Raw genomic sequence first — 43,887 nt, forward strand, 5'->3', positions numbered from 1 at the left:
ACATCGAAGTTGCCAACATGCCGACTACTAACGACGCATTGAAATATTTGATGGAACAGCCGAACATGGTCGTTGCTCCGTCCAAAGCCGTAAACGCCGGTGGCGTTGCTACGTCCGCTCTGGAAATGAGCCAGAACAGCGAACGACTCGTATGGACTGCAGAAGAAGTCGATGCCCGTCTCCATGAAATCATGAACACGATTTATCAGAATTCTGTAGACGCAGCAGAACGCAACGGTTTCGGATATAATCTCGTAGCAGGTGCTAATATCGCCGGTTTCGAACGTGTAGCCGATGCTATGCTCCAGCAGGGTGTATTCTAAATCTACAACTTCATAACTCATGTACTATCAGGAGGCTGTCTTTTAGACAGCCTCTTTTTCATGCCGCTGCGATGCCGATGTGAGCGAGGTCATATCATACGTTATCCGGCAAAAGAACGCGCAACGCAAAAAAAGGAGACTGCATACGGGCTTCAGCCCCATGCAATCTCCTTCATTTCCTATACAGCAGTTCACGTGCGCTTCATCATTCACCACGCCGTTCGATGATAATCCCCTGCCGATATGCCTGGAGCAGGGCCTTCAAGTCATCAATCATCTGCAACAATTTTTTGCCATTGTCCGTATCACCAATCATGACCCGTTTAGGTTCCAGTTCTACCTGAGTCGATTCGGACCCCATATCGGCATTGGTCCGCAATACTTCCTCTACATCCGTAAAGGGATAATGAGCCTTGATCCGGATTCCGTGGGAATTAAAAATCAATGTATACCCAGCAATCCCTGTCGAATTCTGATAGGCTTTACAGAAGCCCCCATCAATGCAAAGTTCCTTGCCTTCGGCCCGGATCGGACTTTCCCCTTTTTTCACTTTTACCGGCGTATGTCCGTTGATAATATGTCCCTGCGGCGAATCAATCCCGAACTCATGAAGAATCTTGATGCATTCGTCTTTATCCCGGTTCAAGCGGAAATAGGCATTTTCTGGTTCTTTCCACGTATCTTTATCGGCAATGTAACTGCGTTCAAAGGTCTTTACAATACGCCCGGACACAGGAGAATCGGGGCCGCCCCACATATACCACATATAATCCAGGCTGTCCGTATCCCTCTTGGTATAGGCGCGCCGTGCCATATAATCGGCATGATCCATAAAAGCCCGGCCCTTATACCCATGTCCATCGAAATAAATTTCTTTAAAGCTGCCATCATCGTTGAGCGGCAGGCTGCCATGGAATAATAAATTATTATTATAGCACCGGTACATAGAACCATGGCTGTACAGGAACTGGATATGCCGCTGGAGCCGTTCGCTCTGCAAAAATTCCGTCTGTAATTCAGCCATAATAAGATGTTCTTCCGGAGACAGGGTATAGGGATCCTGAGGATTGAATGTCGGGAAATCCTTCGTAGTCAGTTCATATGTCCCGGAATCCAGCGTAATGGTCCCTGTTTCCAGATTGATTTTATGGAACAGCAGGCGGTCATCCATATTATATTCCGGATGACGAAAAATAACCTGCCCTTCCAGTTTGGATAAGATGACATTGATTGCCTTAACCATCGGTTCGATGCCATCGTCTTTGGTATACATCTTCAAGGCAAACAGGGCCAGCGGGCGCAGGCTGATGCCATACCCGCTTTCCAGGATTTCCAAATTATGATATCGGATATTATTGCGCAAAACATTGGCAATACAGGCAGCACTGCCGGCGGCAGCTCCCATCCAAAGAATGTCATGATTTCCCCACTGGATATCCATGGAATGATGATGCATGAGATTATCCATGATTTTATCTGCATGGGGCCCCCTGTCATAAATATCGCCGATAATATGCAGATGATCCACAGCCAGCCGTTTAATCAAAGCCGTCAGCGCATAAATAAAGGAACGGGTGCTCCCCGTTTCCAGAATCGTGTCGAGGATTTTGGAATGATAGACGTGACGGTTTTTATCTTCATCGGGCTGGGCATGAAGCAATTCATCGATGACGAACCGGAAGACCGGCGGCATCGCTTTACGTACCTTGGAACGGGTATACTTGGACGAAAGCAATTTCGCCAGGCGGATCAGGTGATGAAGTGTCTTGCGGGCCCATTTGTCCGTTACCAGCTTTTTGCGGTTCATAAGATCCAGTTTTTCTTTTGGATAATAAATCAGGGTCAGCAGGTCATCCCGTTCTTCCTGACTCATGGAATTGGAAAAGAGCATTTCCACTTTTTCCCGGATAACACCGGAACAATTATTCAATATATGATAAAACGCTTCATATTCACCATGGAGGTCGCTCATGAAATGTTCCGTTCCCTTTGGCAGATTCACGATAGCCTGCAAATTGATGATTTCTGTAAACGTCGCTTCCTGGGTCGGGTATTCTTTAGCCAGGAGTTCCAGATATTTGATATATTCATCGGAATATCCAGCATAATTTTCCATTTATCGTATCTCCCCATTCTTCGGCCGTGCCGATCATGATATACAAAGTCTTTATTTATATTGTACACGAAAACCGACATAAAAATCTAGGGATGTACAGAGGATGCACAAAACCCTCACAAGACAGACTGGAAAAATCTGACTTGTGAGGGTGGTATACTATTTCATACTCCCTGTTTCCAGGTAGCGCTGCTGCCATGACAGGGCCTCTTTCAGGAGCTGTGGTTCATGCTGGCTGCCTGTTGCGGCAATAGCCCGGTCCAGATAATCTGTGAGCTGGTCTCTGTAATCCGGGTGGGCACAGTTAGCTATGATAGTCCGTGCCCGTTCGACAGGAGAAAGACCGCGCAGGTCTGCAATGCCCTGTTCCGTACAGAGGATATCCACATCATGCTCCGTGTGATCCACATGGGAGCACATGGGAACTACGGAACTGATGGCACCGTTTTTTGCCGTCGAACTGGTAAAGAAAATCGTCAGATATCCCGCCCGGGCAAAGTCCCCGGAACCGCCAATTCCATTCATGAGACGACTGCCACAGATATGTGTCGAATTGACCTGACCATAGATATCAAACTCGATGGCCGTATTCATGGCAATAGCTCCGATACGGCGGATTACTTCGGGATTATTGGAAATTTCCTGGGGCCGGATGACGATTTTTTTCCGGTACTCATCGATGTGTTCATAGAAATGCTTCAGCCCTTCCGGGGATGCCGAAATGGAAGCTGTCGATACGGCATCGACTTTCCCGGCATCGATGAGGGTAAACATCCCGTCCTGGAGTACTTCCGTAAAGATGGAAAGATGCTCGAAATCACTTTTTGCCAGCCCCTGAATGACTGCATTAGCTACGGATCCGACACCGGACTGGAGTGGCAGAAGATGCTCCGGCAGCCGGCCTTTGGCTACTTCATCCTTGAAAAACTGCACGATGAGATTTCCCATCTTCCGGCCATTTTCATCGACAGGCTTAAACGACCGGGGAGCATCGGGAATATCACAGGGGACGATAGCAACGATTTTGTCCCAGCCGCAGGTGATATACGGTTTTCCGATACGGTCCCCTGTATGGACGATGGGAACGGGTACACGGAATGGCGGATTGGGAACATCGTATACGTCATGCATTCCTTCCAGACTGAGCGGCTGGGTCACATTGATTTCAACGACGACTTTCTGACACACGTCAATCATAGCCGGTGTCGTCCCTACGGACGTAGTAGGGATGAGATTCCCTTCTTCTGTAATAGCTGCCGCTTCCACCACAACGATATCGGGACGCTTCATGAACCCTTCCTTGAGCAGCTGAGCGAATACACTGACGTGGTAATCGGCATAAGCCACACTGCCATCATTGATTCCGCGGCGCAGATCTTTATTCGTATGATAGGAAAACCGGCGGGAAATGCCATGTACCCGTGCCAGAGCTCCATCAATTTCATCACCGATGGATGCCCCGGCATAGAGCGTAATCTGAAAATGCTCCCGTCCTATCCGCTTTGCCAACGCCAGCGGTACGGCTTTGGGATACCCGGCCGGTGTAAACCCCGACACGGCCACAATATCATCAGGATGAATCAGCTTCGCCGCTTCTTCGGCCGTTGTAACTCTCGAGATGTATGCTTTATTTCGTATACGATCTGAAATGTCAATCATTGCAATCCCTCATTTCCTGCATTCGATTCTATTCCTCATCATGCATAAATTAATAACATATTCCGTATGTATTTCATATATTAGTATAACACTATTCATAGCATTCTGGTACATACAGATTTCACTGCCAGAAGGATCCGGATGAACTGTTTATAAAGATTTCACGCAGAACTATTATACAAGCTGACGATAAAAAAAGCGGGGCTATCTCACAAAGCACGGTGTCTTCGTGAGATAGCCCCGTTCGTAAAGGCAAAACCTCTTATCCGTCTTTCTTTCAACGGCTTGCTGTATTATTTTTCCGCCGCATCAAATTCTTCTTTCATCGCACTGCGCAAAGCTTCATTTCCGGCCAGACGCAGTACAGTCGCACCGATAATTTCTGCGCCGCGGACGATGACCGGTTCAATGGCCTTGTCTTTGACCATATCGGCAATTTCCTTGGAATGGTCCGGATAGAACGTGTCCCCCATAGCCAGATGGACGTGGAGCACCGGGCATTGATGGCTGACATTGGCAATATCCGAGCTGCCGCCGCAGTCCGGTTCTACAAAGGGAATCTTCATATCCCGGAGCACGCCACGAACGACGTCAGTTGCCGTTTCATTCCACACAAGGTCATCATATTTATACCCCAGCTGGGATACATCAAAGGTCGTTTCCGTAGCAATAGCCGCCCCTTCAAAGCAATGCATCAGGCGCTGGACCACTTCGTTGAGATAGGTCCGGGTGGAATGGCGGACACAGCATTCTACCTCGGCGTAATCGGGAATGACATTAGAAGCCGTGCCACCATGGACGATATACGTGCCAATCCGCGTATCGGGCTTTACATGCTGACGCATCATATCGATAGCATGGAGGGCCAGCATGGCCCCGTTCAGTGCATTCCGGCCTTTCCACGGATGGGCTGCCGCATGGGCCGTCTGTCCATGAAACCGGATGCGATAATCATCGAGGGCCAGAAAGCGGGAATTGGGCGTCGTCTGACACGACGACATATGGACCATTATGGCAAGATCGTAGTCCTTGAAAATCCCCTGCTGGCACATGGGAATTTTGCCACCCCGCAGTTCTTCATCCGGCGTGCCGATGACATCGACAGAGACGGGCAGATTCGTCATGGCATGAAACGCAGCTCCGGCCAGAAAACTGATAGCACCGCCAGCCGAATGACCGCAGCCATGACCGATATCGGGAAGAGCATCGTATTCAGCCAGGACGGCTACCCGCAAAACCGGCGATTCCGCATGGCAGGCAACCGCCTTATAGGCTGTGGCCTGTCCGCTGAACCGTTCCGTCACATCCATGCCGGCATCCCGGCAGGCCGCTATGTGACGGGCACAGGCATGATATTCTTCCCCGGATAACTCGGGATCATTGGCAATCGCATAATTCAATTCAAAGGCAGCAGGAGCATACTGCTGCACCTTCTTAGAAAATTCATCATAGAGAGACATGGCTTACTCCTTTTATTTCATCGTTTCAACTAAAAAGGACGGCATCTGCACTGGGACAGCCGTCCTTTTACTATTATATAATTCTTTATCTCAACCGACAATAGCCATATACAGGGGAATGACCACCAATCCAAGAGCAATAGACAGGAAACTGATTTCGGTGGCATATTGCACATCAGCACCGACGGATTTCGCCACGACGGTCATTTGCGTCATAGCCGGCATACTGGCCTGCATGGTAAATACCTTGGCCGACATATCCGTGATAGGGATAAATGGCAGCAGCACCAGCACACAGCAGGGACAGACGAGGAACCGGCCACATAAAGCGCCGATGATATCCCGGTCCCAATGAATGTCTTTCCAGGAAATGAGGCTCATTTCAATGCCAATGACAATCAGGGACAACGGAGTTGCCATGTTTCCGACATATTGGAAACTCATGACCAGAAAATCAGGCAGCTTCACGTCGAGCATAACCAGAACGAGGCCGATGAGAAAGCCCTCCAGCGGCGGTGAAAAAACCTTTTTAATTGTCTGCACAGAAAAGAGCGGCATATGCTTTCCACCTGTACTATCATTGACAATATGATACACCGCCAATGTCCAGAACATAGTCGTATTGGCCATATAATAAAGCATGACCGACGGCACACTCTTGGGACCGAACAAGGCCAGATTGACAGGCAGACCGATAAAAATTGTATTGGCAATAAAAAAACAGGTAATGAATATCCCCTGCCGGTCCTTGCGGATATGTAGGACTGCCGCCGCGATTCTTCCCACAAAATAGGCCAGGAAAATAGACGCAAAAGGCAGTACCAAATCCGGCGCAATCTGTACTAGTGAATCGTGCGTAAAATCGCGGACCATATTGACTACCATATAAAAAGGCAGAGCCACTTTCATGACAATCTTCGTCAGAAGAGCACTCGTATTGCTGTCAAACCATCCTTTGCGGGACAAAATAAACCCGATGGAAATAATAAAAATAACTTCAAAAATCCCCTGCAGGCCATGTATAGCCCCTTCCATACCAACACTTCTCTTTCAAATAACACTATAACACACACATCAGAGATGATACAATTCCGGCCGGCGGTCACGGAATACGTTAATGCTGCTGCGGATACCTTTGATGACAGACAAATCGACATCACTGGTAATAATCTGCTCCCGTCCGTCTGCCTGGGAAAGAACCTTGCCCCAGGGATCAATAATCATGGAACCGCCGCAGAATTGATACTCTCCAGCCTGGCCACAGCTGTTGACAGCTACGACGAACATCTGATTTTCAATAGCCCGTGCCTGATTCAAAATTTGCCAGTGTCCCAGCCGTGGATTGGGCCAGGCCGCCGGTACAAAGAGAATCTGTGCGCCAGCCAGCGCTGCCATGCGCACCCATTCACCGAACCGTACATCATAGCAGATAATCGATGCCATTTTCACACCATCTAATTCAAAAATATTCAGATGGTTTCCTGCCGTAAAGACCATATCTTCTTTTCCCGGCGTAAACAGGTGCACTTTATCATACTCTCCAACAACCTCACCTGTCTTATCTACGACAAAAGTCGAATTATACAGCTTTCCCTGTTTTTTATTGGCAACAGAACCGCCAACAATATGGACATGATACCGTTTTGCCGCATCAGAAAGGAAAGCCTTTGTTCTCTTTCCCTCTTCATCAGCCAGATCATATACGTTTAGCGGATAAAACGATGTATTCCAAAGCTCGGACAATACGACGATATCGGCCTCTGCAGCTGTTGCCGCTTCTATAGCCTGATCGGCTATATGATAATTAGCATCTACATCGCCATAACGAATCGCCGCCTGTACCGCTGCTATCTTCATAGACTCACCCCCATTAATACAAAAAATGCAAACCCGCATATTTATTATATAAGAGGCTGTCAGGCAATGCAACGGCTTATACGCGCCCCGGAATATAAAATTCTGGAAATCCCTGTCTTCCTATGCTATAGTAGTATCGAAACAATAGATGGAGGAATGGGACATGGCAAAGGTGAAGAAGACGAATGTCATGCGCATTTTGGATAAGCATAAGATTGTGTACGATATTAAAACATATGCCTATACAGAAGACGATTTATCAGGCATCCATGCGGCGGCTGAGCTTGGAATGGATGCGGCCCGGTTATTCAAAACACTCGTCGGTAAGGGTAATAAAACGGGAATCGTCGTATTCTGTATCCCCAGTGACAGGGAACTGGATTTGAAGACAGCAGCTGCTGTCAGCGGTAACAAACATGTAGAACTGCTCCATGTCAAAGACCTGCCCGGTGTCACTGGCTACATCCGTGGCGGGTGTTCCCCCATTGACATGAAAAAACAATTTCCGACGTATATTGATACATCTGCTGAGAATTTTAATACCATCAGTATCAGTGCCGGCCAACGGGGACTGCAGGTACTATTGCCAGTCTCCTGTATCTGTACGGTCACCGGTGCCGCCATGGCCGGCCTGACAGCAGATCATGGGGAGGCAGAATGCGATGAGTGATGACAAAATGAAAGAATGGATCCAGGAGCTCATGAATTGTGATGCCTGCAAACTGCGCCACGAAGGAAACAGGGGACCGACACGGTATTCCGGGGACCCGGCTTCACCGCTCATGTTCGTCGGCGAAGGACCTGGCGGCGTCGAAGATGAATACGGCGTTCCCCTCGTGGGCCCATCGGGCCAGCTCCTCGATAAGGCTCTGTGGAGTGTCGGTCTGACCCGGGACCATGTATATGTGACCAACATTGTCAAATGCCGTCCCAAAAATAACCGGACCCCGACCCTGGAAGAAGGGAAGGCCTGCGCCAATATTCATCTGGTGCAAGAAATCAAACTGGTACAACCAAAAGTCATCGTCTGCCTCGGTAAAGTAGCCTTCCAGTATTTCTATGGTCATACGGCCAGCATCATGCACAACCGGGGAAAATGGTTTACCTGGCATAACATCCCGGTCATGCCTACCTATCATCCGGCGTTTCTCCTGCGTCAGACCGGAAAAGACCTGGTTGAATCCAAATGGCAGGTATACTACGATTTCAAGGCTGCCGTAGAAAAAGCCGTAGCAGCCGAACCGGATTTCACCTATAAAAGTGAGGAAAAGCCAAATCTCCTTGCCCAATACGAAAGTCTCCGGGAAAGTCGTCATTTCTAATTTCCCCCGGCATCTCATACTCATTTCTAAATCAAAATAGGTTGTCTCACAAAGCAACGTGGCTTTATGAGACAACCTATTTTTATCTTACCTTCTGCCGGAAGTGGTCAAAATCGGGACACCTTGACAGCTGGTTTTATTGTATATTTATTCCTGAACGAAATCGCCGGTCATATCGACGAGTTTTCCCGGATTCATGATGTTATTGGGATCCAGTGCTTTCTTGATTGCTTTGATGACATGGAGTTCCGGAGCCGGCGTGCATTTAGCAAATTCACCCAGTTTCTTGAAGCCAATGCCGTGTTCACCAGACATCTTGCCGCCGAGAGCATACACACGGGGGAACAAATCGCGATGGAAGGCTTTGATTTTATTGAACCATTCTTCCGGAGAAAGGCCTTCTTTGTTCAGTGGCAGAACATGGATATTGCCATCGCCGATGTGAGCAACAGTTACGCAATACAGGCCGTATTTTTCACGGAGTTCCGGAATCTGTTTGGTGATATCGGGAATCTTATCGAGCGGTACGACGAAATCTTCCGTCTGGAACATTTTATCGACATCACGGGCTGCTTCGGCAAACTGTTTGCGCAGCGTCCAGATACGTTTATCAGCTTCAAATTCATCGATGGAGCCATTGTTTTCCGCCAAGTCACAAAGCAATTCCATCTTGCGGTCCGATTCTTCTTCGTTGAACGATTCTACCGTAACGATGACATAGTCGCATCCTTCATCAACATGAGGCATCTTCATATCGAGGAATTTACAGGTCATGACCAATGCTTCGTTGTCCATAAATTCGATACTGGTCGGATCAATACCAGCTTTCAGAATCTTATTCGGCAGGGCAAAGGCTTCATCATCGGTCTTAAATACGCAGACCATGTTGAATACGTAGGGAGCCTGGGGATAGAGTTTTACTGTAACTTCCGTGATAATGCCCAGTGTACCTTCGGAACCGGCATAGAGCTGTTCCAGGCAGAGGCCGGTAGAGCTCTTTTTCAGGCGGGAACCGGCTTCTACGACTTCCCCGGTCGGAGTTACGACTTTCAGGCTGTATACCTGATGACGGGTCGTGCCATATTTTACGGCTTTGTTGCCGCCGGCATTATTAGCTACGTTGCCGCCGATCTGGCTGCTATCGGCACTGGAAGGGTCGCCAGCATACAGAAGGCCATGACGGGCAGCTTCACGCTGTAAATCCCCGGTGATGACGCCAGTCTGGCAGACAGCATACATGTTGTCCGGATCGAGTTTGAGGATTTTATTCATCCGTTCCAGTTCGACGACGATGCCGTGGTATACGGGGATAGCGCCGCAGGCAACACCGGAACCAGCCGAACGCGGAGTGATAGGAACGAGGTATTTATTTGCCAGTTTGACGATTTCTACGACCTGTTCCGTAGATTCCGGGAAAACGACAACTTCCGGTTTGCTGAAATAATGAGAATTGCCTTCTTCGTCTGTCTGATAGGCTACGAGGTAATCTTCATCAGTCTTTACCTGTTTAGGGCTCATTACGCGTTTCAGTTCTTCTACCAGTTCAGGTGTTACGGGATTAAAATGTGCCATGAGGAACACGACCTTTCTGTAATTTTGTAGTGGAATGTGCGACCAGAATGTCTATTAATTATTTAAGCTCACTCTTACAGCTCTTAGGCCATAGCCGTCGTGAACTTGATGTTTGACAGTATATCACGATGGCAACGTTTGTAAAGCCCTGATTTTTCTGCAAAAAGGTCTGCCTGAGGCAGGATAAATCCCATAATTTCAACACCTTTTACGTTTAACGGGCTGCTTAAAATTTGCTATATACTATTTACGAATTGTTATTATTCTTTTAGGTTATCGTACCGCTTGCTTTATTATTCTATAATAGGCCAAAATCAGAGAAAATAAGAAAAATCTGACTATCTGGTTCCATAGCATGCTTAATATGTTATGAAGATAAATTTTATAAAATCACTTTTTTCTCTCTTGACTTCTTCTCCCATGGTAGCGTATAATACGCATCAAGCAAACAACCAAACAGTGTTGATTGGGAAAAGTACTTACAGACCCTGACAGTACAGAGAACCTGCTGCACGGTGAGAGGTAGGATGTAAAGACTATAAGGAATATCACCCAGGAGCTGCCAGCTGAACGCATCGCAAGTAAGCGTGGCCGATTGACAATCGTTACCTTGTCCGGCATTGAACGTCAGAGAAATCTTTCGGTGATGTCAGTAGAGTGGTCGTTCACGACAATAAGAGTGGTACCGCAGAGCTATAACGCTTTGTCTCTTTCTAAGAGACAAAGCGTTTTTTTTACTCCAGGTAAAAGCAATCAGCCGTTTGTTATTTGCAGCAATCTTACATTTTTTTATTCGGAGGTATGTAATCATGATGAATTTTGTTACAAAAGTAAGCGGTTTCGTAGGCAAGAATCTTACCTGGCTCGTATTGCTCACTATCGTGGGCGGCTATTTCGTTCCCTCTGGTTTTACCTGGGCCGTCAAAAATACGGTCTGGCTCCTGGGTGTCGTCATGTTCGGCATGGGCATGACACTCCATGCATCGGATTTTAAACTCGTCCTTCAGCGTCCTCGCGAAGTCCTCGCCGGAACGGTCTGCCATTACACCATCATGCCGCTCGTCGCCTATGCGTTGGTCATGGTCTTTGGCCTGACTCCGGAACTGGCCGTCGGTATGGTTCTCCTCGGCTCCTGCCCGAGCGGCACAGCTTCCAATGTCATGAGCTTCCTCGCTAAAGGCGATGTTCCTTTGGCTGTTTCCATCACGACCGTATCGACACTGCTCGCTCCTGTCATGATGCCCTTCCTCGTCTGGGCACTGGCTGGTCAGTGGGTTACCGTTTCCTTCCTTTCTATGGCCATGACGGTCATGAAAGTCATCCTCGTACCGCTTGTCCTCGGTTTGCTCGTCCATCGTCTCGTCGGTGAAACTTATTTGGTACAGATGCAGAAAGTTCTCGTCCTCGTATCCGCTTTTGCCGTTCTTTCCATCCTCGGTGGTGTCGTTGCCGTCAATGGCGCAAAAATCGTTTCCCTCGGCGTCTTCATGGTCGTTCTCGTTCTCCTGCACAATCTCTTCGGTTTTGCTCTTGGGTATTTCATCACGGGAAAACTGGGCTTTGGCAAACGCCAGCAGCACTCGGTTACCCTGGAAGTCGGTATGCAGAATGATGCCCTCGCTCTTTCCATCTGCTCCATCTACTTTGCCCCGGCTGTCGCTATCCCGGCTGCTGTCGGCGCTGCTGTCCATCAGATCACAGGTTCCATGCTGGCCGGTCTCTTTGCCCGCAACATGGATAAATACGAAGCCCGTCAGCAGGCTGCTTCCATGAAAGAAGAAACAGCTCCTGCTCCGTCGGCTCATTAATCAGCTCCCCAGAGACGTTGTGACCTCGTGTCGCAGCGTCTTTTTTTGTCCTATATATAGGTATTATATAAGGATGAAAAAAACAGTTCTGACACCGTTTTCAAAATTCGGGTCTTTACAAAATAGGGGTTTACTGTTAAACTAATGTAGTACCTATTATATGCGGGTGTAATTCAGTGGTAGAATACGAGCTTCCCAAGCTTGGTACGAGGGTTCGATCCCCTTCATCCGCTCCATACCAAAAGGCGGTCCCATGAAGCAAAATTGCTTCATGGGACCGCCTTTTTTCTATTTTTATTTCTTTTACAAACATAAAAACACTAGCTATTGAGAAATTCGTTTAACTAAATAAATTTCAACCGCATGGCAAAAATCAAGTGCCTTATCATATTGCTCTTTTGCTTCTAATTGTGAAACTATAAAAAAATCAGCATAATCCGTGTTATTACGAATCTGAAATGCCTGGCTAAGGTATTTAGAATACATTTTATCAAAAATTCCTGTTTTAATATATTCCTTTTGGAAATAAGAAATAACTCCAGCATGTTTTGTGAACGTACTCCCGCCTATAGAGGCGGGAGCTTCCTGCTTCAACGAGAACAGCGCTACTGACTCCAAAGAGTTGCGGCGGCTTACACTCTCTCCACAGGCGTAGATTCCCGTGCGACCCACGGTATTTTATGGATTACGTCAGGCTGATATCCGCCTGGCTTCTTCTCGGATATTGATGGCCGCGTTTTTATCGCGATTATGGTGACTTCCACATTTAGGGCAATCCCATTCCCTTACAGACAAGTCCTTGGTTTCGTGGTTCTGATATCCGCAAACATGGCACAGCTGGCTGCTTGGATACCACTTGTCTATCTTGATAAGCTGTTTGCCTTGCCAAGCCAGCTTGTACTCCAGCATGTTCGTGAACATATTCCAGCCATTGTCAGCTACGGATTTGCCAAAGCTGAACTTGCCACCCTTTTTCCGCTTTGCCATCGCTTTGACGCTGATATCCTCAATACCAATAGCGTCATAGTGGTCTGCGAGGTAGCGGGCCTTCTTATGCAGGAAATCCCGGCGTTGATTGGCCACTTTCTCATGGAGAATAGCTACGCGCAGCCTTTGTTTTTCGCTGTTGTGACTTCCTTTTTGTTTCTTGGATAGCTTCTGCTGCGCCTTAGCCAGTCTTTTCTCTGCCTTTCGCAGGAAATCGGGATATTTAGCATCCTCCTCATCGGAAGCCACATACAAGCCGTGCATCGCAAAATCCAGCCCCAGGAAGGTCTTCGGTATGACCGGGAGTATTTGGTTTTCATACTCCACCAGCATACTGATATAGTATTTTCCTGATGGCGTCTGGCTGATGGTTACGGTCTTTATGATACTGTTCTCCGGCAAGGGACGATGCTGGCATAGTTTCACCCAGCCGACTTTCGGCAGTTTCACCTTATGGCCCTCGATTCGGACAGAACCCTTCTGGTTATTCGTGGAATATGAAGCACGGCTATTCTTCTTGGACTTGAAGCGCGGCTTGCCGAAATGCTGGCTGTCATTCCAAAAGTGGCTGTAGGCCTTATTCAGATTCATTTGGGCATTGGCAAGGGCTAAACTATCTACTTCCTTTAGCCAAGGGAAGTCTTCCTTGTACTGCGCAGGCGTGTTATTCAGCTTTTGGCCGGTTTCCTTATAATAGTCAAGGCGGTCACTCAACATTTTATTATAGATGAATCGGACACAGCCGAAGGTCTTGGCAAACATAATTTTCTGTTCCCTTGTCGGGTAGAGCCTGTAACGGTATGCCTTATTCACTATCATCACCTGCCCTGACTTTCCAAATTCTTTCACTCTTACTACTGATTATACTGCAAGTCAACTTGTGAAGCCATTGTTTTTCTGATGGCATCGAGCCCTCAGAAAAACCTGCAATTCATCTCACCGCCTAAAGAGGCGGGAGACTTCTTGCAGAATCAGGTTTAAAATCTACACCATCCAGAGCCAAAACAGCTCTGACTGCTGTAAACATTGCATAATAAGATCTGCTAACAGAATCTTTATAACTCCTGCATTCCAGCAAAATAGAAGCAGCATGTAATTTTTCTTTCGCCATGTTTAACCTGTATCTCATTAACTCTACCCGGTTTTCATGCAACTACATTCACTCCCTCTTTTTTATATTACGATAATAAGGAATATCATCTTGGTATTTCATATATTCGTCATAGGGGATAACTGCAGGAGAAATAATTGTTCCATATTCAAGCTCTAAATCAGCAGAAATATCCCACACTTTTTTTAACTTTTCCTGTAAATCCAGCCGTTCTCCATGTACAATGGCCACTAAATCAATGTCTGAATCTTCCGTATTATCCTTTCGTGAATAAGATCCATATAGTAGAATCTGATCAATGGCATCCCCAAAAGCTTGGTAATATGCATCTACCACGGCCTTAATAATTTTTTTTAATTCTATTTCTGAGCACATGGTATCATCACCTTATTAAAAAAGCCAAGATAAATCTTGCCTCTTTAAAATCATTGTAACAAATATACCGGGTTTGTACAATATAAATGCACTTATCACCTATCCCGCAATTATGTTCACTGATTATAAAGTTCCGGTACATCGCATGTATACTTTTTCTGCAAACTCCCATCTATAAATGATACAACGAAAGGGACTGTCCATGCAACACAGTCCCTTTCGTTTGTATCCTTATTTCTTTTTACTCGTCTTTGGCGCCGTTTTGATGACAACGTTGCGGCCATCTTTGACGACTTCCAGGGAAATATCCCCTACACCGTCTTTATAATAAGCCATCTTGATATCGAGAAGAATAGCTCCGACCTTTTTTTGCAGATCATCGGTAAAAAACTGCTTGCGGAAATCTTCCGCCGTCTGCTGAGAAGCTTTCTTCTTTACGACAGGCCGCCGGGCCACCGTTTCTTCATCGTCCCAGTCAGCGGTTTCAAAGGTTACTTCTTCTTTTACTCCCTTGAACATGTCCTCCAAAGAACGGTTCTTGGGAATTTTATGTTTTGCCATGTATATTCACTCCTTATATGCCAAAAGGCGCCAAGATGGCGCCTGGGCAGTTATTTCTTTTCATCCATCTTATCAGCTGCTTCACGCATGCTGTTCAGTGTAATCTTTGAAAATTCTTCCGGCGTCTTATAGGTAGCAATCTTGGTAAAGCCTTTCTTCAGACGGCCCCGGTATGCAGCAACCACTTCGTTGTCGGCATTCATTTCGGCAATGAAGATTTCCTGTCCGTCGATGCCTACGAGGCGGAATTTGCCACTCGGCGAGATTTCACGCCAGCTGCTGGTCGCACCATCAAACATGTATACGACACCCGTGCGCAGATTATCATAGAAGAAGATATCCTGATCATAGAACACGGCAATGCGGCCGATATTTTCTGCCTGGACGTTAATGCGTCGCGTATCGTAGTTGGCATCGGTCCGGTAAATACGATATTTATCTTTATCGACTTCCAACTTCATGTATACCACATTAGTTGCTGTCGAATACGCGACATCGACGATTTTGCTGTCCCGTGGCGCATTTTCAATGGGCGTATCGAGTTCGCGGTCCGGATAAATCGGGTTATACTGGGCAATATAAACGCCATAACGGCCAGTCTTTTCATCTTTACCATACGTCGCGAAAATAGCCAGATTCCGGTCAGGCAGCCATTCAAAGAAGGACACCTTGCGTCCATGGAGACGGATGCGTTGTGGTTCACTCTTCTGACCCGCTTCATAAATAGAAACCGTGTCATCGACAACGGTTGCCATGAACCTCTTGTCGTAGGAATAATAGGTCTGGCCATTGGGTTCGGCCCCATATCCCATTTTTTCCTGCTGATTGGTCCCACCGATCTGGAAATCCGACGTCGGCGCAAAAAGGAACTGATCCAGGTAATAATACACGCCAGCCTGGATAGCTATGCCTGCAGCAAAGGCCAAAAGCACTTTTTTCAGCTTCATTCGTTCCCTCCTACTTTACAATAAACGCCGTCGGAATCATCCGTTCTCCGAGGAGATCTGCCGGTTTGTTGACAACTTTACCATTGAGATACAATGTAGAACTGGAACCCCCATCGAGATTAGCAGCAATATAAGCACCCTGTTCGTACATGATATTCTGCAAATCCCGCAGCGTCGCGCCGATAGAATATGATGGTTGACGTCCATCGATGACCAGGAACAGGACTGTCCCGTCTTTCCGCTGGCCGATAGCCGTACGAGGGCCGACGCCCCAGCCGCCATCACCGGCGGTAATCATCTTCTGACCATTGACAATCAATGCCGGGCCAAAGGAAATCCCTTCCTGGATATCCATGGAAATGAGTTCCCCTTTACTGTAATTGCCGGCTACGAGATTGCCGTCCTTCGTAAAGCCGATAAATTCGTTGACTTCACTGTTATCAGCATCGCCACCGAGGACAAACTTGCCATCGTGGAGGATAAATCCATACGGACTGCGGCCGGTCCCGGTACCATTGGCATCATAGAACCCGCCTGCATTAATAGCCGCGACAGCGTTGTTGCGCTGGGCGATACCGCTGGTCGTATCGCCTTTTTCATCCATATTTTCAGCTGTGCCGACCTTAACTCGTTTGGGGTCGGGGATTTCCAGGAGAAATCCCTTGAACCGGCTCGATTCGATATTTTGCAACTTCAATGAAGAATCAGTGCGGACTTTGAACTTGAATAATTCCTGCTTCGGTGCCGTACTGATGCCTCCCAGTATCTTATCGATTTCGTCCTGGGAAAAGAGCCAGGTGATATACTGGGGATGACGGCTTTTCAGAATAGCCCCGACAACGGTCCGCTTGATATTATCAAAAGGTCCGAAGAGAACGACTACGGGAGACGTTACAGCAAAAAACAAGAGCAGGACTACAAAAAATTTACCTATTTCCTTCAGCTTCATAATTACCTCATTCTAAGCACACCGGCTGCCTTACCGTTGTTCGTACTTTTCAGTCGTAATGCGCTGTCTGAAATTATCTATGTCCACTTCATTGCCAATCCAGATACGTTTGACCGCATAGGGATTGTCACCATATTTTGCCCATCCCGGATTCATGGTAAAGGCCAGCTTAATGCCATATTTCTTCATGACCTTTTCCGCTTCCGGGCTGTTACCGCCATAGGGATAGCAGAAAAATTCATTGGTTATGCCCAGCTGTTCTTTAAGTTCAGCCTGGCTTTTCTGCATTTCTGTATCCAGTGTAGTACCGCCCATCTGGTTCAGCCGTTCATGATGATACCCATGAGATGCAATTTCCATGCCCGCAGCCTTCATTTCTTTAATCTGCTGCCATGTCAGGCGCGTCCCATGATCCGCATCATACGTAGGAATGAATACCGTACAGGCAAACCCATATTCCTTCATGACCGGCATGACAATCGAATAGGTATCGGGATATCCGTCATCAAAGGTCAGGACAACGGGACGGACAGGAACCGGTTTGTTATGGACCATGTATTCATAAAGCTGTTCCATAGTAATCGGATGAAAATCATTATCCTTCAGGAACTTCATCTGCTTACGGAAATTTTCTTCTGTCAGACAGGCCTGATTATGAGGGTCATCGGGATCAACGCCAATCATATGGTACATCAGAACCGGAACGCCGTTCTTAGGTACTGCCATTTCCACCTGTGCAGTCTGGGCAGCTGGCGCATCTTTCTTCTGGGATTCTTCCCCGGAAGAGCCACAACCTGCCAGCAGAGACAGACATATCAGAGCCATGCCTAGTAGTTTCCAAATACGCAAAATTTAGAAGCCCCCTTCTCGTATACTTGTGTTACGTACTATATTTTACAAGATTTTGACTTTTGGTGCAAATTCATGGATAGGGCACGAAAGACAGTTCCTCTTCATGACCAGCCAGGAAAAGCCGTATCTGCCGTTCTGCCTCGTGGAAGAGTGCCTGTTCTCCTTCTACAGAGTGAGACGCTACACTCGGTGTCAGCAAAAATTCCGGCCGAGTCATCATTTTGAGCATCATCGGGCTGGGATGTTCCATAGACAGGACATCCAGTGCCGCACTGCGGATATGCCCGTCATCGACAGCATGGTATAAGGCCGCTTCATCAGCCAGTCCACCACGGCTGCAATTAACGAATATGGCTCCTTCTTTCATTTCCTCAAACTGTTCTTCCCGAAAAATATACCGCGTCGTTTCATTGAGTGGTATGTGCAGCGATACGACATCGCTGGTCCGCAGCAGTTTGTCGAAATCAACGGGCCGGACCCGTTCTTCCATCATGATTTTTTCGTCAACAAACGGATCATAGGCCTGTATTTTACATCCAAAAGCCTGCATCCGTGCCGCAACGGCCCTGCCTGTACGGCCGTAACCAATCAGGCCGATAAGGTTGCTACCCACGCGGTGCAGCGGCCAGCCAACAGCGCCGTATTCCCAACGGCTGTTATTGCGGATATCGTTCTGATACTCGGGAATCTGCCGCAGGAGAGCCAGCATCATAGCACATGTATGATCGGCAATGTCATCCACACAGTACACCGGATTACAGAGTACCTTCACGCCCCGCCGGGCTGCCGCCTGCAGGTCTACATGATCGACCCGCGAACGGAGGACAACAATCAACTTTAATTCATCTAACTGGTCCAGCAGGGATTCCGTTATAGGTTCATCCCGACAGACAAGAACATCACAATCTTCCAGTCTTTCTGCCATTTCTTCTTCATTTGTGACCGGGCAATACGCTACATCGGCAATATCGCCCAACCGCTCGCCAAAATCATCTTCATCCTGATGCGTAGCAAGAATACTTATGTGGTACATATCACAGCCCCTTCTCTCTTAGAAATAAAGAATTTAGTCATAGATATACAATTAAATATATATCACATTACCGGTCAAATAGCAAGCCTTATGCACAAAAGGAACTGAATCCGCCCGGCGCCAATACGGCCCGGCAGGAAAATCTCCGCACGCTGGCAAATCTCTGAAAAAAAATTCCAGACAGTATTCTCAGAGGAACATGCCTGGAATCATCAGATTACTGTATTTCGCTGAGCCGTTGTTTTTTACGCAGCCATTCCGAAAAAATCTCTACGATCGTTACCAGTCCGGTCATGCCCCATAAAAGGGCTCCGGCTGCAGCCCATTCATAATGCATCATCGCCAGTATCAGCGGCGTACCGATGCCACCGGCTCCAACCAGGCCCAGGATAGCGGCATCGCGCAGATTGACATCGAACCGATACAAGACAGCCGCCCCGTAGCGCGGTACCAGCTGTGGCAGGACAGCCCAGCGGATGGATCGTGCGACGGATATTCCCATAGCCCGGTATGCCCGGTACGGTTCCAGCCGGATATCATCGATAGCGATGAGAAATCTCTTGGCCAGAAGGCCGACACTGCACAAGGATAAGGTCAGTACGCCGGCAAAAGGACCGGGGCCGGTAACGCGGATCCACATCAGGCCGTACACAAATACAGGAACGGCACGGATGAGCAGCAATATCAGCCGCGAAGCCAGTGCAGCCGGCACGGGAAGGAGGCGGAAACTGGCCGAAAAAGAAAACCAGGCAGCAATGACCGTACCTCCCAGCGTACCCAGGAAGGCTATGCAAAATGTCTCATACAGGAGCCAGGGGACGCCATCATGAGCAAGGGAAAATATCATCGACCAGTCGGGATGAAGGATTCCCTGCATAATAGCCGCTGCAGCTGCCATGCCCTTTCCATCCATATCTGGCAGCACCAGCGTCTGAAAAGAGGAAAAAAACAGTACGGCCAGCGTCAGCAACAACAATACTTTTTTCATGCGGGACAAACGACTCCTGCCTGAAAGGACCTGGCGCAGCCATTCACTGACACCTTCTGTCAGCAGGACGACGACGTACAGCAGTAATAAAATCATGCCGACTTCACTGTATTCACGCCAGGCCAGCCTTTCATTCAGTAAAATTCCGATACCTCCGGCCCCGACGTATCCCAGGATAGCCGCATGGCGGACATTGGCTTCCAGCATATATAATACATTAATCAGATACCCTGCCAGGACAGCCGGCAATACAGCCCGGATAAAAGCCCGCAGGCGGCCGCATCCAGCTGCTTCCAGTGCCTGCGCCGCCCTTAAGTCGGCGTTTTCCATATCTTCATAGCCCATACGGACCATGACCACCGTCGTATAGATACTCAGTGCCAGCGTCCCGGCCAGCGTTCCCAGTCCGACGAGGAACGTACAAAGGAGTGCCAGAATCAGTGCCGGGATAGTCCGGATGAGATGAATGATAGTCTTAAACGGAATCCGCAGCCAGGCATGAGGATTGAGATAGGCATTGGCAAAGGACGCCCCCACCAGGCCCAGCACGGCCCCGATTCCCGTACCGGCCAGAGACATCTGCACCGTCGCCCAGAGCGGAGCCAGTACGACCCTGGCATAGGAAGTTTCTGGCGGTATCATCGCTCCGGCAATGTCAAAGAATCGCACGCCCCGCCTCAATAGGAGAGACAGAGATACATCGGTGCTTTCCCCGCAAAGGATGATCAGTGCCAGAAATAGCATCCCCATGCCTGTTCGGCGCAATGAATATCTCATGATTGCGTCCTCCCATACAGGTCCTGCAACCGGTCATCTGTCCAGTCTGCCGGAGGCCCGTCAAAGAAAATGCTTCCGTCCTTCAGCCCGATAATCCGGTCCGACCAGGTCCGGGCCTGTTCGACATTATGACTGTTCATGACGACAGTAAGCCCCTGTTTCTGCTGCAGCCTGCGCATGAGCTCCAGCACCTGCCGGGCTGTCAGAGGATCCAGCGAAGCGACCGGTTCATCGGCGAGAAGAATCGTCGCATCCTGCATCAGTGTCCGGGCAATAGCTACACGCTGTTTCTGACCGCCACTCAATGCATGGGCAGGAGTCTGGCTGTATGATTCCAGCCCCACGGCTTTCAGGGCAGCCATGGCCTTTTCTTTTTCTGCCTGGGGAAAACACCCGGACAAAGCTCTCCACAGCGGAACGCGGGCCAGACTGCCATTCAGCACATTCTGCAGACACGTACACATATCGACAAGACTGAAATCCTGGAAAATCATGCCGACCCGCTGCTGGATTTTCCGCCTGCCCCGGCCGTTCAGCCTGTCAAAACGGGTACCGTCAATCCAGACCTCACCCGAATCGGGCCGCACCATATGGTTAAACAAGCGCAGCAATGTCGTCTTGCCGGCTCCGCTGGGTCCGATGACCGATACAAACTGTCCCGTCGGGATAGAAAGCGATATATCGCGCAGTACAGGATGCTGCTTTTTATAGGACTGGCAGACGTGCTTTAATTCCAGCATAGCCATGGTTCTTTCCCCTTTTCACATCATTACTTTAATTCCTGCTGAACTTTCCGTTCTCCATCATAATCCGAACTCTGAGCCCAGTCATATCCTTTATGGCCCAACGTCTGCAGCACTTTCAATCCTTCATCGGTCTTTCCGATTTCAATGAGCGATTCGCCGAGGGCTTTGCGGAAGTTTTCATCCTGCATGACCTTGCTGGTCTTGCTGACGCTGACCGTATCGTTATAAATCTTATCCGTTACACCGATGACACCGGTCTGGGACCAGATATCCGATGTACCGCCGAATTTTTCCTGCCAGTTCTTTGCCATATGGGCACGGATATGAGAATAGGCCACGATGACATCTACCTGTCCCGATGCCAGGCGGGCCGTCGAAGTCGTATACGAATCAGACTGCACGACATGAGCCAGATCGGATATTTTCTTGCCATAATTATCCTTCAGCCACAGTGACGGATACAGATATCCGGAAGCAGACGCCGGGCTCATGACGCCCCAGGTCAGATCATTCAATTCATCCCAGGTCGGCTTTTCGCCCCGTTTTACCTTAGCGAGAATAGCCTGTCCTTTGGCGCTCGGCCCTACGACAATAGCCGAACGATAATATTTCACCAGATCCTTCTTGAAGGCTTCCGGCGTACCGTTGTTCCAAACAGATAAATCCGTCGTATCCTTATCGATACCCTGGCGAAGCGCCGTCAGCAGCACATCGACATCTTTATCATACATGACATACGTAGCTCCGGAAATAAAGCCCATATCGGCACTGCCCGAACTCAGAGCTTCTCCTACGGCGTTATAAGAAGTCCCCACATTGATAGTAACTTTTTTAATATTGTATCCCTTTTCTTTCATTTTTTCCTGGAGCATCTTCCCCAGTGGTTCGGTCTTTGTCTGGATTGTGTCGGCATCCTGGTACGGTGACACGGCGATTTTTAATTCTTCCACCTCTTTCGACCCGTTCTTCTGCGTATCACTACTGCCACAACCAGATAAGAATACGCATCCTACCAGCAATGCCGATAGGAGAACCTGCCATTTTTTCATCATCATCGACTCCTCACAAAATATAATACATATTATAAAACATAAAAAGAGAGGGACTCTCTATCCCTCTCCGTACAGTCAGCACCCATGCGACAAAAAGGGAATATGACTCCCATCTGTAACGGTCGGCGTCTCTGGCGCCCTCTCAGTCCGGCAAACGGACTCCCTCGCATGTTGGCCATTAATATTCAAAAATATAACAAATCCAGGGAGCTCCCCCAAGATTCACATTCAGACCATCTTTAGTATAATATATGAAATTTGTAAATTCAAGGTAAAATTCATTTCCTCATCCATACCCTGTATATGCCACTTCCAGCCAGCAGTTTCTGGACAATCATGACACGAGCCAGTACAATAATACTGATATATATTTCATAAAACAACGAAAGGAATCCCCCATGAAAATTACAGATATACGCGTGGGAATTGTACGCATCCCACTCAAAACCCCCTTTGTCACGGCACTGCGTCGTGTCGATACGGCCGAAGACCTGATTATCAAAGTCATCACCGACGATGGACATACTGGCTGGGGCAATGCACCGGCGACGGTTGTCATCACCGGAGACAGCCATGCATCTGTGGCCTCAGCTATCAAAGATACGATAGGACCGCAGATTCTTGGCATGGATATCGATGACAGGGAAGCCATCCTTCAGCGCATCCAGCACAGTATGGTGCATAATACGTCGGCTAAAGCCGCCCTCGATATAGCGGTTCACGACTTATTCGGACAAAAATATCACTTACCCCTGTATCGCTTTTTCGGCGGCCTGCGTCAGCGCATCATTTCAGATCTGACCGTCAGCCTGGGAGAACCGGAACAAATGGTTCAGGACGCACAAAAAGCCATACAGGCAGGCTATACAAATCTGAAACTCAAAGTCGGCGTCGATGCTGCTCTCGATATCCGCCGCGTCCGGGCCATCCGTCAGGCTGCCGGCCCGCATATCGCCATTCGTCTCGACGCCAATCAGGGCTGGAAACCCAAAGAAGCCGTGCGCACGATCCGCCGTATGGAAGACGCCGGCCTCAATATAGAATTGATTGAACAACCCGTAGCAGCCTCTGACGTCGAAGGACTGAAATTTGTCACCGACCACGTAGATACGCCGATTATGGCCGATGAATCCGCATTTAGTCCTGGTGATGTATTTCATCTTCTCGCCATCCGTGCCTGTGACCTCATCAATATTAAGCTCATGAAAGCCGGCGGTCTCGGGCCCGCTTCCCAGATTGCTTCCATGGCACAAGCCTCTGGCATAGACTGCATGATGGGCTGTATGCTGGAAAGCAAAATTGGCATTACCGCTGCAGCCAGTCTCTCTGCCGGTAATCCCGCCATCGCAATCAACGACCTCGATGCGGCCGACCTCATGGCAGACGATCCCATCATAGGAGGAATTTCCTATAATAGAAATGAACTTATTCTGCCGCAGGCTCCCGGGCTGGGCATTACCGCTGTGGCAGGCTGGCAGGAGTGGGATTACCGATAAAGACTGTGTCTCATGAAAAACCGTTTTTTCGCATACTGGCAAATCCGGTACGCACCATAGCCGACACCAACCCCCAGGACAGCCCCGGCCAGAACATCACTGGGAAAGTGCATGAACAAATACATCCGGGAAAAAGCTACGACTGCCGCCATTCCATAAGCCAATATGCCAAGGCGCTGACGGTAGCAGTATATGACCGTCGCTCCGGCAAAGAAAAAGAATGAATGACCAGAAGGGAAGGAGTAACTAACGGGATATTTGAGTGCCTCTACCACGGGAGCTCCTTCGATGACGATATACGGACGGATCCGCATGACCACATGCTTCAGGACGACATCACCAATGAAAACAGCTGCAATGACGGCCACAATAATGGTCAATGTTATCCAGCGGCTGCGGCGATTCCACAGGCCGGCAGCAGCCAGCCCCAGCCAGAGCCACAGACAATTGATGCCTGTCGTAAACAACGTAATGAAACTATTCATATGCGGACCAGCCAGGCGGTGCAACCAGAATAATACATGTACATCAGTTGATAAAATCCATTCCATACATATCCTCCCTTTCGCAATGAACGCAGTATATCACGGAAGAGAGTACAGGTAAAATATATATAACATAGGTAATCCATATGATTATCATATGGATTACCTACATTACATTTCTGATTCTGCGGGACGCTGCACGGCATATAGCACGTATGGAAACCAAACAAAAAACACTCGCAAACCCCATTACATCAGGCTTTGCAAGTGCTTTTTTCATTCAAGCGTGCCAAAGATGAGATGATAACAAAAGCGAATCATTGCCGCCACCCGCATCCCATGCTAGAATGAAACAAATACGTTAAATAAAGGAGATGCTGATAAAATTGTTCGGTCACAGCCAGAAATCAAAAAAACAATTAATAGCTCTTGCCCTGACCGGGCTTGTGTGGATAGGAGGCAATGCTATGGCCATGAATGTCAATGTCGATTCTGCTACGAAGGATATGCCGGGAAAAGTGGAAAGCACGAAAATTTCCGTCCCATTGAAGACGCCCGTCATCAACCAGATTTCCGATGTCGTATACGAACAGGTCCCGATGCGGGGCTATCCTAATGTGGCTATGAAGATGGATATTCTCCAGCCAAAATCAGAGAAAAAACTTCCTGCCATCGTCTATGTCACCGGTGGCGGTTTCATCAATGCCAATAAGGATAACGGCATCCAGCTCCGTATGCATCTGGCAGAAGCCGGTTATGTCGTCGCGTCCATCCAGTACCGGGTAGCGCCTACGGCACGTTTCCCGGAACCACTGGAAGATGTGAAATCGTCTATCCGCTATTTGAAAGCCCATGCAGACCAATTCGGCATCGATCCGGAACGGGTCGGCATCATCGGTGGAAGTGCCGGCGGTTATCTTTCTGCTATGGCAGCTACGACCAGTGGCACGACGACCTTTGATAAAGGGGACAATCTCCAGATAGGAAGCGAGGTAAAAGCGGCCGTAGATCTGTATGGCCTTTCCGACCTGACCCGCATCGGCGACGACTACAGCGATGTTGTGAAAAAAGCCCACCAGTCGGCTGGCGCTACAGAAGCACTGTGGGTGAACGGATCTGCTGTATTCGGTGGAAAAGACGGTGGCCTTCTGGCCAATCCAGAAGGCGCAAAAAAAGCCAATCCCATTACCTATATATCCCAGACCAGTGCCCCTATGCTGCTCATGCATGGAACAAACGATACCATCGTTTCCCCCAGCCAGACCGACCTGCTCTTCCAGGCTCTCCAGAAACATAACATCCCATCCAAACGGTACCTGGTAGAAGGCGCGGCCCATGGTGGTATTTACTGGAACCAGGAAGAAGTGCTCCACATCATCACGGACTTCTTTGACTCTTACTTAAAAGGCTAAGATTTTTTTAAGTGCTATAACTATAGAAAAACAGGGAATAACTCTATTTTATACAAAAAATAGCCACGCGGCTCATAAACCGCGTGGCTATCGTATTCTGTATGGTGGAGATAAGGAGGATCGAACTCCTGACCTCTTGCATGCCATCTCCAAATTCCCGGAAAATAAGCTCAATCAGTCTCATATGTATCATTTAAATAGTACAAACAGCCTTATGTGTCCAATGAAAAAAATACTTCTGGTAGCAACTGCTATACAAAAGCTAACCTTCATCGGCTAATATCAATCATCAAAAAAATTATAAATACCTATTTTAACGACTAAGCAATCTCCTAACATCATAAAATTTAAACGTAATATTTCTTCCTGAAATTCCAATAAACACAATATATGCTTACTATACATGGATAATGTTGTGATTTTTTAAAAACTTTTTTATTTGCTCTTTTATGGACTTCTTTTTCCGGATAGAAAGATCTTTTTGCATATCCTCAAAACGTAACTCTTTCACCGGATTCTGAGGAAAAACTTTGACATGAAACTTGACAGCATATTCCCAGTCGTAGCCTTTTGGTATAATCTGAAAGCTTGCATCACCTACGGCTTGTGCTACATATTCATGACGGGAAATAGACTGTAAGCATTGTCCCCCGCCAAGAATACGTTCATAAGGACCACGGTGAATTCGCTGCAACTGTAATTTTTGTCCAATATGCAGCTCAATAGGTTTCATTGAAGGATATCCTTCTCCATTCATATAAAGCTCTATTTTTTCATCGTCAGAAATCGCGTATTGGAGACGGATTGTATTGGCATCCATTTCAGGAACCAATTCTTGTTCACAATCAAAGCATAAAAAGCCTTTTTCCTTCGACCACGTATAAATACTGTCTAAATGGCCTGAGCTTACGATAAACCGATTACCTTCAACTCGAATGTCTCCTTGCGGAATCGAGTCTCCTGTAAGAAGGGGACGGACCTGATTATGTACATATGCCAATACCCGGTACGATAAAAAACGACCGCTACCATTATGGATATAAACAACCAGCTCTCGATGCCGATGATGCGTAAAATTCCCCTCTATGACGTTCAGCCATGCTGAGTCCATCTGAAAACGATATAAACAGGTCCATTGGCGTTCTTTAGAAATATATTTAACAATTAAAAAGTCCGCTTTTCCTCTTTCCCTAGGAATTTGCAAGACATAGTCATAGCTCTTGGAATCCGTAAAATGGACCGGAATAGCTTGTTTGAAGCCAGGAAAAGTTCGTTCTAACGCCGAATCAGCTTCTTTGGACAGGGCTACTTTCAGATTTTTTCTAGGTTCATTGATGCCTTTGATCATACTTTCAATCCGACCGACAGCCCTTAAAATTGCATCAAGACTGATATCCGGCACCTTCCCATCTGGGTTCAGATAACCATGCAAATAAGGCACGGACTGATGGGAGAGATTAAGTCTTTCACAAACTACCCAGCAAACTGTTTCTGCTTCAAATTCCTTTGTTTCTTTGGAAAGATTAGTCCGAATGGGAATATATTCGATTTTTTCACGATTCAAATGCCCACAAAAGTAATGTCCAAGTTCATGGATAATAGTCGCAAATTTTTCTGCTGGTGACTGATTTTTATTAACGGTAATGCAATAGTGGCTGATGATATCGACATTACTTTTCGAGGTATGTGAGAGTCTGGCAACATTGGTGGCGTTCCATTGTATCTGGCCGCCGTAATATGTGCCATAGTTTTCTTCCCGATAACGAATTCCCTCCTTAAGCAGGGAGCTAATAAGCGTTTGAAGCTTTGCCTCATCAATGAGTGTATCGGAATGAAATGGATGAAGAATGTACTTAGAAATGACTTCTTGCGGCATCTTCTTTCCTTCTGTATCGTCTAATTCATAGACAAAAGAAATAGGTCCAAAACGACGCAGGATAACTAAAGGACGGGCTCCCGGTTTAGGCCGACGATGATATACTTTTTGCCACGTATCCAGAGTCGCTACAAAAGCACTACCTGGTTTTTGCACTTTAACCATCATCGCATTATAAGGTGCTAAATAGGGGAATTTTCGCAACTCTCCCATATATTCCAGAAAGTCTCGTTGTGTGTTAAAGCGCATTACACTTTCATACAGTTGATCAATTTCAGCAATACATCTCTCTTTATGTTCCCCTTTATCCATTACTTCCCCCCCCTACATTCAGCATCCCCTATAAAAAGTATTTCCTTATCAATTATATCAATACGAATAATACGTCAGCATAATATAGGACATACGATTTCCAAAGGCCAGGTATTCTCCATTCCCAATATTATAACAGCCATCGCCTTCATTTTCGCTGTTGAAATCAACCTTAGGAACGCGATTCATATGATATGCTTGTACAAATTCAGACGGAGTATTAGAGCAATTTAAACCCGAGTTATTTAGTACTGTGTTGCTGCCACGTAATAGGATAATTCTATCGACACAATCACCGTCAAAGGTTACTACGATTTTTTTATCGGCATAATACCAGCCAGGCATGCTCCAGTAAGGCTGCAAATCTCCTGTTTGTGAAGGGGTTCCTAATACGGCTTTGACTTCATCAGGCGTCATTCCTAGACGGATGCCGGCAACGGATTCGCTAAAGGGAATTTTGGCAACCCGGTGCAGCATCTGCAAATCATTAACTTTCAGACGGTCCATGTTATCATGCCGTACATACCACGAAAAATGCATTAAACGTTCCCCCGTACTTTCCAAAATACGGAAATTAGCACCGCCATTACCTGAAGCTCCGGCTAGATCATATACCGTCAATATTTTGCAGCCATTAATATACCCGTCTTGTATCTGTAATACCAGATTGCCATTATGATCGTACCAATTACCATCAATTGCCTTTAAAATTTTTGCGACAGATTGTGGCGATTCGGGACGGAAATTCGCAGCTTGGCTGATATTTATACTAGTGCATGCCAAAAGAATTATCCCCATAAAAAAACTGAAAAATCTTTTCTTAACGTTCATTTCGATTTCTCCCATCCTGAAAATATGGACAGCACGCTTCTACTATATAGTATAGTTTCGATATACGTCATGTAAATTCTGCTAAATCCACCTGAAGCATAGCATCATTCTACTCCCAAGGCTTTAAAGACAGCATCTTCAGGAGTACTATAAAATATCAGTTGAAAACTCCCGATTAATTCAGGTGGTACCGTTCCCAGGTCGGCGGCGGATGTAATGGGAAGCAGGATTTTTTTTGCGCCCGAGTCGAGACATACTTGCAGGGTGTTGGCCAGTTCTTCGACTTTCATCAGTGTACCGCTGATGCTGATTTCGCCCAGAGCGACAAGGGAGCTTTGGACGGGTTTGTTCAGGGCAATGGAACAAATAGCGATGAGTGTCGGGAGCGCTAAGCGATGGGTCATGCCGATGCCTTGCAGGTCCTGGTAGTTGATGATGTAATCTTTGGCGGTCGTCGAAATGCTGCCGCTGATACGCCTGCCATTGGCTTTCAGGTAGTTATAGGCAGTATTAACGGCTTCTTTGCATTCTCTGTCGCTGCCGATGCCGGTGCGTTCAAATTTCCCGCTGCCCGGCAGCATCTGGCTTTCCAGGCGGAATACGCCGATCATGTTGTTTTTCCCATGGGAAACGGTATAAACCTGCCCGGGATTGCAGATGCCTTCAGGAATGAGTTTGCCGCCGCCTTGTTCCGGCACGGAGACATAGTGTTCTTCAAAGGTTTCGTTGTCGATGTAGGAAAAATTCACGTCGTAGAATTCCATGCCGCCTAGCTTTTTGAGCTGTTCTTTGACGCGGCGGCGCATCTCCAGCGCCATTTGCAATACTTCTTCTACTTCGTCTTTGCTAAAACGGCCATCCGGATACAGCAGCTTGATGTATCCGCCGACCATCTTGCGAACCGCAATAGTATCACGCTGGTTCAGATTCTTTCCCAGCCGGAAATAGGTATCCAGAGCGTCACCATACTGCTCTTTTCGCAGTTCCCGCATGAATCCGGCCAGATAATCAGAAATAAATCCGTAATCGTCGGTGAAGTGTTCAGGCCGGAATTTTGGGATTTCCCAGCCAGGGTTGTAGCCATGGATACGGTCGAGAAAAGCCGTGTCGGTTCCCATTTCCGGTGGGAACGGGTCGAACAGGCTCGACGTTTTCAGCAGGACATCGACAGACTGGTTGATATTGCCGACAAAGACCATCGATGCCGAAGCCGCTTTTTCTTCCTTGCCCCGGGCAAAGGATCCCGATGCCATATAGTCTTTCATAATCTGGATGCCATCCTTGTCCTTGAATTTAATGCCGGCTACTTCATCGAAGGCAACGCAGTCCCACAGCCCGACCAGTCCGATCTGATGGCTGGCCATGTTATAAAAGAGGTTGGCTACCGTCGTCTGGCCGCCAGAAACGAGGATACTGTTCGGTGAAATTTCCTTGTATATATGTGATTTCCCTGTACTGCGCGGTCCCAGCTCACAGAGATTGAAATTATTTTCCACAAGCGGAATCATACGTGTAAGGAGCAGCCACTTTTCACGATAGGACAGAGAGTCCGGCTCCATACCGGTCGAGCGCAGCATGACGTCCATCCATTCTTCTTTAGTAAAAGCCTGGCGGCCGCGCTTCAATTCATCCATATCGACATGAGGCATCTGGATTGGTGTCAGATTGCGGATACTGATAGGATAGATGTTCTTCTGTCTCCGGCTATTTGACTGCGGGCTGTTTTCATTGGGCAGAATGATATCCAGATTTTCCGTTCCTTCTGCGTCATAATTCAGCTGCACGATGCACCATATACCACCACACAAAAGACGGTCGTATTTTTCCGGGTATTCATCAGCAATGGGGATTCCTGTCAGGCCCAGATTGGAAAAGGAGGCTTCATAATAATCCTGCTTGATATTCAGGCTGACCGTAATCATATCGATGACGGTATGGCTACCGTGCTGACGCAGGACCGACAGTACCTTTTGCGCTTCATCGGGACGCACAAAATTGGCGGATAAAATTTTTTTTACGTTTTCTACCCCCGCTTTGACGATTTCTTCATCGTCAGAGCTACAATACTGGCCTAATAGAAATTCCAATACGTACACAGGGACATTGGCCCCTTCTTTGATTTTTTTCGTCAAATCCTTGCGGACAATCTTCCCGGGGAAATGATCCTTTAATTTCTGGCGGATTTCCTCCCGGTTTGTAGTTCCACCTGCTGTATCCATCTCAATCCTTCCTCTCCGCGTTCATCACAAATCAAAGCCGAAATCCCCAGCGAAGGGAAGATCCATAATGAACGGATGGCGGAATACGTCTATGCCCGTTTCCGCGTCTTTGATGACCAGGAAATATGACTGGCTGACATCATACTTCTGATTTTTGAACGTAAAGCGGATCCGGAATGTCCGCTTGGCCGGGTCTTCTGCCCGGCTGTCAGCCACATGTGTGATTTCATTAGAAACAGGCTGGCCTTCGGCATCTACAAAACCAATCAGATACGTGGCTTCTTTGACAGCCTCCCCGACCGGTTCCGACTGGATGAAATCCAGCGTCGTAATGAGATTGGTAATCTTACTGATGGTGTTGATGAAACGGATTTGTACCGTCCGCACATCCGCTTTGCCCCGTTCCATATGGACATCAATGACCGGGACCAGCATTTCCTGCGGCGAAGAGCCACCGTGTACATAATTCTGGCCGCCGCTGCCCCGCGTCTTGAATACACTGGTCCCAATGGGGAAAGAAACTATCCGGCTGTCCTCGTTTCCCAGCAGGTAGCCGAGATTCAGGTTCTGCACACCGTCTTCCCGGATGCCTTCCTGAGAGATGATGTAACGCCGTTTCACAATATCATAGTGATGGACGTTGCCGATTTTATCCGATTCCTGCACCTTATTTCGCTTGTAAATAAACCCGTGGTCAGCTGTCACGATGAAATGATGTGTATTAGCCCCGTTATGGACTTTCTCGATGAAATCCAGGATTTCTTTCACGGCTTCTTCACAGGCCTGGAACACTTCATCTTCGGCATGTTCGCCACGGACATCTATCTGGTCGTGATATACGTAAATGACCTGCTGGCCCGTGAAAATATCCCGCATATCCAGTGTTTTCATGTGTTTCACGTCATCAAAGGATACACAGCAGGCCATCGGCTGCCATGCCTGCAATGCTTTTTCCCGGTTCTGGATGTCGATACAGTATGCCCCGTCAACGAGTTCTTTTCCTTCCGGGGACAGTTCCAGCTTCCGATGAGGCAGGAGGGCCGACATGCCCAGCCGCGTATACGACGGCAAGGTGCTGAGCATCGTCCCGATTTTCACTTCGCTGCGGGGATTATCATCCAGGCGGTCAAAGAGTTCCCGTCCTGTTTCGTAACGCATAGCATCGGAAATAATGACCATAACCCGGTCTTTGCAGGCACCGACATAATGGTCATAGAAATTACGTTGCAGGGGAATCACCGATAAAGCCTTATCTTCCATGATACCCGCATTCCATTCCGGCAATAATTTACTCAGGTATTCATTGGTATACATATTTTCAATCAATATCCGCAGTGTTTCATAAACGCTGGCATCGGCAAGCTGATCCAGATGGTAATAAAAATGGCGGTAAGCCTTATCAATCTGGTACAGATTGTTTTCATAGGCCGTAATGATATCCCGGAATCCCTCAGGATACGACTGGCCGGTCAGCCTTTCCAGTTGGCCGGCACAGATAAACATGTCGTATACAGGTTCCCGCTGCTGGCCGAAATGTGTCTTTTTGCGAAATTCGCAAAGTGCGGGAATACTGTAGCCACCTAAATGCGCATCCACATCTTCCGCTTCCAGACGGCCGGCAATCCACTGGATCAGCAGCGTATCGATATCAGCGAAGCAGCCGCAGGCAATCAAGCTTTCCAGAGGGTACGTTTTCAGTGAATCTGCTACACGGAGCTGCTTGCTGGCAAAGAGTGACAGCCTGTCAAAAACAGCCTGATAGACAACGCTGTTCATCATGCTGTCCAGAAAAGCAATAGCATTGCCGGGCTTGCACATTTTGAAAGGTTCCCAACTACCTGGTACGGGTTCCATGATTTCATGAGCGGCACAGGTCACAAACAGGGCCAGTACCAGCTTGGCTATGCCCGGATTTTCCCAGGCCAGGCCAAAATGGCGGGTGCATAAATCCCAAAAAGAATCCATCAAATCATAACGGGCCAATTCGTCAAAAATCCGATGGTTTTTCTGGCTTTCTTCATTGAGGATGATGTGCAGTGCTTCTTCAAGCGAACACGTCCGGGCGCCTGCCAGGGCACATATCATACCCAGGCGGATCGTCGTTCCATCGTACTGGCTGATACCCAGGTCATAAAATTTCTTCGTCCGCTCTTTATTGGCAAAAAAGCGGATATGTTGCTCCAGGACCGGCTTCCATTCTTCATTAATGCCGAGATCGACAGCGAGCAAAGAGGCCCGGTCTGCATAAAAACACCGCGAATAGAGCAGGATATCTTCCAAATGATTCTCGTGGACGTCGGGCTTGGAAAAAGGGGCATAAATGAGATAATTCGTAGTCCGGTCTTCCCGTTCGAGGAAGAGCTTGGTAGCAAATTGCGTATCCGGCTTAAGATGCAGGATTTTTGCCTTATCCAGATGCAGGGAATCTACATCTTCGGCAAATTCAGCCCGGTCATCATACCAAAAGACCAGTTTCCGGATTCCGTCTCCACCTGTATGAAATTCTTCATTCAGTCTGTTTTCTATTTGCTTGAGATTTAATTCTGCCATAATTCACCGACTCTTCATAGGAAATAGTTATTTGTCTGGCAAATTGACCTGCCAATATCCGCCTTTACTGGCGCCATGCCGGATTAACAATCCCTGCTTCTTCAATTTAGCAATGATTCGCTCTACTTGTCTAGGGGTAATAGCCAATGTTTCAGCTAATACCTTTATTGTTAATCTTCCGTCTTGCTGAAGCAGCAGTAGTACTTTCTGTTCGTTTTTACCGACATTTTTACCGACGTTTTTACCGACATTTTTACCGACATTTATACTGACATGTATACCGACATTTGATTTTTTTTGTTGTTCATTCTGCGATTCTGCCAATTCTTTCAAGGCATCACGAATCATTTGTAACATAAATTCCACGAAAACAGTGGATTCTCCATCATTGTTTGCCATTTGCAAGGCGTGATAATACGCTTCCTGGTTTTCATGTACCAGTGTCTCTATAGGCAGCCAGGCAAAAAAAGGCTGCCATTTTTGTAGTATTACCGACTGCCACAATCTGCCGGTCCGGCCATTGCCATCGGCAAAAGGATGAATATATTCAAATTCATAATGAAAAATGCAACTTTTTATTAATGGATGATAGTTCGAATGTTTCATCCAGGTAAACAATTGCTGAATTAATTCCGGCACGTAACGAGCGGGAGTCCCGGCATGAACCAGTTGCGTTCCCGCAAAAACACCTACATTGCCCGAACGGAAGCATCCTGCTTCCTTTACCAATCCGGTCATCATCATTTTATGGGCCGTCAATAAATCCTGAATGCTGTACGGATCAAAAGCAGCTGCCTTTTCATACACTTCATAGGCATTTTTTACTTCACAAATGTCTTGCGGTGGTCCTAAAACCCGTTTTCCCTCAATGACATCTGTCACTTGTTGAAGGGATAAGGTATTCTGCTCAATAGCCAATGAGGAATGAATCGAGCGGATGCGGTTTTCCCGGCGCAAAACAGGATTAGGATGCAGCAATTCATAGGTTGCAATCATACCCACATATTGACCAATCTCAATTGTAAGATTTGTTATTTCCTCCGTCATTGTAAAAGGAGGTATATAGTCATTACTCATAGGTTACTCCTTTTCATGGGGCCATTCCGTGAGGTATTCGTGCCAGAGGGAGTCTTTGGCCATGATGGCTTTGGAGTCGGCCAATACTTCGTAAAATTTACCGTCCCGGCCGGTCTGGGCTTTGCGGTAGTTGATTTTGACGCCATCGTCCAGGTCGAGGTGAATCTGGTCTAGGGCCAGGTGGCCCAGCTTGGCATCATAGTCCTGACATTCTTTGATTTGCTTCTTCATCTTTTCCAGCCGCTTTTCCGCTACCGATACTTCATGGGCCGAATGGCTGTGGTCGATAACATCCTGCATGCGGTTGACTTCATTGCTGTAAATCCGTTCCATGCGGTGGAGATAATCGGCACGGACGCGCCCTATGGTGTTTTCATCGTAGCGATGGAGATAGACGAGAGCCTTAAAGCCGTTTTCCTTGCCGCTGTCAAAGAGCCAGTAAATCGGCCGTTTCTGATAAGTCTTGCAATGGTCCTTGTAGAAGTTTTTGAGAAAATAGTTGCGGAGCTTTTCTCTGGAAGTAGTACCCCGGGTCCCCAGGGCATCGGTGAGGAATTCCAGGTTGGCTTCGAAGTTTTCCCGGCCGAAGGCCTTTTTCAGCCAGGCACAGATGAAGGACGACAGGTCGTCATCAAAGTATTCTTCGTCGGTAATGGGCACGACGTTGTCACTGTCAGGAATGAAGGTTTGATACGTATCAGCATCCCATTCGCCGCCAGCATAAGCCAGACCCGGTGTGTCCAGGGAGTAGCGGCCGAAAAGACAGCCTACGGCATAGGACAAGAGGGACTTCATGACGTCTTCCTTGGTCAGGACATAATTACTGCCCTGAAGGTCGTCGGGAACATCGTCTTTGCTGTCAAAAACCTGGTGGACCGTCACATCTTTAGGGGCTACGTCCGGCGTCAATTCGTCCTCTAAGCCGTAGATGTCGATGAAAATGCGGTTCAATTCTTCTTCGTTGTCCTTGAGGATGTCGAAACGATCTTCACAGACAGCCTTGAACTGTTCATACCGTTCGGCCAGCGTCGGCTGTTTCGCCGTAATCAGGCCGGCCATATCCAAAGCAGACGAAGCTAATAAAGGATGAGTCTGGAAATCCCACGACGTTTCAAAGGAATCCCAGTCGGATTTTGAAATATCAATATTTGCTTGAACTAATTTAATAATTACATCTAAATTCTGTTTTTTATAAATTATAGGAATCTTTGCTATATCCCCCCACTGAAAATGCAAAGTTTGACATAGAACTTTAATATATTCATCTGCTACATATGAATTAAAAAATGCCTGCAAATAATATCGTATGTGTTTATCATCAAAATAAAGCATTGGACCTGCAGAGCAAGCTATTGCGCCTTTAGGCAAATATCTAAAAGAAATTTTTCCTGTTGATAAATCAGTCCAAACGAGACCTTTCTTTAAATAAAACTTATCATTTCCGCCACTAAAACCTTTAAAATGCTTCAACTCATATCCATCATTCTCATAATTTAAAACATACCACCAATTTCCAAACCACTTTCGATAAGAACCTCCTTTGCTGAACGGAATCCACTTATTAGGATAAAATAATTTTTTATTGCTTACTTCATGCCATAATCTTAAAAAATAATCATTATTTCCCGTTGAAATTCGCATTCGCTGCATGCAAAAGTCACTAACATGTTTACAGCTAACAAATAGTTGTATTAAATGTTTTGGCATGGAATATGCAAAAGGTATTCCAGGAACTTTTTTAAATTCATCACTATTAACAGCATATCTTCCCTGTTTACGTAAAAACATTTTTTCCTTGCCAACCTGAGTTGTTGGTCTCAATAACTGATAATAGTTGCTTTTATAATTTATAACTTCAGTATTAGCAATAATAAAAGCCGTCGTCTGTACAACTTCCCCACCGATTTCATCAAAAGCACGTGGCCCTAAATGGGCCATATTGACAATGGTCTTCTGTAGCACTTTTTCCCGCAGCTTTTCATAGCTGGAAAGGAACATCCAGGCGTGCTGGGTAATCATGGCCTGATAACCATTTGGCTTAATCATAGCCCCACATTGTTCAATGAAGACGGCAAAGAGGTCGCTCTTGCTATCAGGATAATTATCCTTGACATACTTCGACAACTTAGCATCCATACCGCCACTGCCCATATAGGGGGGATTGGTCACGACGACATCATATTTTCTGGATAACAGCTTGGCCTGACTGATGAGTTTGGGCATTTTGTCAGCCATTTCATCAGCCCAGGCGGCAAAGAGGATGTTTTCCGAACCCTTCTGCCGGATTTCTTCCAGATAGTCCTGGAGATTATCATAATCTGTCGGTTCTACCTTGAGGATGGAGCCGTATTCTTTGGCATCGTGGAACAGGTCGATCAATTCATCAGCCTGCACAATATAAGTCTGGTCCAGTGTCAATTGGCCAAAATCACTGCCGGCAAATTCCTGCCATTTCGAGAGGCCGTTGCTTTCTTCGATGGCATAGATATGGGGCTGGAGGCCCCGGCTCAGGAAGCGCCGGTCATACTGGCGGGCTTTCATCATGACGGCAAAATAGGCCAGCTGGGCTGCCCGTTCGTCGATATCGAGGCCATACAGATTATGTTCGACAATACTGATGGCGGCATCACGGTCACGATAACCCCGGCTCTGATAGATTTGCATGAGTACATCAAACATATAGACCAGGATATGGCCGCTGCCACAGCAGGGATCGAGGCAGGTCAGATCTTCCGGATTGAGCTTACTGTGTTCAGCATATATCTGATTCAGTTGTTTCTGGACGGATTCTTCTTGTTCTGCTTCGTCGAGATAATATTTCCATTGCCCTTTGAGGTTCTCATTGGGATGGCCTTCTACCCACAACCGCCCCAGGGAATTTTCTACCATGTAGCGGACGATCCAGTCCGGCGTAAACAGCTGGGTAGCAGCCGGGATATCTTCTTTCTTTATTTTTTCACTGCTCTTACGGGCAAAGACTTTATCTTTCGGTTCTGTATTGTAATACTGATAAAACCAGCCAATGATCTGCACCTGGTCACGGAAATCATCCTCGGGTATATCATGGACGAGGTGCCAGACGACACCGTCCCGGTCAGAAATGGTGAGGGTAAGCAGAAGTTCCGTATAGTCGGCGATGGTTTCAAACAGCATGGGCAGGGGTTCATTCAGGGCATTACATTCCTTGAGGAACAGCATCCGGAACAGGTCGTCGGTCTGGTTGTTTGTTTTCCAGTCTACGATTTGCCGCGATTCGTCTTCACTAAACGTTAAGTCCGAATCGAACGGCGACGTTACCAGATCCGGTTCGATTTTTTCCGGATTATCCGAGGACAGGACACGGACATGGCCGGGCAGATAATTGTTCACTTCCATGAACCGGATGGCGATGAGACGATTGAACCAGGTATAGGCAGTTTCTTCCATGATACGGGAAAAAGCCTCCGGATAGGAGATGTCTTTGGTCTTTTCCCTGATGACGGCCACGAGATTGTTCCGCTGGGCGATAGCGTCTCCCGTAACGATAGCCGGTTCTTTTAAGCCGATATCGAAGAACTGGGCATCCTTCGTAGACTGGGGCAGCGGGTCCTGTATCTCTTTATCGGTGATGCCCAGGAGCCGCGCCCTATATACGCTGTCGGCAATAAGTTTGTTTCTCGCCCAGATGGAAAATTTCTTTATAGCCGTTTTATCCATGATGTCCCTGCCCTTTCCAATTAAAATTCAACATTAATAATCGTGTCTTTATCTAGTTCGCTCAATAATTTTTTCCGCAAGGCTCCGACATAGGCATCGACATCCTGGGGCGATTCCAGACGCCACGAAGCCGTCCCGGTCATGGCCTTGATGGTCACGTTCTTTGTCTTTTTGATAGGCGGCGTAACCTTAGGCATGTTTTCTTTCGTTCCGGACTGGCCCGGGGCATTCTTTCTGTTCTTTTCGGCCTGTTCCCGTGCCAGTTTGTTATCCTTGGCGTCCATTTCATTGAGCAGGCGGATTTTCAACGCATCGGCCTGGTCAGCAAAGCTGCGCAGTGTCGATACGTTATTGCACCGATCCACTCTTCGCAGCAGATCATCGAACTGGTGTGCATAGGAATCTTTCTTTTCTTCCTGATAGGACTTTTCCCGCAGTACGTCCATGACGCGTTGACGAGAGCTGTAGATAGAATCGCGGACCGGTTTTTCCTGTTCATCCAGAACCGCAGTATAAAGCACCCCGAATGTATTCAGCAGTTCCGGCAGGCGGGGAATATCCCGATACGGATTATCTTCATACAGAATCCGCTTGATTTCTTTTACCGTGTCTTCCAACTCATGGTTGACGATATAGTTTTTACTGTCATCATAAATTTTCATCGATTTCAGGGCGTTATCAAAAATCTGCTTTTGTTCACCCTGGAAAAATTCCTGGATTGGTTCATAGTCTTCAGCAAAATCAAGCAAATCATCCTTAGCATCGACGATTTCTTTATAAAATTCTTTCGTAGACCGTGTTGCCAGGATGTCCTGCAACAGCCGGATTCCCTGACCGATTACGTTTTTTCCCGGATAAGCATCATTATTTTCATAACATACCTGTACTATTTCTAATTGAGACAGCAATTTCTGGAATCCGTTGCGGGTATGCTGCATCAGTTCGTCTTCATCGTCTGTTACCGGAGTGATTTGCAGCAGTTCCCGCATAATGTCTTTACACGTATTTTTATCCTTGCTGGAAATGCGGATTTTCCGTTCCATCATCAGTTTTTCTACGAATTGTCTCTTCGTGATATAATTGATGATTTCATCTTTCGTTTTGTTCATCAGGCTGACCGGAGCCCCATTGACGGTAAAGGCGATATCGCCCTGACGGAACAACTGGGCTACGAGGTATTCCACATCGTCTTCGACAAAGCCATAGGGAGCTTTCATGAACCGGTCTTTGACCGATTTGAGGGAGGTTTTCAGGTGCGCCTGGGAATTCATCTGGATATAGGCCAGTACGTCATCCAGAGCCAGCTGGTTGGCCTGGCGCGTCTGATCCAGATTGAGCGCGGTCTGTCCGTTTTGGGCAAACAATTTGCGTATGCTGCTTTCATCAAAAGGCGTATCAATGTAATATAATTTGTTGTATACCTTATCGACAAGGTGATGCAATGCATCCTGAATGCGGACATTGACATCTTTAGCCTTGATATCCGCCGGGCTGCCGTTAATGTAGATGGTGGCGTTCTTCAGATTTTCCATCAGGAATAAGCGGGCGTTGTCATAGCGTTCCCGCATTTCCAACCGTTTTCCTTCTTTGATGCTTTCGTACTGCACCATCGAGGCCGTCGTATTGCGGCGCAGAAATTTTTCGATTTTCAGGTACGTCTGGATTTCATCCATAAAGGCCCGGTCATTGGGCAGGGCTATCAGGACATCTGGCTGTGCGATGGATAAAGAAGCCAGCATGGCGTCATCGGTAATATCCGAAGCCGGCGTCAGGATATGGATGCCAATATCATTGCCTTTTGTTACTTTATAGGGGTATTCATCGACGGTCTGATTAAAGCTGAATGTATAGCGGCCGTTGAATTTGGGATAACGGTATTTTTTGTCCGTAAAGATATCTTCAAAGACCATTTCCGAAATTTTGTGGATGACATCGGCATTGTCGATATCTTCGCTTTCGATTTCCCGGTTGATTTCCTGTTCTTCGTTGGTCAGGAATACATAGGATTCGCCATTTTTCTGTACCAGCATCTGGCGGATCAGGACTTTAAGAGCCTCTTCGACGTTTCCCTTCAGGGTAATCCGGTCTTCTTCAAGATTATCCATCATGAGGGTCGTAATATTATCGACATTCGGCATCATGTCCTGTACGTATTTGATGAGGAACAGTGTTTTCAGTACGTTGATGGCAAAAACATCACCGGTCTTGTGATCCGGGTTGATATAGTCATTTTCATAGGCTTTGATGATGACGCTGCGATGGCTGTGGTCGAGGAAATTTTCCATCGGCGTGTAGAAGGCATAAAACGGGATAATCGTGCCCTGCTGTTCATGCATATAGGCCACTGCCGACTCTTTGAACATGGCCAGCATGGAGCGTTCCCCTTCGGACAGATGCTTGCCGGAAGCACCGTGGGTACGGATAGCGGTCAGGACGGAACCAAGCAGATTGAACTGATACGGGATAAACGGATAAACGGCGGCAAAATCGTCTTTTCCTGTGTACAATTTGCGTTCTACCGAGTCGGTGAAGACAATCTTGTTCTTGATGGTCGTTTCTTCCTGGCCGTACAGGAGACGCAACGTCTGGGCGGCAGTATCATTTTTTTCGAGGATACGTTTTTTGATGACCGCATCGACATTGGCGGAAGACAGGGACAGACGGGTATCAAAGCGGCCCTGGATTTTGGAGAAATCGTTGCCTTTGACTTTGATAATGGAATCGATATCCTGCTGGGATGTGACAATGACCCAGGCTTTGCCATTGCAGGCGCTGCCCAGATCTTCGGTCACGGTCTGCAAGTTGAGCATGAGATTGCGGTCGTCACCGATATACTGGCCGACTTCATCGACGAGGAACACGACATGATGGTTATGACCTTTTTCGTCGATATACTTTTTGACGCGGCCAGCAAATTCTTCGATAGAGATGCGATAGGGCTGGGTAGCTTTCTCACACCAGTTCCGTACTGATTCTTCCGACATGACGCCCATATCGACCAGGACATCGACGATATCGTCCTGCACGAAGTCGAATTCATGGCGCGCATCTTCCCACGCTTCACCACTGACGGAGGCAAATTTCTGTTTGAATTCGTCGTAGCGGCCTTTTTCCGCAAGATTGCGTTCCAGGTCGGCTACATAGGGAATCGTGCCGCAGAAGCCCTGCATTTCGTTGAAGACTTTGAGGAATACGTTGACGATGGCGTCCTTATCTTTTTTGCCATTGGAGTCGCTCTTGGAGTCGATATTAAAAAGGACGACATCGGTCGGCGTTTCGGCGGACAGTTTCATATCGGCCAGCACCATCGGATCTTCGATTTTATGATCGTCAATAAAGTAGTCAATGGCTCTTTTGCCACCGACTTCGGTATTATCCAGCAGATAGGAAAAGATTTTTAACAAGTGCGATTTACCACTGCCAAAGAAGCCGGAAATCCAGACGCCCATTTTCGGCGTCGTCCCGTTGATTCCTTTCTTGTAGGCAGCAAAAAAATCGGCAAAGTGTTTTTGCAGTTCCTTCGTCACGACGTATTCTTCCAGCTCCTGCCGGATATTTTCATTTTCAATGTCGCCGACCTTGATGACGCCTTGCAGGTCACGGTCGATGGGTTTGGCAAACATATCTTTAATTTCCATGATTCATCCCTCTTTAGCGGGCTATGCGGAATGCCCGGTAATAGCTATCTTCCACAAATTCATTAAAAACCACCAGCTCTTGTTCCGTATAGGTCCCCGGATAAAACAGGATGACCGGCGTGGCGGCAAATTTTTGTGGCAAATTGTAAAGCACTTTATTGAACACTTCCGGCGCTTCTAAGATAGGATAGCATTTGCCAATCCCCGCAATCAGGACAACGGCGTTTTCCGGCGTATGTTCTTCCATATAGCGGACCAGGTAGTTATCTTTGTCGGTAATCCGCAGCATCCGCTGTATAGCCGTTACGACATGCTGGATACCGCCACGGCTTTCCAACTTCTTGGTCTTTTCAATATAGCCTTTTTCCGTTAATCGGTCGATGATGATATCGTATAAATCATATATAATTAATTCGTAGTCATCAAAACCTTTACTATTGCGTTTTTTCAGCCATTCAATATGACTGCGGACTTCCAGTTCCTGTTCCGGCGGATAGTCAAATACCCAGTAGTTGACCTCGTTGGCTTTGCCGGTAGACTGCCGGAAGGAGGGAACTTTGATTTTTTCGTCCATCTCGGCAAACCGTTCGGAAAGGCTGCGGCGATTTTTATAATATTCACGCGATACTGTCTGTACTGCCATGCTGATCAAACTCCCGTCAATGCTTTGATAATCGGTTCCAGGTGCTGCTGGCCCAGCCAGGCTTCAAAGGCCGGATCCAGGATGGGTTTGAATAATTTCCGTGTCTTCTGGCCCCGGTCGGAAAGGCCAGCTTCCAGAATATAACTTTTATAGGTCCTCCCCAGGCGTTGCAACGTCTGATCCGTCCAGGTTGCGGCTTTGCTGTCCTGCAGCTGTTTGTCGCGGAAAAAAATCCGTATATCCTTGTCACTCAGCTCATTAGTCCCAATGAGAATTTTTTCTTTAAACACTTCATACATAAAATCAAAAAAGAGGCTTTCATGCATCATGATAGCCGTCAGGTTGATCAATTTCTGTGTTGCCAGGTCCGACTGCTGAAATAACGGGTATATACTGGAATCCAGCTCCTGGATCCGTGCTGTCACTGTCTGATATATCATCGTGGCCCGGGCCGGCGTCGAAGCATTAAACATATTCTGTTCAAGACACGCCGTCTTGATTTCATCAAAACTCAGGCCCTCAGAAAGCATAGCGATTTCCTTACGAAACTCAGGAAACCAGAAAGCAAATTTAACAGCTCCGGCACTATACGGTTTACGATTCATGATTTCACCTCTATACACCCGTCACAGATTATCTTAACACACATTATTAGCTCACCTTTCTAAATACATTCGTCAAAGCATAGGAAAATTCCTGCAATCCGGATAATCAGCATCCAGGTTAGAACGCTTTGCCCGTTCAAAAAGTAAAAAACGCTACACCATGTGAAATGTAAAACTAGGAATTTTTCATCCACAGTCCATCCGGAATACTATTATTTCAGCCGGTAATAACGGGAACGTTTTCCCAGCCCTTTTCTCTTCAGTTTACCAGAAGCTATCAGCTTTCGCAAAGCCTCTTCTATCGAACTGACACTAAGCGATAGACAAAGTTCCCAGCTATCCTGTTAGGTAAAACGACCGATTTTGTTCTGTACAGTCTGTCTTATGAAGCAACCAATGCTTCATAAAATATAAATCCTTACCCCATGTTTCCCTTTTCATACCCCCACAGCCTTATGCGTACGCAAACAAAAAAATAACCACGCGGCTCGTAAACCGCGTGGTTATCATATTCTTTATGGTGGAGATAAGGAGGATCGAACTCCTGACCTC

The 43,887-nt window shown here is 47.2% G+C and carries 33 protein-coding genes, 2 tRNA genes, 1 pseudogene and 1 other annotated feature (1 of these 37 only partly in view); of the genes and pseudogenes, 7 read left to right on the top strand and 29 right to left on the bottom strand.

The features are described 5' to 3' along the window. Positions 1 to 323 (top strand): annotated as a pseudogene (locus tag B4H10_RS10975) (NADP-specific glutamate dehydrogenase); the annotation flags it as partial. Between the two features lie 205 nt (positions 324 to 528). Here B4H10_RS10975 and B4H10_RS10980 read toward each other — a convergent pair. The 5 genes from B4H10_RS10980 to B4H10_RS11000 all read right to left on the bottom strand — a co-directional run bounded on the left by B4H10_RS10980 (position 529) and on the right by B4H10_RS11000 (position 7,415). Continuing rightward, a complete protein-coding gene (locus tag B4H10_RS10980) occupies positions 529 to 2,439 on the bottom strand; it encodes a fructose-bisphosphatase class III (RefSeq protein ID WP_059075653.1) in 1,911 nt (636 codons plus the stop codon). 159 nt (positions 2,440 to 2,598) lie between these two features. Beyond that, entirely contained in the window at positions 2,599 to 4,098 is a 1,500-nt protein-coding gene (locus tag B4H10_RS10985) for a succinate CoA transferase (protein ID WP_292018839.1), read from the bottom strand. Positions 4,099 to 4,391: 293 nt separating this feature from the next. Beyond that, positions 4,392 to 5,558, bottom strand: a complete 1,167-nt coding sequence (locus B4H10_RS10990) for a M20/M25/M40 family metallo-hydrolase (RefSeq protein WP_292018840.1) — start codon at positions 5,556 to 5,558, stop codon at positions 4,392 to 4,394. Positions 5,559 to 5,648: 90 nt separating this feature from the next. Next, positions 5,649 to 6,593, bottom strand: a complete 945-nt coding sequence (locus B4H10_RS10995) for an AEC family transporter (RefSeq protein WP_292018841.1) — start codon at positions 6,591 to 6,593, stop codon at positions 5,649 to 5,651. 39 nt (positions 6,594 to 6,632) lie between these two features. Further along, positions 6,633 to 7,415, bottom strand: a complete 783-nt coding sequence (locus B4H10_RS11000) for a carbon-nitrogen family hydrolase (RefSeq protein ID WP_292018842.1) — start codon at positions 7,413 to 7,415, stop codon at positions 6,633 to 6,635. A gap of 163 nt (positions 7,416 to 7,578) precedes the next feature. Between B4H10_RS11000 and ybaK the strand changes: the two genes are divergently transcribed. Together ybaK and B4H10_RS11010 are read left to right on the top strand one after the other, a co-directional pair. Next, positions 7,579 to 8,085 carry a Cys-tRNA(Pro) deacylase gene (ybaK, locus tag B4H10_RS11005; RefSeq protein ID WP_292018843.1) on the top strand — a complete coding sequence of 169 codons (507 nt, stop codon included), beginning with the start codon at positions 7,579 to 7,581 and terminating at the stop codon, positions 8,083 to 8,085. Then, positions 8,078 to 8,737, top strand: a complete 660-nt coding sequence (locus tag B4H10_RS11010; RefSeq protein WP_292018844.1) for a uracil-DNA glycosylase — start codon at positions 8,078 to 8,080, stop codon at positions 8,735 to 8,737. The genes ybaK and B4H10_RS11010 overlap by 8 nt, the downstream gene beginning before the upstream one ends. A 147-nt stretch (positions 8,738 to 8,884) precedes the next feature. On the opposite strand, the gene B4H10_RS11015 is transcribed toward B4H10_RS11010, so the two are convergent. Then, a complete protein-coding gene (locus B4H10_RS11015) occupies positions 8,885 to 10,309 on the bottom strand; it encodes an FAD-binding oxidoreductase (RefSeq protein WP_292018845.1) in 1,425 nt (474 codons plus the stop codon). A gap of 453 nt (positions 10,310 to 10,762) precedes the next feature. Then, positions 10,763 to 11,023 (top strand) — a binding site (T-box leader). 95 nt (positions 11,024 to 11,118) lie between these two features. Between B4H10_RS11015 and B4H10_RS11020 the strand changes: the two genes are divergently transcribed. Together B4H10_RS11020 and B4H10_RS11025 are read left to right on the top strand one after the other, a co-directional pair. After that, positions 11,119 to 12,117 (top strand): bile acid:sodium symporter family protein, encoded by a 999-nt coding sequence (locus tag B4H10_RS11020; protein ID WP_201784354.1) that lies wholly within the window; start codon positions 11,119 to 11,121, stop codon positions 12,115 to 12,117. A 162-nt stretch (positions 12,118 to 12,279) separates the two neighbouring features. Continuing rightward, positions 12,280 to 12,353, top strand: a tRNA-Gly gene (locus B4H10_RS11025). 88 nt (positions 12,354 to 12,441) lie between these two features. On the opposite strand, the gene B4H10_RS11030 is transcribed toward B4H10_RS11025, so the two are convergent. The 12 genes from B4H10_RS11030 to B4H10_RS11080 form a co-directional block, all read right to left on the bottom strand. Beyond that, positions 12,442 to 12,711, bottom strand: a complete 270-nt coding sequence (locus tag B4H10_RS11030; protein ID WP_292018846.1) for a HEPN domain-containing protein — start codon at positions 12,709 to 12,711, stop codon at positions 12,442 to 12,444. Between the two features lie 96 nt (positions 12,712 to 12,807). Then, entirely contained in the window at positions 12,808 to 13,953 is a 1,146-nt protein-coding gene (locus B4H10_RS11035; protein ID WP_292018847.1) for an RNA-guided endonuclease TnpB family protein, read from the bottom strand. A gap of 94 nt (positions 13,954 to 14,047) precedes the next feature. Then, on the bottom strand, positions 14,048 to 14,233 hold the full coding sequence (locus tag B4H10_RS11570; protein WP_113856580.1) for a HEPN domain-containing protein: 186 nt from the start codon (positions 14,231 to 14,233) through the stop codon (positions 14,048 to 14,050). A 30-nt stretch (positions 14,234 to 14,263) separates the two neighbouring features. Beyond that, positions 14,264 to 14,590 (bottom strand): nucleotidyltransferase domain-containing protein, encoded by a 327-nt coding sequence (locus B4H10_RS11040; protein ID WP_292018848.1) that lies wholly within the window; start codon positions 14,588 to 14,590, stop codon positions 14,264 to 14,266. A 231-nt stretch (positions 14,591 to 14,821) separates the two neighbouring features. Beyond that, positions 14,822 to 15,151 (bottom strand): hypothetical protein, encoded by a 330-nt coding sequence (locus B4H10_RS11045; protein ID WP_059075642.1) that lies wholly within the window; start codon positions 15,149 to 15,151, stop codon positions 14,822 to 14,824. A 50-nt stretch (positions 15,152 to 15,201) separates the two neighbouring features. After that, positions 15,202 to 16,098, bottom strand: a complete 897-nt coding sequence (locus B4H10_RS11050; protein WP_059075641.1) for a hypothetical protein — start codon at positions 16,096 to 16,098, stop codon at positions 15,202 to 15,204. A 10-nt stretch (positions 16,099 to 16,108) separates the two neighbouring features. After that, entirely contained in the window at positions 16,109 to 17,047 is a 939-nt protein-coding gene (locus B4H10_RS11055; RefSeq protein WP_059075640.1) for a phosphodiester glycosidase family protein, read from the bottom strand. Between the two features lie 30 nt (positions 17,048 to 17,077). Next, positions 17,078 to 17,896 (bottom strand): polysaccharide deacetylase family protein, encoded by an 819-nt coding sequence (locus B4H10_RS11060; RefSeq protein WP_059075639.1) that lies wholly within the window; start codon positions 17,894 to 17,896, stop codon positions 17,078 to 17,080. Positions 17,897 to 17,969: 73 nt separating this feature from the next. Beyond that, on the bottom strand, positions 17,970 to 18,932 hold the full coding sequence (locus B4H10_RS11065) for a C-terminal binding protein (RefSeq protein WP_059075638.1): 963 nt from the start codon (positions 18,930 to 18,932) through the stop codon (positions 17,970 to 17,972). A 217-nt stretch (positions 18,933 to 19,149) separates the two neighbouring features. Further along, complete coding sequence (locus tag B4H10_RS11070; RefSeq protein ID WP_150824816.1) at positions 19,150 to 20,697, bottom strand: PhnE/PtxC family ABC transporter permease; 1,548 nt, start codon at positions 20,695 to 20,697, stop codon at positions 19,150 to 19,152. After that, complete coding sequence (gene phnC, locus B4H10_RS11075; protein WP_292018849.1) at positions 20,694 to 21,443, bottom strand: phosphonate ABC transporter ATP-binding protein; 750 nt, start codon at positions 21,441 to 21,443, stop codon at positions 20,694 to 20,696. Before phnC ends, B4H10_RS11070 begins: the two co-directional genes overlap by 4 nt. A 23-nt stretch (positions 21,444 to 21,466) precedes the next feature. Continuing rightward, positions 21,467 to 22,498, bottom strand: a complete 1,032-nt coding sequence (locus tag B4H10_RS11080; protein WP_240937222.1) for a phosphate/phosphite/phosphonate ABC transporter substrate-binding protein — start codon at positions 22,496 to 22,498, stop codon at positions 21,467 to 21,469. Between the two features lie 395 nt (positions 22,499 to 22,893). Here B4H10_RS11080 and B4H10_RS11085 point away from each other — a divergent pair, with 395 nt between their 5' ends. Continuing rightward, a complete protein-coding gene (locus B4H10_RS11085) occupies positions 22,894 to 23,991 on the top strand; it encodes a mandelate racemase/muconate lactonizing enzyme family protein (RefSeq protein ID WP_292018850.1) in 1,098 nt (365 codons plus the stop codon). Here B4H10_RS11085 and B4H10_RS11090 read toward each other — a convergent pair. Then, on the bottom strand, positions 23,982 to 24,542 hold the full coding sequence (locus B4H10_RS11090) for a phosphatase PAP2 family protein (protein WP_292018851.1): 561 nt from the start codon (positions 24,540 to 24,542) through the stop codon (positions 23,982 to 23,984). The two genes, B4H10_RS11085 and B4H10_RS11090, sit on opposite strands and share 10 nt — an antisense overlap. Positions 24,543 to 24,943: 401 nt before the next feature. On the opposite strand from B4H10_RS11090, the gene B4H10_RS11095 reads away from it, so the two are divergent. Then, positions 24,944 to 25,888 (top strand): alpha/beta hydrolase, encoded by a 945-nt coding sequence (locus tag B4H10_RS11095; RefSeq protein WP_292018852.1) that lies wholly within the window; start codon positions 24,944 to 24,946, stop codon positions 25,886 to 25,888. A gap of 397 nt (positions 25,889 to 26,285) precedes the next feature. Here B4H10_RS11095 and B4H10_RS11100 read toward each other — a convergent pair whose 3' ends face one another. From B4H10_RS11100 to B4H10_RS11145, 10 genes are all read right to left on the bottom strand, one after another. Further along, a complete protein-coding gene (locus tag B4H10_RS11100) occupies positions 26,286 to 28,076 on the bottom strand; it encodes an ImmA/IrrE family metallo-endopeptidase (protein WP_292018853.1) in 1,791 nt (596 codons plus the stop codon). Between the two features lie 57 nt (positions 28,077 to 28,133). Then, positions 28,134 to 28,907: a hypothetical protein gene (locus B4H10_RS11105; RefSeq protein WP_292018854.1), complete on the bottom strand. Its 774-nt coding sequence runs from the start codon at positions 28,905 to 28,907 to the stop codon at positions 28,134 to 28,136. A 104-nt stretch (positions 28,908 to 29,011) separates the two neighbouring features. Continuing rightward, on the bottom strand, positions 29,012 to 31,126 hold the full coding sequence (gene brxL / locus B4H10_RS11110; protein ID WP_292018855.1) for a protease Lon-related BREX system protein BrxL: 2,115 nt from the start codon (positions 31,124 to 31,126) through the stop codon (positions 29,012 to 29,014). Positions 31,127 to 31,150: 24 nt separating this feature from the next. Further along, positions 31,151 to 33,676, bottom strand: a complete 2,526-nt coding sequence (gene pglZ / locus B4H10_RS11115; RefSeq protein WP_292018856.1) for a BREX-1 system phosphatase PglZ type A — start codon at positions 33,674 to 33,676, stop codon at positions 31,151 to 31,153. A 27-nt stretch (positions 33,677 to 33,703) separates the two neighbouring features. Continuing rightward, positions 33,704 to 34,753 carry a Fic family protein gene (locus tag B4H10_RS11120; RefSeq protein ID WP_292018857.1) on the bottom strand — a complete coding sequence of 350 codons (1,050 nt, stop codon included), beginning with the start codon at positions 34,751 to 34,753 and terminating at the stop codon, positions 33,704 to 33,706. Between the two features lie 3 nt (positions 34,754 to 34,756). Further along, positions 34,757 to 38,449 (bottom strand): BREX-1 system adenine-specific DNA-methyltransferase PglX, encoded by a 3,693-nt coding sequence (gene pglX, locus B4H10_RS11125; RefSeq protein WP_292018858.1) that lies wholly within the window; start codon positions 38,447 to 38,449, stop codon positions 34,757 to 34,759. 20 nt (positions 38,450 to 38,469) lie between these two features. Next, entirely contained in the window at positions 38,470 to 42,087 is a 3,618-nt protein-coding gene (gene brxC, locus B4H10_RS11130; RefSeq protein WP_292018859.1) for a BREX system P-loop protein BrxC, read from the bottom strand. A 13-nt stretch (positions 42,088 to 42,100) separates the two neighbouring features. Then, complete coding sequence (locus B4H10_RS11135) at positions 42,101 to 42,730, bottom strand: DUF1788 domain-containing protein (RefSeq protein WP_292018860.1); 630 nt, start codon at positions 42,728 to 42,730, stop codon at positions 42,101 to 42,103. Positions 42,731 to 42,735: 5 nt separating this feature from the next. Next, a complete protein-coding gene (locus B4H10_RS11140; RefSeq protein ID WP_292018861.1) occupies positions 42,736 to 43,335 on the bottom strand; it encodes a DUF1819 family protein in 600 nt (199 codons plus the stop codon). Between the two features lie 518 nt (positions 43,336 to 43,853). Next, positions 43,854 to 43,887 (bottom strand) — tRNA-Ala (locus tag B4H10_RS11145); it runs 115 nt beyond the window's last position.

The sequence above is a fragment of the Megasphaera sp. UBA4382 genome, from assembly GCF_002391155.1.
Lineage (GTDB): Bacteria > Bacillota > Negativicutes > Veillonellales > Megasphaeraceae > Megasphaera > Megasphaera hexanoica.

Bases quoted from the DNA above. Each gene is read 5' to 3' on its own strand.
- B4H10_RS10980 (WP_059075653.1), bottom strand. From the start codon at position 2,439: ATGGAAAATTATGCTGGATATTCCGATGAATATATCAAATATCTGGAA.
- B4H10_RS10985 (WP_292018839.1), bottom strand. From the start codon at position 4,098: ATGATTGACATTTCAGATCGTATACGAAATAAAGCATACATCTCGAGA.
- B4H10_RS10990 (WP_292018840.1), bottom strand. From the start codon at position 5,558: ATGTCTCTCTATGATGAATTTTCTAAGAAGGTGCAGCAGTATGCTCCT.
- B4H10_RS10995 (WP_292018841.1), bottom strand. From the start codon at position 6,593: ATGGAAGGGGCTATACATGGCCTGCAGGGGATTTTTGAAGTTATTTTT.
- B4H10_RS11000 (WP_292018842.1), bottom strand. From the start codon at position 7,415: ATGAAGATAGCAGCGGTACAGGCGGCGATTCGTTATGGCGATGTAGAT.
- ybaK (WP_292018843.1), top strand. From the start codon at position 7,579: ATGGCAAAGGTGAAGAAGACGAATGTCATGCGCATTTTGGATAAGCAT.
- B4H10_RS11010 (WP_292018844.1), top strand. From the start codon at position 8,078: ATGAGTGATGACAAAATGAAAGAATGGATCCAGGAGCTCATGAATTGT.
- B4H10_RS11015 (WP_292018845.1), bottom strand. From the start codon at position 10,309: ATGGCACATTTTAATCCCGTAACACCTGAACTGGTAGAAGAACTGAAA.
- B4H10_RS11020 (WP_201784354.1), top strand. From the start codon at position 11,119: ATGATGAATTTTGTTACAAAAGTAAGCGGTTTCGTAGGCAAGAATCTT.
- B4H10_RS11570 (WP_113856580.1), bottom strand. From the start codon at position 14,233: ATGAGATACAGGTTAAACATGGCGAAAGAAAAATTACATGCTGCTTCT.
- B4H10_RS11040 (WP_292018848.1), bottom strand. From the start codon at position 14,590: ATGTGCTCAGAAATAGAATTAAAAAAAATTATTAAGGCCGTGGTAGAT.
- B4H10_RS11045 (WP_059075642.1), bottom strand. From the start codon at position 15,151: ATGGCAAAACATAAAATTCCCAAGAACCGTTCTTTGGAGGACATGTTC.
- B4H10_RS11050 (WP_059075641.1), bottom strand. From the start codon at position 16,098: ATGAAGCTGAAAAAAGTGCTTTTGGCCTTTGCTGCAGGCATAGCTATC.
- B4H10_RS11055 (WP_059075640.1), bottom strand. From the start codon at position 17,047: ATGAAGCTGAAGGAAATAGGTAAATTTTTTGTAGTCCTGCTCTTGTTT.
- B4H10_RS11065 (WP_059075638.1), bottom strand. From the start codon at position 18,932: ATGTACCACATAAGTATTCTTGCTACGCATCAGGATGAAGATGATTTT.
- B4H10_RS11070 (WP_150824816.1), bottom strand. From the start codon at position 20,697: ATGAGATATTCATTGCGCCGAACAGGCATGGGGATGCTATTTCTGGCA.
- phnC (WP_292018849.1), bottom strand. From the start codon at position 21,443: ATGGCTATGCTGGAATTAAAGCACGTCTGCCAGTCCTATAAAAAGCAG.
- B4H10_RS11080 (WP_240937222.1), bottom strand. From the start codon at position 22,498: ATGATGATGAAAAAATGGCAGGTTCTCCTATCGGCATTGCTGGTAGGA.
- B4H10_RS11085 (WP_292018850.1), top strand. From the start codon at position 22,894: ATGAAAATTACAGATATACGCGTGGGAATTGTACGCATCCCACTCAAA.
- B4H10_RS11090 (WP_292018851.1), bottom strand. From the start codon at position 24,542: ATGGAATGGATTTTATCAACTGATGTACATGTATTATTCTGGTTGCAC.
- B4H10_RS11095 (WP_292018852.1), top strand. From the start codon at position 24,944: ATGGCCATGAATGTCAATGTCGATTCTGCTACGAAGGATATGCCGGGA.
- B4H10_RS11100 (WP_292018853.1), bottom strand. From the start codon at position 28,076: ATGGATAAAGGGGAACATAAAGAGAGATGTATTGCTGAAATTGATCAA.
- B4H10_RS11105 (WP_292018854.1), bottom strand. From the start codon at position 28,907: ATGAACGTTAAGAAAAGATTTTTCAGTTTTTTTATGGGGATAATTCTT.
- brxL (WP_292018855.1), bottom strand. From the start codon at position 31,126: ATGGATACAGCAGGTGGAACTACAAACCGGGAGGAAATCCGCCAGAAA.
- pglZ (WP_292018856.1), bottom strand. From the start codon at position 33,676: ATGGCAGAATTAAATCTCAAGCAAATAGAAAACAGACTGAATGAAGAA.
- B4H10_RS11120 (WP_292018857.1), bottom strand. From the start codon at position 34,753: ATGAGTAATGACTATATACCTCCTTTTACAATGACGGAGGAAATAACA.
- pglX (WP_292018858.1), bottom strand. From the start codon at position 38,449: ATGGATAAAACGGCTATAAAGAAATTTTCCATCTGGGCGAGAAACAAA.
- brxC (WP_292018859.1), bottom strand. From the start codon at position 42,087: ATGGAAATTAAAGATATGTTTGCCAAACCCATCGACCGTGACCTGCAA.
- B4H10_RS11135 (WP_292018860.1), bottom strand. From the start codon at position 42,730: ATGGCAGTACAGACAGTATCGCGTGAATATTATAAAAATCGCCGCAGC.
- B4H10_RS11140 (WP_292018861.1), bottom strand. From the start codon at position 43,335: ATGAATCGTAAACCGTATAGTGCCGGAGCTGTTAAATTTGCTTTCTGG.